Annotated in this window: 52 protein-coding genes (2 of these 52 running past the window's edge); 28 read left to right on the top strand and 24 right to left on the bottom strand. The window is 66.7% G+C overall.

Annotated elements, in window-relative coordinates:
• Positions 1-1302: the 5' portion of an arginine/ornithine antiporter ArcD gene (gene arcD / locus C451_RS13445; protein WP_007741386.1), read on the bottom strand. The gene continues 171 nt to the left of window position 1, outside the view; only the first 1302 of its 1473 coding nucleotides appear in the window; it begins with the start codon at positions 1300-1302; its stop codon lies off the left edge, out of view.
• 401 nt (positions 1303-1703) lie between these two features.
• On the opposite strand from arcD, the gene hutU reads away from it, so the two are divergent.
• From hutU to hutH, 4 genes are read left to right on the top strand one after another with little or no spacing between them, the layout of a single operon-like run.
• A complete protein-coding gene (gene hutU, locus C451_RS13440) occupies positions 1704-3437 on the top strand; it encodes a urocanate hydratase (RefSeq protein WP_007741384.1) in 1734 nt (577 codons plus the stop codon).
• On the top strand, positions 3434-4354 hold the full coding sequence (gene hutG / locus C451_RS13435) for a formimidoylglutamase (protein WP_007741382.1): 921 nt from the start codon (positions 3434-3436) through the stop codon (positions 4352-4354). Before hutU ends, hutG begins: the two co-directional genes overlap by 4 nt.
• Positions 4351-5583, top strand: coding sequence for an imidazolonepropionase (gene hutI, locus C451_RS13430; RefSeq protein WP_007741380.1), 1233 nt, complete (start codon positions 4351-4353; stop codon positions 5581-5583). Before hutG ends, hutI begins: the two co-directional genes overlap by 4 nt.
• Entirely contained in the window at positions 5580-7160 is a 1581-nt protein-coding gene (hutH, locus tag C451_RS13425; RefSeq protein ID WP_007741378.1) for a histidine ammonia-lyase, read from the top strand. The genes hutI and hutH overlap by 4 nt, the downstream gene beginning before the upstream one ends.
• A 59-nt stretch (positions 7161-7219) precedes the next feature.
• On the opposite strand, the gene C451_RS13420 is transcribed toward hutH, so the two are convergent.
• Both C451_RS13420 and C451_RS13415 read right to left on the bottom strand, forming a co-directional pair.
• Complete coding sequence (locus C451_RS13420; RefSeq protein ID WP_007741367.1) at positions 7220-8026, bottom strand: hypothetical protein; 807 nt, start codon at positions 8024-8026, stop codon at positions 7220-7222.
• A 77-nt stretch (positions 8027-8103) separates the two neighbouring features.
• Positions 8104-9018 carry an acetamidase/formamidase family protein gene (locus C451_RS13415; protein WP_007741366.1) on the bottom strand — a complete coding sequence of 305 codons (915 nt, stop codon included), beginning with the start codon at positions 9016-9018 and terminating at the stop codon, positions 8104-8106.
• 323 nt (positions 9019-9341) lie between these two features.
• Here C451_RS13415 and C451_RS13410 point away from each other — a divergent pair, with 323 nt between their 5' ends.
• A complete protein-coding gene (locus C451_RS13410) occupies positions 9342-10721 on the top strand; it encodes a uracil-xanthine permease family protein (RefSeq protein ID WP_007741365.1) in 1380 nt (459 codons plus the stop codon).
• A gap of 224 nt (positions 10722-10945) precedes the next feature.
• On the opposite strand, the gene C451_RS13405 is transcribed toward C451_RS13410, so the two are convergent.
• Genes C451_RS13405 through glpA form a run of 3 tightly spaced genes read right to left on the bottom strand, consistent with a single transcriptional unit; the run spans position 10946 to position 15334 of the window.
• Positions 10946-12385 (bottom strand): anaerobic glycerol-3-phosphate dehydrogenase subunit C, encoded by a 1440-nt coding sequence (locus C451_RS13405; RefSeq protein ID WP_394295070.1) that lies wholly within the window; start codon positions 12383-12385, stop codon positions 10946-10948.
• Positions 12313-13590, bottom strand: a complete 1278-nt coding sequence (gene glpB, locus C451_RS13400; RefSeq protein ID WP_007741363.1) for a glycerol-3-phosphate dehydrogenase subunit GlpB — start codon at positions 13588-13590, stop codon at positions 12313-12315. Before glpB ends, C451_RS13405 begins: the two co-directional genes overlap by 73 nt.
• Positions 13580-15334: an anaerobic glycerol-3-phosphate dehydrogenase subunit GlpA gene (glpA, locus tag C451_RS13395; RefSeq protein ID WP_007741362.1), complete on the bottom strand. Its 1755-nt coding sequence runs from the start codon at positions 15332-15334 to the stop codon at positions 13580-13582. The genes glpB and glpA overlap by 11 nt, the downstream gene beginning before the upstream one ends.
• Before the next feature lie 269 nt (positions 15335-15603).
• Between glpA and C451_RS13390 the strand changes: the two genes are divergently transcribed.
• From C451_RS13390 to C451_RS13375, 5 genes are all read left to right on the top strand, one after another.
• Positions 15604-16833, top strand: coding sequence for a Cdc6/Cdc18 family protein (locus C451_RS13390; RefSeq protein WP_007741361.1), 1230 nt, complete (start codon positions 15604-15606; stop codon positions 16831-16833).
• A gap of 160 nt (positions 16834-16993) precedes the next feature.
• Positions 16994-18526, top strand: a complete 1533-nt coding sequence (glpK, locus tag C451_RS13385; RefSeq protein ID WP_007741360.1) for a glycerol kinase GlpK — start codon at positions 16994-16996, stop codon at positions 18524-18526.
• Between the two features lies 1 nt (position 18527).
• The gene (locus tag C451_RS13380) at positions 18528-19601 is read left to right on the top strand and encodes a hypothetical protein (protein WP_007741359.1); all 1074 of its coding nucleotides are present in this window, start codon (positions 18528-18530) and stop codon (positions 19599-19601) included.
• Between the two features lie 8 nt (positions 19602-19609).
• The gene (locus tag C451_RS22945; RefSeq protein WP_162832753.1) at positions 19610-19783 is read left to right on the top strand and encodes a hypothetical protein; all 174 of its coding nucleotides are present in this window, start codon (positions 19610-19612) and stop codon (positions 19781-19783) included.
• Between the two features lie 139 nt (positions 19784-19922).
• The gene (locus C451_RS13375; protein WP_007741358.1) at positions 19923-20852 is read left to right on the top strand and encodes a sulfide-dependent adenosine diphosphate thiazole synthase; all 930 of its coding nucleotides are present in this window, start codon (positions 19923-19925) and stop codon (positions 20850-20852) included.
• Between the two features lie 141 nt (positions 20853-20993).
• Here the strand turns inward: C451_RS13375 and thiM are convergent, their stop codons facing one another.
• The 3 genes from thiM to C451_RS13360 all read right to left on the bottom strand — a co-directional run bounded on the left by thiM (position 20994) and on the right by C451_RS13360 (position 22993).
• Positions 20994-21830 carry a hydroxyethylthiazole kinase gene (gene thiM / locus C451_RS13370; RefSeq protein ID WP_007741357.1) on the bottom strand — a complete coding sequence of 279 codons (837 nt, stop codon included), beginning with the start codon at positions 21828-21830 and terminating at the stop codon, positions 20994-20996.
• Positions 21827-22462, bottom strand: a complete 636-nt coding sequence (gene thiE, locus C451_RS13365; protein ID WP_007741356.1) for a thiamine phosphate synthase — start codon at positions 22460-22462, stop codon at positions 21827-21829. The genes thiM and thiE overlap by 4 nt, the downstream gene beginning before the upstream one ends.
• A gap of 111 nt (positions 22463-22573) precedes the next feature.
• On the bottom strand, positions 22574-22993 hold the full coding sequence (locus C451_RS13360) for a GlcG/HbpS family heme-binding protein (RefSeq protein ID WP_007741355.1): 420 nt from the start codon (positions 22991-22993) through the stop codon (positions 22574-22576).
• A 163-nt stretch (positions 22994-23156) separates the two neighbouring features.
• Here C451_RS13360 and C451_RS13355 point away from each other — a divergent pair, with 163 nt between their 5' ends.
• Entirely contained in the window at positions 23157-24593 is a 1437-nt protein-coding gene (locus tag C451_RS13355; protein ID WP_049913117.1) for an MATE family efflux transporter, read from the top strand.
• A 288-nt stretch (positions 24594-24881) separates the two neighbouring features.
• On the opposite strand, the gene C451_RS13350 is transcribed toward C451_RS13355, so the two are convergent.
• Positions 24882-25640, bottom strand: a complete 759-nt coding sequence (locus tag C451_RS13350) for a Nif3-like dinuclear metal center hexameric protein (RefSeq protein WP_007741341.1) — start codon at positions 25638-25640, stop codon at positions 24882-24884.
• 38 nt (positions 25641-25678) lie between these two features.
• On the bottom strand, positions 25679-27808 hold the full coding sequence (locus C451_RS13345) for a thioredoxin domain-containing protein (protein ID WP_007741339.1): 2130 nt from the start codon (positions 27806-27808) through the stop codon (positions 25679-25681).
• Between the two features lie 88 nt (positions 27809-27896).
• Between C451_RS13345 and C451_RS13340 the strand changes: the two genes are divergently transcribed.
• A complete protein-coding gene (locus C451_RS13340; protein ID WP_007741337.1) occupies positions 27897-28391 on the top strand; it encodes a hypothetical protein in 495 nt (164 codons plus the stop codon).
• 30 nt (positions 28392-28421) lie between these two features.
• On the opposite strand, the gene C451_RS13335 is transcribed toward C451_RS13340, so the two are convergent.
• Together C451_RS13335 and C451_RS13330 are read right to left on the bottom strand one after the other, a co-directional pair.
• Entirely contained in the window at positions 28422-28709 is a 288-nt protein-coding gene (locus tag C451_RS13335; protein ID WP_007741335.1) for a hypothetical protein, read from the bottom strand.
• 111 nt (positions 28710-28820) lie between these two features.
• A complete protein-coding gene (locus C451_RS13330) occupies positions 28821-29636 on the bottom strand; it encodes a manganese catalase family protein (RefSeq protein ID WP_007741333.1) in 816 nt (271 codons plus the stop codon).
• A gap of 198 nt (positions 29637-29834) precedes the next feature.
• Here C451_RS13330 and C451_RS13325 point away from each other — a divergent pair, with 198 nt between their 5' ends.
• The 3 genes from C451_RS13325 (at position 29835) to C451_RS13315 (ending at position 32530) form a co-directional block, all read left to right on the top strand.
• Entirely contained in the window at positions 29835-30650 is an 816-nt protein-coding gene (locus C451_RS13325; RefSeq protein WP_007741332.1) for an aldo/keto reductase, read from the top strand.
• 99 nt (positions 30651-30749) lie between these two features.
• Positions 30750-32048 (top strand): phosphoribosylamine--glycine ligase, encoded by a 1299-nt coding sequence (gene purD, locus C451_RS13320; RefSeq protein ID WP_007741331.1) that lies wholly within the window; start codon positions 30750-30752, stop codon positions 32046-32048.
• Positions 32048-32530 carry an acyltransferase gene (locus tag C451_RS13315; protein WP_007741330.1) on the top strand — a complete coding sequence of 161 codons (483 nt, stop codon included), beginning with the start codon at positions 32048-32050 and terminating at the stop codon, positions 32528-32530. Before purD ends, C451_RS13315 begins: the two co-directional genes overlap by 1 nt.
• A 304-nt stretch (positions 32531-32834) precedes the next feature.
• Here the strand turns inward: C451_RS13315 and C451_RS13310 are convergent, their stop codons facing one another.
• The gene (locus C451_RS13310) at positions 32835-35558 is read right to left on the bottom strand and encodes a DNA-directed DNA polymerase (protein WP_007741329.1); all 2724 of its coding nucleotides are present in this window, start codon (positions 35556-35558) and stop codon (positions 32835-32837) included.
• A gap of 90 nt (positions 35559-35648) precedes the next feature.
• Between C451_RS13310 and C451_RS13305 the strand changes: the two genes are divergently transcribed.
• The 3 genes from C451_RS13305 (at position 35649) to C451_RS13295 (ending at position 37664) form a co-directional block, all read left to right on the top strand.
• Positions 35649-35996 carry a DUF7322 domain-containing protein gene (locus C451_RS13305; protein ID WP_007741328.1) on the top strand — a complete coding sequence of 116 codons (348 nt, stop codon included), beginning with the start codon at positions 35649-35651 and terminating at the stop codon, positions 35994-35996.
• A 24-nt stretch (positions 35997-36020) separates the two neighbouring features.
• The gene (locus C451_RS13300; RefSeq protein WP_007741327.1) at positions 36021-36443 is read left to right on the top strand and encodes a DUF7346 family protein; all 423 of its coding nucleotides are present in this window, start codon (positions 36021-36023) and stop codon (positions 36441-36443) included.
• Positions 36444-36608: 165 nt separating this feature from the next.
• The gene (locus tag C451_RS13295; RefSeq protein WP_007741325.1) at positions 36609-37664 is read left to right on the top strand and encodes an AI-2E family transporter; all 1056 of its coding nucleotides are present in this window, start codon (positions 36609-36611) and stop codon (positions 37662-37664) included.
• A gap of 300 nt (positions 37665-37964) precedes the next feature.
• Here the strand turns inward: C451_RS13295 and C451_RS13290 are convergent, their stop codons facing one another.
• Together C451_RS13290 and C451_RS13285 are read right to left on the bottom strand one after the other, a co-directional pair.
• Positions 37965-38912, bottom strand: a complete 948-nt coding sequence (locus C451_RS13290) for a glycine betaine ABC transporter substrate-binding protein (protein ID WP_007741324.1) — start codon at positions 38910-38912, stop codon at positions 37965-37967.
• A gap of 182 nt (positions 38913-39094) precedes the next feature.
• Complete coding sequence (locus C451_RS13285) at positions 39095-39901, bottom strand: DUF7388 family protein (RefSeq protein ID WP_007741323.1); 807 nt, start codon at positions 39899-39901, stop codon at positions 39095-39097.
• Positions 39902-40147: 246 nt separating this feature from the next.
• On the opposite strand from C451_RS13285, the gene C451_RS13280 reads away from it, so the two are divergent.
• The 3 genes from C451_RS13280 to C451_RS13270 are packed head-to-tail and all read left to right on the top strand — an operon-like array spanning position 40148 to position 43396.
• Positions 40148-40639 carry a CBS domain-containing protein gene (locus tag C451_RS13280; protein ID WP_049913123.1) on the top strand — a complete coding sequence of 164 codons (492 nt, stop codon included), beginning with the start codon at positions 40148-40150 and terminating at the stop codon, positions 40637-40639.
• 49 nt (positions 40640-40688) lie between these two features.
• Positions 40689-43061 carry a penicillin acylase family protein gene (locus C451_RS13275; protein ID WP_007741319.1) on the top strand — a complete coding sequence of 791 codons (2373 nt, stop codon included), beginning with the start codon at positions 40689-40691 and terminating at the stop codon, positions 43059-43061.
• A complete protein-coding gene (locus C451_RS13270; RefSeq protein ID WP_007741318.1) occupies positions 43058-43396 on the top strand; it encodes a hypothetical protein in 339 nt (112 codons plus the stop codon). Before C451_RS13275 ends, C451_RS13270 begins: the two co-directional genes overlap by 4 nt.
• Positions 43397-43486: 90 nt before the next feature.
• Here the strand turns inward: C451_RS13270 and thiD are convergent, their stop codons facing one another.
• The 5 genes from thiD to C451_RS13250 all read right to left on the bottom strand — a co-directional run bounded on the left by thiD (position 43487) and on the right by C451_RS13250 (position 47602).
• Positions 43487-44833 carry a bifunctional hydroxymethylpyrimidine kinase/phosphomethylpyrimidine kinase gene (gene thiD, locus C451_RS13265; protein ID WP_007741317.1) on the bottom strand — a complete coding sequence of 449 codons (1347 nt, stop codon included), beginning with the start codon at positions 44831-44833 and terminating at the stop codon, positions 43487-43489.
• Positions 44830-44976 carry a hypothetical protein gene (locus C451_RS22650; protein WP_161605864.1) on the bottom strand — a complete coding sequence of 49 codons (147 nt, stop codon included), beginning with the start codon at positions 44974-44976 and terminating at the stop codon, positions 44830-44832. The genes thiD and C451_RS22650 overlap by 4 nt, the downstream gene beginning before the upstream one ends.
• Positions 44973-46523 carry a sodium:solute symporter family transporter gene (locus tag C451_RS13260; RefSeq protein ID WP_007741316.1) on the bottom strand — a complete coding sequence of 517 codons (1551 nt, stop codon included), beginning with the start codon at positions 46521-46523 and terminating at the stop codon, positions 44973-44975. The genes C451_RS22650 and C451_RS13260 overlap by 4 nt, the downstream gene beginning before the upstream one ends.
• On the bottom strand, positions 46524-47204 hold the full coding sequence (gene tenA, locus C451_RS13255) for a thiaminase II (RefSeq protein ID WP_007741315.1): 681 nt from the start codon (positions 47202-47204) through the stop codon (positions 46524-46526). It lies immediately after the preceding gene.
• A 200-nt stretch (positions 47205-47404) separates the two neighbouring features.
• Positions 47405-47602 carry a DUF7535 family protein gene (locus tag C451_RS13250; protein WP_007741314.1) on the bottom strand — a complete coding sequence of 66 codons (198 nt, stop codon included), beginning with the start codon at positions 47600-47602 and terminating at the stop codon, positions 47405-47407.
• A gap of 191 nt (positions 47603-47793) precedes the next feature.
• On the opposite strand from C451_RS13250, the gene mutL reads away from it, so the two are divergent.
• The 5 genes from mutL (at position 47794) to C451_RS13225 (ending at position 53338) form a co-directional block, all read left to right on the top strand.
• On the top strand, positions 47794-49866 hold the full coding sequence (gene mutL, locus C451_RS13245; RefSeq protein WP_007741313.1) for a DNA mismatch repair endonuclease MutL: 2073 nt from the start codon (positions 47794-47796) through the stop codon (positions 49864-49866).
• A gap of 76 nt (positions 49867-49942) precedes the next feature.
• Positions 49943-50803 carry a PfkB family carbohydrate kinase gene (locus C451_RS13240; protein WP_152420471.1) on the top strand — a complete coding sequence of 287 codons (861 nt, stop codon included), beginning with the start codon at positions 49943-49945 and terminating at the stop codon, positions 50801-50803.
• 64 nt (positions 50804-50867) lie between these two features.
• Positions 50868-51065 carry a hypothetical protein gene (locus C451_RS13235; protein ID WP_007741310.1) on the top strand — a complete coding sequence of 66 codons (198 nt, stop codon included), beginning with the start codon at positions 50868-50870 and terminating at the stop codon, positions 51063-51065.
• 70 nt (positions 51066-51135) lie between these two features.
• Entirely contained in the window at positions 51136-52485 is a 1350-nt protein-coding gene (locus C451_RS13230; RefSeq protein WP_007741309.1) for an MFS transporter, read from the top strand.
• Positions 52486-52603: 118 nt separating this feature from the next.
• On the top strand, positions 52604-53338 hold the full coding sequence (locus C451_RS13225; RefSeq protein WP_007741308.1) for an SDR family oxidoreductase: 735 nt from the start codon (positions 52604-52606) through the stop codon (positions 53336-53338).
• Here C451_RS13225 and C451_RS13220 read toward each other — a convergent pair.
• Together C451_RS13220 and C451_RS13215 are read right to left on the bottom strand one after the other, a co-directional pair.
• Positions 53325-53744, bottom strand: a complete 420-nt coding sequence (locus tag C451_RS13220) for a hypothetical protein (RefSeq protein WP_007741307.1) — start codon at positions 53742-53744, stop codon at positions 53325-53327. The two genes, C451_RS13225 and C451_RS13220, sit on opposite strands and share 14 nt — an antisense overlap.
• Before the next feature lie 46 nt (positions 53745-53790).
• Complete coding sequence (locus C451_RS13215) at positions 53791-54270, bottom strand: RNA-binding protein (protein WP_007741306.1); 480 nt, start codon at positions 54268-54270, stop codon at positions 53791-53793.
• Between the two features lie 82 nt (positions 54271-54352).
• On the opposite strand from C451_RS13215, the gene C451_RS13210 reads away from it, so the two are divergent.
• On the top strand, positions 54353-54661 hold the full coding sequence (locus tag C451_RS13210) for a DUF7562 family protein (protein ID WP_049913116.1): 309 nt from the start codon (positions 54353-54355) through the stop codon (positions 54659-54661).
• Positions 54662-54702: 41 nt separating this feature from the next.
• Here C451_RS13210 and C451_RS13205 read toward each other — a convergent pair whose 3' ends face one another.
• Positions 54703-57060, bottom strand: coding sequence for a DUF2298 domain-containing protein (locus C451_RS13205; protein ID WP_007741304.1), 2358 nt, complete (start codon positions 57058-57060; stop codon positions 54703-54705).
• Positions 57061-57153: 93 nt separating this feature from the next.
• Here C451_RS13205 and C451_RS13200 point away from each other — a divergent pair, with 93 nt between their 5' ends.
• Positions 57154-57157, top strand: the 5' end (the start) of a protein-coding gene (locus C451_RS13200; protein ID WP_007741303.1) for a glycosyltransferase. Its footprint extends 764 nt past the window's final position; the window shows 4 of its 768 coding nt (coding positions 1-4); the start codon lies at positions 57154-57156; its stop codon lies beyond the right edge, outside the window.

The raw sequence follows: 57157 nt of genomic DNA, 5'->3' as shown, positions 1-57157 counted from the left end.
GAGTGTGCCGGCCATGAACAGCCCGCCGCTGTTCCAGGGGATGAGCGCCGCGGAGGTCGTCCCGCTGGCCTCGACGGCGCGCGAGAGGTTCTTACTTTTCAAACCGTGTTCGTTGTAGAGATTGCGAAGAGTCATCCCAGGGACGACGATGCTGATGTACTGCTCGGCGGCGAGCATGTTCATCGCCACGGCCGAGATCGCCGTCACGCCGGTGAGACTCGCCACGCCGCGGCTCAGCCGGCCGAGATGGTGGGCGAGCACGGCGAGCATGCCCGTCCGTTCGAGAATGCCGCCGAGCGAGAGCGCGGCGAGCGCGATCGTCACGATCCACGCACCGCCGAGCAGCCCGCCGCTTTCGAGCAGTCCGTCGACGAGTTTCATTCCCGTTTCGGGAGCCGTCCCGGATTGTGCGGCCGTCCACGCGGCGGTGAACCCGGTCCCCTGGACGGCCATCGAGGTGAACGCACCCGCGAAGACGCCCGTGCCGAGCGTCGGGAGTGCCGGGATGCCGTAGATGGCGAGCCCGAAGGTGACGAGGATCGGGACGAACACGAGCGGCGTCACGGCGTAGGAGCCCGCGATGGCGCTCTGGATCGCGCCGATACGCCCGGCCGGGATCGCCCCGGAGGCGCTCAGCCCGAGCACGACGTAGAGCACGACCGAGAGGCCGAACGCCACCAGCGTGCCCGCGCGCATCGCGTTGATGTGTTCGTAGAGATCGGTGTTCGTCACCGCGGCCGCGAGGTTCGTCGTGTCGGAGAGCGGCGACTGTTTGTCGCCAGTGTAGGCCCCCGAGAGGATCGCGCCGGCGGTCATCGGTGCGGGGATGCCGAGCCCCGAGCCGATGCCGATGAAGGCAACGCCGAGCGTGCCCGCAGTCGTCCACGACGAGCCGACCGCGAACGAGACGATCGCGGCGAGGATGGCGGTGAGCGGGAGGAAGATCTCGGGTGTGAGTAGTTCGAGCCCGTAGTACATCAGGCCGGGAATCGTCCCGGCCTGGATCCACGTCGAGACGAGCGCGTAGACGACGAACATGATGAGCACGACCCGCATCCCCATCAGGATGCTGTCGGTGATGCCGTCGTAGAGCGCGTCCCACGAGAAGCCGAGATGGTATCGGACGAACAGCCCGGTGAAGGCGATCCCCCAGAACAGGGGGAACTGCGGGTCGAGGTCGAAGACGACGATGCCGACGCTGAGAAAGACGATCATCGCCACGACGGGGACGAGCGACGCGGCGAGCGACGGCCGTTCGTCGGGATCGATCTCCGCGAACAGACGTGGTTCGAACGCTACCATTCGTGTCGACCATCCGTGATGGTCTCACTAAATGACTTCTCACTTCGCCCGCTCCGTCGCCAGCCGGCAGAGTCGCTCCCGTCGGACTGGAAGACGACTCTCGCAGCCGATTGTCTATCTGCGACCATCGAAATCCGTGATCGTGAGATCGGGGACCGTGCCGGTTCGTGATCGTCTATCCTGGGTGTTGTTCGCATGACTTCCCGTTCTCCCAGCGCGAACAAGGAAGGAATACTGCCGAACGGAGTGGTGTTTTTGTGTCCGTACTCACACCGACCGCTCGCACCATCGATTCGATCGTTCCGCGAACGACCGTAACAACCCCCGCTCCAGATCGGCTTAAAAATCAACCACCGCTTGGAGGCCAAACCGTCTCGTGACTCGTTCGCATAGTTTGGCCGATGAGCGAACAAGAACCCGCACCGGACGGGACCGGCATCGGCGAGCCGTCGGCGCAGTGGCGCGAGTACCAGGGCGCGCCCACTGGCACCGAGATCGAGTGCGAGGGCTGGCGGCAGGAGGCGGCCCTCCGAATGCTCAACAACAACCTCGATCCCGAGGTGGCCGAAAAGCCCGAGGATCTAGTCGTCTACGGCGGGACCGGCAGAGCAGCCCGGAGCTGGGACGCCTACGACGCGATCCTCGACGAGCTGCGCGAGCTCGGTGATGAAGAAACGCTACTCGTCCAGTCGGGTAAACCCGTCGGGAGATTTCCGACCCACGAGCGCGCGCCCCGCGTGCTGATCGCGAACTCGAATCTCGTCGGCAAGTGGGACGACTGGGAACAGTTCCACGAACTCGAAGCCGAGGGGAAGATCATGTACGGCCAGATGACCGCCGGTTCGTGGGCGTATATCGGCACCCAAGGAATTCTGCAGGGAACCTACGAGACCCTCGCAGAACTCGGTCGCCAGGAGTACGACAGTGACCTCGAAGGGAAGATCGTCGCCACCGGCGGACTCGGTGGAATGAGCGGTGCACAGCCGCTCGCGGTCACGATGAATAGAGGAGTGTGTATCGCCGCCGAGGTCGACGCCCATCGGATCGAGCGCCGCCTGGAGACCGATTATCTGATGGAGTGCGCCGAAAATCTCGACGAAGCGCTCGACGAGGCTGAAGCGGCGGCCGACGCTGGCGAACCCTACAGCGTCGCCGTCGAGATGAACGTCGCGGACATGCTCGAGGCGATGGCCGAGCGCGATTTCGTTCCCGACGTCGTAACCGATCAGACCAGCGCTCACGACGAACTCGAAGGCTACTACCCGAGCGGCTACACGGTCGACGAGGCTGACGAGCTTCGAGAGAAGAACCCCGAGCGCTATGTCGAGGAGAGCCTCGATACGATGGAGCGCCACGTCGATGCCATCCTCGACCTCCAGGATCGCGGCGCGACCGCCTTCGAGTACGGCAACAACCTCCGCGGGCAGGTCGAGGACCATCGCGGGCGTGAAGATGCGTTCGACTTCCCCGGGTTCGTTCCCGCCTATATCCGCCCGATGTTCTGCCGCGGTCGCGGCCCGTTCCGCTGGGCGGCGCTGTCGGGCGATCCCGCCGACATCCATCGCACCGACGAGGCAGTCACCGAACTGTTCCCCGAAAACGACTCGCTCACCCGCTGGATCGAACTCGCCCAAGAGCAGGTTTCCTTCCAAGGGCTCCCATCGCGGGTCTGCTGGCTCGGCTACGAGACAGACGACGGAATCACCGAGCGCGCACGCTTCGCGCTGCGGATCAACGAACTGGTCGCCGAGGGCGAGATCAGCGCACCGATCGTCGTCACGCGCGATCACCTCGACGCGGGGAGCGTCGCCAGCCCGCACCGTGAGACTGAAGCAATGAAAGACGGCACCGACGCGGTCGCCGACTGGCCGATCCTCAACGCGCTGCTGAACTGTGCGGCGGGTGCGGACATCGTGAGCGTCCACGACGGCGGTGGCGTCGGCATCGGCAACGCGCTGCATACGAACAACCACGTCGTGCTCGACGGCTCCGACCTCGCCGCCGAGAAAGCCCGCCGCGTGTTCACGACCGATCCCGGTATGGGCGTGATCCGCCACGCCGACGCGGGCTACGAGGATGCTATCGACGAAGCAAACCAGTCAGACGTGCCCGTGCCGATGCGGGATCGGCGATGAGTCTACGCGAACCGCCGGCCTGGGACGGCCCCTCCAGCGACCCGAACGACGAGCAGTTCGGCGATATCGTCGAACCGGCGACCCTCGATGATGCGAGTGAATTTGACGCTATCCTGGTCGGCGAGCCGTACGACGGTGCGGTGATCGGCCGGCGTGGCGCACGCGAGGGGCCCGGAGCGCTCCGTGAGGCACTCGCCGGAGTCAAAACCCACCGCTTCGACGCGGGACCCGTCCAATCGATCGGCGATCTCGGCGATGTCGAGGTTCCGGATGGCGACGTCGAGACGGTACAGGAATCGATCCGCGAGACGACTCACGATATCCACGCGAGCGACGCGCTGCCGGTCTTTCTCGGCGGCGACAACTCGCTCACATATCCGAACGCCGCGCCGCTGCTCGCCGAATCACTCGGCGTCGTCAACTTCGACGCCCACCTCGACTGTCGGGAAGTACGTGGCGAACCGACGAGTGGAACGCCCTATCGACAGCTCTACGAGACGGGACTCGACGCCTACGCCTGCGTCGGCGCGTGCCACTTCGAGACGTCGACGGCGTATGCCGAGTACGTGGGCGAACAGGGCGGTGAGATCGTCACGAGTGAGGCCGTCGGCGACGATCCCGAGAGCGCTGTCGAGCGCGCGCTCGACGCGATGGCTGGGGTCGAGACAATCTACGTCAGCGTTGACCTCGACGTACTCGATGCGGCAGCCGCACCGGGCGTGAGCGCGCCTACGCCCGGCGGCATCACGACGCGCGAACTGTTCCGCATGCTCAGAGCAACTGCGGGCGACGACCGCGTGGCGGGTTTCGAGATCGTCGAGTGTGCGCCGCCGCTCGATTCACGAGAACTGACCGCGGCCGCTGGCGCGCGGGCGATCGCTCATCTTCTGAGTGGCTACAACAGAGATTCACCATGACTGAACTCACGACAGTAATTCACGACGCGAGCGAAATCGTCGTCGGACCGGGAACGAACGCACCGCTCGAACGGTACGAGAACGCCGCCATCGCCGTCACGGACGGCCACGTGGCTGCAGTCGGCCCGACCGATGAGATCACCGACGAGTATCCCGCGGCGAACGCCACGCACGCGATCGACGCCAGTGGGCAGACCGTGATTCCGGGATTCGTCGATTCCCACACGCATGGCTTGTTCGCTGGCGATCGTTCGGACGAGTTCGCGGCGAAACTCGGCGGTGAGCAGTATCAGGACATTCTCGCCGAGGGTGGCGGCATTCTCCGCACCGTGAGTGCCGTCCGCGAGGCGAGTGATGAACAGCTTCTCTCGAATTTGCGTGGTCACCTCGACACGATGTGCGCCCACGGCACCACGACCGTCGAGGTCAAATCCGGCTACGGGCTCGACACCGAGACCGAGCTGCGGATGCTCGACGTGATTCAGCAAGCCGACGAGCAGCATCCGATCGACATCGTGCCGACGTTCATGGGTGCGCACGCCGTGCCCGAGGACGAGGATGCCGAGTCGTACACCGATCGAGTGATCGACGACCAGCTCCCCGCGGTCGCCGACCAGGGGATCGCCGAGTTCTGCGACGTCTTCTGCGAGGAGGACGTCTTCTCGGTCGCACAGTCCAGACGGGTGCTCGAAGCGGGCATGGAACACGAACTCACGCCAAAGGTCCACGCTGAGGAGTTCGTCCGTTTGGGTGGCGCGCAGCTCGCGGCCGAGCTGGGTGCGACGAGTGCCGATCATCTCCTCCACGCGAACGCCGAGGACCGCGCGGCGCTCGCCGAGGCCGGCGTCACGCCGGTGCTCCTTCCCGGAACCGCGTTCTCGCTCGGCGCGGACTACGCGGATGCACGGGCGTTTCTCGACGAGGGCGGGTCGGTTGCCGTGGCGACCGACTTCAACCCGAACTGTCACTCACAGAGCATGGGCTTCGCGATCGCGCTCGCCTGCGTCGGGATGGAGATGACGCCCGCCGAGGCGCTCGTCGCCGGCACGCACGGTGGTGCACGCGCGCTCGATCGTGCGGGCGAGGCGGGAACGCTCCGCGAAGGGATGCCCGCCGACGTGGCGATCGTCGACGCGCCCTCGCACGTCCACGTCCCCTACAACTTCGGCGTGAACACCGTCGAAACGATGCTCAAAGGTGGCGAACCCGTCTCTGGAGGGCAGCGATGAGCGATCATGGATCGGTCGTGCTCGACGGTGAATCGCTCACGCCCAAGGAGGTGGCCGCGGTCGCCCGCCACGATCGCCCGGTGGCCATCGCCGATTCCGCGCGCGAGGCCGTCCGGGAATCCAGGGCGCGCGTCGAGGACGTACTCGACAGCAACGAGACGGTTTACGGGCTGAACACCGGGTTCGGCCAGCTCGTGACCGAACACATCCCCGAGAGCGATCGCGAGCAACTCCAGACCAACCTGATTCGGAGCCACGCCTCGGGCGTGGGCCGCGAGCTCGAACGCGAGGAGGTGCGCGCGATGCTGCTCACACGGATCAACGCGCTCGTGAAGGGCTACTCGGGCATCCGCGAGGTCGTCGTCGACCATCTCCTGACGATGCTCAATCGTGGAATCCATCCGTTCGTCAAATCTCAGGGCAGCCTCGGCGCGAGCGGTGATCTCGCGCCGTTGGCCCACCAGGCGCTCGTGTTGCTCGGCGAGGGAACTGCCGAGGTGGACGGCGAGCGACTCGACGGCGAGGCAGCGCTCGCACAGGCCGGTCTCGAACCGCTCTCGCTCAGGGCGAAGGAGGGGTTGGCGCTCATCAACGGCACGCAGCTCACGGTGGGGCTGGGTGCGCTCTGTGTCGTCGATGCCGAGCGCGCGCTCAGGGGTGCGGACGTCGCCGGCGCGCTCACGACCGAGGTCTCGATGGGGACGACTGCGGCCTGCGACCCAGCGATCCAGGACGTGCGCCCGCACGCAGGCCAGGCCGCGAGCGCGCACAACGTGCGAACGCTCACGGCGGGATCCGAGATCGTCGAGTCACATCGCAACTGCGATCGCGTCCAGGACGCCTACTCGATCCGCTGTCTTCCGCAGGTCCACGGCGCGGCGCGCGATGCGATCTCACACCTGCGCGAGGCGGTCGAGATCGAACTGAACAGCGCGACCGACAACCCGCTCGTCTTCCCCGGCAGCGCCGTCGACGACCGCGCGAGCGGTACCGAGTCGGTGGGCGTACTTTCAGGCGGCAACTTCCACGGCGCGCCGCTCGCGCTCCGACTGGATTACGCCACGAACGCGCTCACCGACCTCGCCGCCATCGCCGAGCGTCGTGTCGACCGGTTGCTCAACCCCAATCTTCAGGAAGAGCATCTCCCACCGTTCCTCACGCCCGAGAGCGGTGTCGGATCTGGCTACATGATCGCCCAGTACAGCGCCGCCGCGCTCGTCAACGAGAACCGGTCGCTGGGATCGCCCTCGACGGACAACACGCCCGTGAGCGGCGGTCAGGAGGACCACGTGAGCATGAGTACCCAGAGCGTGATCAACGCCCGTACCGCCGTCGAGAACGCGCTGACGGTGGTGGGGATCGAACTGCTCTGTGGCGCGCAGGCGATGGAGTTCGTCGACGACGGGCTCGATCCCGGCAGCGCCACCGGTGCGGCCTACGACGCGCTCCGCGAACACGTCCCGCCGCTCGACGCGGATCGACCGCTCCACGGCGATATCGAGATCGCGACGGAACTGGTCGCCACCGGTCGGCTCGACGAAATCGTCGAGCGCGCATGTGACGAGCCGATCGCGTAGCGCACGCACACTCGGATTTTCGAACTGCATTCGGCCGATGAGGGCGATTGTGGCGGCGTTCAGTCGTTGTACCGAGCGACCAGCGCCAGGATCGCGAACACGACGAGCAACAGCGTGCCGGCGATGGTGAACAGACTGATCGATCCGAGCCAGTCGAGTATCCCCCCGCTCTCGCCCTGTGGCTGTGTGGTCGCGTTCGCCGTCTCGGACGTGGTCGGCGATGGCGTCGGCGTTGCGGATGGCGTCGCCGTGGTCGTCGAGGGTGTGTCCAGCGTCGGTGTCGCCGTCGACGTTGCTGTCGGTGTCGCGGTGGCTGTGGGCGTCGCCGTCGGCGTCGCGGTAGCCGTCGGTGTAGATGTCGGCGTCCGCGTTGGCGTCGCCGTCGGCGAGGCAGTTGTCGGCGGTGCGGACTGTGGGAACGACGCGGGATCGACCGGCGTACCGTTGACGGAGACCTCCGCGGGCCCGCCGGAGACGTTCAGCGCGGTGATCCGACCGCGAAACGTGAAGTTGTCGACACCGTTGAGCGCCGTCGAGCCGGACGCCGTCGCGCCATCGACCGAATCGGGCCGATCCGCGCCCGTGAGATCGGCTCCCGGTCCCGGCTCGATGCTGCCGCTGACCGAGATCGTATAGAAGACGCGCTCCTCACCCGTGCTTTGGATAGTCACGGTGTTCGGCGTCGACTGCTGGAGCTGTTGCTGTGTGAGTGCGTCGGCAGCCGCTGCTGGACCGCCGTCGGCTACTGCTGGGCCGCTGCTGGCCGCCGCGAGACCAGCGCCGAGGAGACACAGAGCGACGACGCTGACGCAACCGACCCGCCACCACGATTGACCATCCCGCCGTTCGGCTTGCTGCTCTTGCATGGCGATGTTCAGTGCTTGCGTCGACCGTCGCGCGTGGCGTTCATCACCCTAGCGATTCGTGATCGGGAGCACGGACGCTACGCAGCGCCGAACGGATCGTCGAGATACTCCTTCGGAACGGCGTTTCGCACCGTGACGAGCGGATCGACGACCTGGCTGATCTCCAGTCCACCGACGAGACTGGAGAACAGATACGCTTCGGTCGTCTCCCAGTCGTGCGCGGCTTCGAGCAACGCCATCAGATCGCGATTGGCGAGCGTCGCGGCGACCTCCATCGTTTCGGCGCTCGCGATCGTCTTCCACGCCGTGTCGGTTTCGACCAGCGGTCGGTCGAGCGAGACGGTCGGATCGGACACCACGTCGAGGGTGACGTCGATCTCGGTCCCGATCTCGACGCCGGTGCCGCACATCTCCCCGTCGGCCATCGCGGCCTTCGCATCACCCATCGCGAGCATCGCGCCGTCCTGGAAGACCGGAAAGTACGCCGTCGTGCCGGCGGTCATATCCGTCGTATCGAGATTGCCGCCGTGATCGTGCGGGACGAGCGTCGAGTAGGAATCGGTGGCCGGCGCGACCCCGATCGTTCCGATGACCGGCTGGATCGGGACGGAGACGTCCCCGAACTCGACGGTATCCCCATCGATGGGTGTCATGCGCGTGAACGGATGTTCGATGTCGGCCGCGTCCTGCTGGAGGCCGAATGCCGGTGCGGTGACGACGCGGCCACGGTCCTCGGTGACGCGGATCTCCTCGATGTCGACCCGGAGGACGTCGCCCGGCGTGGCCCCCGCCACGGCGATGGGGCCGGTCGCGGCGTTGACCTCGTCCGGGATCGACTGCAATCGGTCGGTATCCTTTTGGATCGCCCCTTCCAGGCTGTCGATCGTCTCGACGGTCAGCGACTCGCCGTCCGCAGCGGTGTCGGCCGGTTCGAGCTCCGGCGTGAACTCGTAGATGCGGTCATCCGTGTACGATACGGTCGTTCGTGACATTACAAAATGGTTCGAGAGGGACGAGCAAAAAACCACCTGCCAGTACGTCGATTACGTCGGTCGATCCGCATGGGAGCAGCGATATCGAGGAGTGATTGCGGAGATCATTTTTCACATAGTCAGTGATTGATCGGGGGAGTATGGTCGAGCTGCTCGCCGAGAACGTCGCATCGTGGCCATCATTGTAAACGCGACGGAGATCGCTGCGAGCATACGACCGATCGAGGATTAATAATAATCGTATATAAATATGCAGTGATGCGAGGTGTGTTTCTCAAACCAACATATATGTTACCACACCTGTTCTTGCGCAACGTGGTATCATGTCACAAGAATCCGCTGATCACATACAGTACGATATAGACGACAAGCCGCCACTCCCCGAGGCGCTCCCGCTCGGTCTCCAGCACGTGTTCGCGATGTTCCTCGGGAACGTCGCACCGCCACTGATCATCGCGGGTGCCGTCGGGCTCGCGACCGGCAGAACCACGTTCCTGGTCCAAATGGCGCTGCTCGTCGCGGGCGTGGCGACGCTCGTCCAGGTGTTCACCGTCGGACCCGTCGGCTCGAACCTCCCCGTGATGATGGGGACGAGTTTCGCGTTCGTCGGCCCGCTCGTCGCCATCAGCACGCAGTTCGGCTTACCGGCGGTGTTCGGTGCCTGCCTCGTCGGCGCGTTCGTCGAGATCGGGATCGGTTTCTCGTACGACTACATCGACCGGTTCTTCCCGCCGCTGGTGAGCGGGATCGTCGTCATGCTGATCGGGCTGACGCTCATCCCGGTCGGGATGGACTACGCCGCCGGCGGTGCGGGTGCCGCCGACTACGGCTCGCTGATGAACATCGGGCTCGCCTCGCTCGTGTTCTTCGTCACGCTCGGGCTGAACCAGTTCTTCACTGGCTTCCTTCGGATCACGAGCGTGTTCGTCGGCATTCTCGTCGGCTACATCGCCGCCATCGTCCTCGGCGTCGCCGACTTCTCGGCGGTCGCCCAGGCCGGCTGGATCGCGATCCCGACGCCGCTCGAGTTCGGCATCGCCTTCGAGCCGAGCGCCATCATCACGATCGCCTTCCTCTACGCCGTCACGGCGGTCGAGACGATCGGCGACATGACCGGCATCGTCGCCGCGGCGAACCGTGAACCGACGCGCGACGAGATCCGCGGCGGACTGTTCGCCGACGGTATCATGAGCGCGATCGCGGCCGTCTTCAGCGCCTTCCCGAACACCTCGTTCTCGCAGAACGTCGGTGTGATCAACTTCACGGGCGTTCTCAGCCGGTACGTCGTCGCCATCGGCGGCGGACTGCTGATCGTCGCCGGCTTCGTCCCGAAGGTCGCTGCGCTCGTCACCGCGATGCCCGACGCCGTGCTCGGCGGCGGCGCACTCATCCTGTTCGCGACGATCTTCTCGAGTGGCGTCACCATCATCGACCGCGAGGTCGATCTCAACCACCGGAACACGACCATCATGGCGGTCTCGATCGCGCTCGGACTGGCCGTCGAGATCCGGCCGGACGCCATCGCGAACTTCCCCGAACTGTTCCAGACGGTGCTCGGCTCGGGACTGATCATGGGCGGCATCAGCGCACTGCTGCTCAACATCGTCATCCCCGAATCGGGCAGCACCGACACCGAACCCGAACCGCCCGCCGAGGCCGACGCGTCCATCTCGGGCGACGGAGGGGTCGTGAACGAGGACTGAAATCCACAGCGCTCGAAACTGACCCTTCCGTCCTCCCGATCCCCGAACGCGATTTTTGTCGTCAGTCGATCAGCGATCGGCAGCGATCGGCGCGCTCACCACCCCGATCGGATCGGTGTCGCGTGCGGGTGCGAACTGAACCGTTGTCGACGTTCTCGACGCGGATCGGTGCCGGTAGCCACTCCGAACGGCGACGGGAGCCGGTGTGGGCGACCGTACTGACGTTACGAACCCGCGACCAGCGCCTCTTCGAGCAGTTCGAGCGGGTGGCGGATCTCGTAGCCGGTGCCGTGTTCCATCTGCATCGCGCAGGTCGGACACTCGGTCATCCCGGTCTCGCCGGCGGCGTGCTCCATGTGTTCGAACATCTCCTCGCCGATCTCCATCGAGTAGTCGTACTTCTCCTCTTTCCAGCCGTATGTGCCCGAAATCCCCGAACAGGAGTCGCCGACGTCCTCGATGGCGACGCCGTCGAGGTCCGAGAACAGTTCGACGGCCTGCGTGTCGAGCCCCTGGTTGCGGGCGTGACACGGTGCGTGGTAGGCGAACTCACTCCCCTCGACGGATGCCTCGCCGAGCGCGCCCTCCAGATCCTCGTGCAGGCGGAGATACTCGACACCCTCGTAGGTGTGGGCGGCGACGTCCTCGATACCGTCCAGATCGAACAGTTCGGGGTATTCCTGGCCGAGTGCCATCGAACAGGAGGTGCAGGAGGCGACGATCTCGGCCCCGTTCTCGATCGCTGCGGCGAGGTTCTTCACGTTGGTCTCGGCGTGGCGGCGCGCGTCGCCGAGCATCCCGTTGGCGAACATCGGCGTGCCCGAGCACTTCTGTGGCGGGACGAGCACCTCGTAGCCGAACTCCTCGTAGACCCTGACCATCGCCTTGCCGACCTCGGGCGTGTTGAAGTTCGAGTAACAGCCGTGGAAGTACGCGATCCGCTTGTCGGGGTTCTCGACCTGCGCACCGCCGCGGGCGGCCCACCATTCCCGAAAAGTGTGATCGGCGAATTCGGGGAACTCCCGCTCGCTCGTCACGCCCATCGTCTTCGCCATCGCCCAGCGCGCCGGCCCGAAGTTCATGACGAAGTTCGCGACGCTCGGCATGAAGGAGGCGAGCCACGCCGACGTGTGGTAGTTCGCGAGGATTCGGTTTCTGAGTCGTTCGACGAGTCCGTCCTGGCCCTCACGGACGATGTCGAGCGCCTCTCGCGGGTTGCCGTCGGCGAGCGCCGACAGCGCCTCGCGACCGAACCGCTGGTTCTCGACGTACTCGCCGCGGGCGGTGTTGTGCATCTGGCTCAGCGGCACCGAGGAGGGACAGGCGTTGTCACAGCGCATGCAGTTCGAACAGGAGGTGATCGAGTCGTCGATCTCGTGGTCCTCCTTGCGCTTGAGTCGCCACTGTTCGGGTCCCTGGAACTTCGGGCCGGGGAACTCGTCGTCGACCTCGGCGACCGGACAGGATGTATCGCACGTCGAACACTTGTAACAGTCGTCCGCGCCCGGGCGGAGATCCATCTCGGTCGTCTCGAAGACGTCCACCGGTTCGAACTCGTCGGCGTCGTGGGTTGGTGCGTCGCTCATGTGTATCACTGGTTCGTCGCCGCGCCCGCCGCACGGCCGGCCGCGTGACCGGTCGCCAGCGAGATGCCGCTGCCCGATTTCTCCGCCGCGAAGTCAACCCCGCCGAGAACGCCACCGGCGGCGCGGAGGTTGTCGTACTCCGTCCGTCCGTCCGCATCGAGCGGTCGCAGATCGTCGTCCACCGTGACCCCGAAGCGCGCGAACGGATGGTCGCCGAACGCCTCGTCGGCGAACCACTCGTACCGGTCGTCGGGATGGGGGACGTAACAGTCGAAGACCGGTTCGACGACCTCCTCGCGATCCGAGTCGATCCCTTTGCCGACCAATCCCCCTGTCGCGAGCACGAACTCGTCGGCGTGGAACGGCGTTGGTCGGCCGTTACGGTCGGTCGACACGCTTCGAATTCGTTCGTCGCTCGCGTCGAACTCCACGACGGGGTTACCGGTCGTCCGTCGCACGCCCGCCTCGTCGAGCGCTTCCTGGAACAGCGCTTCGAGCCCCAATCCGAGCAGGCTCGGCGGTCCCATCGGCACCTCGAAGACGTCGACCCCGAGAGACGATTCGAGCGCTTCGCGGACTGCCCCTGATTCCTCCTCACCGAGCACTGCCGGAAAGCCGACCCGTTCAGCACCCCCAAGATGGGATTCGACCGCTCGCGCGAGCGCGCGCCGCACCGGCATCGATCCGTTCGCGATTTCGACGGTCTCGTCATCGTCGAGTGCGCGGGCGAAGCGCGTCACGCGCGAGTCGGCCCTGAAATCGCCGGGGAACCCGACGGTGACGCCGCGCGTCGTTCCCGGAACGCCGGCGGCAGCGAGGTGGTCGGCCGCGAGCGGCGCATCGAAGGCGGTCAGCGAATCGAACCCCACGAGCAGCGTCTTTCGATCCTGGCTCGCCAGCCCCGGGGCTACGCGCGTCGGGTAGCGCGCGGTCGGTTTCACCGTTCCGCCGTGGGTCGCCACGAGCGCGTTCGCGTCGGTGTGGTTGCCTCGATAGGCGTCGCCGGTTACGTCGTCGAACAGGGACAGTCCCGCTCGGACGGCATCGCCGCCGACCCGCCGGTAGGGATGGCTTTCGGGGAGGGAAGCGAGTGCGTCGAACGGATTGGCGACGAGTTCGTCGTCGTCGTAGCCAAGAATATCGACGAGCCCGCTCGCGTGCCGGAGCGTACTCTTCTTGTGTGAAAGCAGTCGCACTCGCGCCCCCTCACGCGCTGCTCGAAGCGCGGCCGTCATGCCGGCGAGCCCACCGCCGATCACGCAGACGTCGTCCTCAATCGCCATGGTCGTCCTCCCTGCTGTCGGCTCTCTCGTGTGCATCATCACGGCGACCGCCGTCGGCCGCCGCCTCCGGCGTGGGCGGTCCCGCGTCGAAGCGGTCGTACTCGATCCCGTCGTCCGACGCCGCCGGATAGCGATCGCGGTTCATCGTGGTCGCGTGGAGCGCGTGGTTGAGCATCGCCTGCGAGAGCTGTTCGCCCCAGAGCGCGTGGCGCTGGCCCTTCCAGCGCTCCTCGTACAGTTCGTCGAGCGCGGTTCTCGTCGTCGCCTCGTCGTATTCGGGATGGAGCAGTGCGGCGATCCGATGGGCACAGAACCCACCCTGGCAGTTGCCCATCGAGGCACGGGTGCGGATGCGCGTGGCGTTCAGATCGGTGCCCGCATCCGCGATGGCGTGGTCGAGTTCCGCGCGCGTGACCGCCTCACAGGTGCAGACCACCGGGTTTGGATCGTCGGTTTTCAGCACCTCGTCGGCCTTGCTCCCCAGTCGTTCGGTGCTCCGACGGCCGATCGGCGAGCGCAGGCCGAACTCCTCCATGTAGTCTCGGAGCACGGAGAAATCTTCGCTCCCCGGAAGAGGTTGCTCGGCGGTGCGACAGCTCCCTTCGACGCCGAGTTTCTCGCAGACGTGATCCGTGATCTGTTCGGCCATCAGTCGGTAGGTCGTGAGTTTGCCGCCCACGATCGACGTCATCCCGGCCAGACTGTCGCGATCGGCGTGATCGAGCAGGAAGAACTGCCGCGTGATGTCGGTCGGATCGGTCGTGCCGGTGTCGGGTGGTTCGTAGAGCGGGCGCACGCCCCAGAACGAGCGGATGGTGCGGGCCTCGCCCAGGATCGGCACGAGTTCCGAGAGGGTGTCGATCATCATGTCGACCTCCCACTGCTCTTCGGGGTAATCGTCGGGGTCCTCGACCTCCACATCCGTGGTTCCGAGGATGCAGGCTGTCTCGTGGGGGACGATGATGTCGGCGTCGCCCTTCGGCCGACAGCGGTTGACGACCGTATCGACCTGGCGCGTGTTCATCACGGTCATCACACCCTTCGAGGGGCGGACCTCGACATCGACGCCCGCCATCGCGCCCAGTTCGCCGGCCCACGCGCCGGTCGCGTTCACCACGTGGTCGGCCTCGATGCGCTCGGTCGTGCCCGGCTCGTGGTGTGAGCGCTTGCCGGGACCGCTCTCGTGGCGTATCTCGACGCCCTTCACCTGGTCGTCCTCGACGAGCACATCCGTGACCTCGGCGTGGGTCTCGATGCGCGCGCCGTGTTCCTCGGCGTCGGCGGCGTTCGCGACGCAGAGTCTGAACGGGTCGATGGCCCCGTCGGGCACCCGGATCGCGCGCTCGACGTCACGAGTGAGATACGGCTCGATCTCCCGGGCTTCTTCACCCGAGATCACCTCGGCCGGAATGTCACAGTCGCGACAGCCCGCGAGCTTCTCCTCGAAATACTCGTCGTCGTCGGCGGGCAGCTGGACGAACAGCCCGCCGGTCATCTCGACGCAGTGGCTCGCGATCTCCCGGAGAACGCGGCTCTCCGCGATGCATTCGGCGGCGCTCTCCTGATCCGAGACCGCGTATCGCCCGCCGCTGTGGAGCAGTCCGTGCATCCGGCCCGTCGTCCCGTGGGTGAGATTGCCGCGCTCGACGAGCGTGGTGTCGACGCCACGCAGCGCGAGATCGCGCGCGATACCACAGCCCGTCGAGCCGCCGCCGATGACGAGCGCCTCGGTTTCGGTTGCCATCTGTCCGTGTGTGCATGAGGCTCCACACGCTTTATTTTATCGGTGGGGGGTTAGTGGCCGTAGATAACGACCATCCAAGGGGAAGCGGCGGTGGACGAACCGAGCGATCGGTCCGGTTCTCCTGACCGATCGCCGGAGAGCGGCGGTGGTCGTCACCGTCCGCACAAGGCTTATCACCGCATACAATGATTTACGGCCGAACACGTGTCAGTAGTAACAGACAGCGAACGGGAGAACGGGAAGGGGTCGGACGGCGAGGAACGGCGTCGATGGCGACGAGTTCGGTCGATCGGCGGTCGACGGCCGCGCCGGCACGGTCGATAACCGTGGACCTCGCTGCTCGCATCCGACGGCGACGGGAATCGGTCGGGGAGACGCGGGTCGTGCTCGACTACCACGCGATCAGCCCCATCGCCCACGTCGACGAACCGACCAACCGGGGGACGGTGCTCGAACGCCTGCTCGACTACGTCGATCCGGTGTTCGACGGCCGTCTCCCGCCCAACGCCTACGTCTGGGGGCCGTCCGGGAGCGGAAAATCGGCCGTCGCCACCGCGTTGCTCGACCAACTCCGTCGTGTGGGGACGCGTTCCGGTTCGGTGATTCACACCTCGACCCGCGGCGGGACGAACGCGGCACCGTCGCTCGTCTATGTCGACACGCGCCACGCGAGCAGCGAGTTCGGCCTCTATCAGACGATGCTCGACGGGATGCTCGACGAATCGGTGCCGAAACACGGCGTCGGGACGGATACGCTCCGCTCGCGGCTGGCCGAGACGCTGGCGGACGATCGCCGGCTGCTCGTCGCGTTCGATCACGTCGACGAACCCGGTACGCAGTCGCTCGCGTCGCTCGTCTCGGCGTTCGACGGGATGGCCGACTCGCTCTCCTGGCTCGCCATCGGCCGTCGGCCGCCGTCGGAGCTCTCGATCGACGGCCCGCCCGAGCGCATCGAGGTTCCGGCCTACCGCGATCTCGCGCTGGTCGACATCCTGACGGCCCGCGCGTCGGCGGGGATGGCGCGGCGGGCCATCGAACACGAACAGCTCCGTCGCATCGCCGTCTGGGCCGACGGCAACGCCCACGACGCGCTCTGTGTGCTGTTCGCGGCGGCCGACGAGGCGGCGCTCGCGGGGGTTTCGGGCGTCCGCGAGCACGACCTCCACGTCGGCATGGATGCCCTCCCGCGGCCGGCGGTCTCGCTCGGGCGCGTGTTCGCGCTCTCGGCGAACCGCCAGCAGGTGCTGGCCCGGCTCGTCGAGATCGACGACGATCAGCGTGCGTCGGTCGACGCCGCGGCCACCGCCGTCGCCGCCGCACCGAACGTCGATCTCTCGAAGGGAACGGTGAAACGCCTGCTCTACGAGCTCGCCGAGATCGGGATCGTCGAACGGGTGAGCAAGGAGCGTTCGGTCGGTGCTGGCCGATCGCCGAGCCGCCTCGAACCACGGTTCCCGACACGGGTCTTCGGCCGACTTCATAGCCTCGCGAACGCGTAACGAGCGGGATGGATCGTGGCCCGCCGGAGCGAGGGATCGGCCGACCGGCGAAACCGCGACCTGCGCAAGATTTATGTGAATAGAAGATACTGTTTACGGACGGATACATGGTAGCAGTAAAAACCGGTCGAACCGCGCGGCGTGCGAACGGGAGCCGACGATGAGCGAGGGGACGTACGTCGGCGCGATCGACCAAGGGACGACGGGCACGCGGTTCATGGTGTTCGACCACGGTGGCGGGGTCGTCGCCAGTGCCTACGAGAAACACGAACAGTACTACCCGGAACCGGGCTGGGTCGAGCACGACCCGATGGAGATCTGGGAGAACACGAAGTCGGTCATCGGCGACGCGCTCGACAGCGCCGGCATCGACGCGACGCGACTCGACGCGATCGGGGTCACCAACCAGCGCGAGACGACGCTGTTCTGGGACGCCGACACCCGCCGGCCGATCATGCGGGCGATCGTCTGGCAGGATCGCCGGACCACCGACCGGATCGAGGGGCTCGAAACGAACGGCAAGGCCGAGACGATCCAGGACAAGACGGGGCTCGAACCCGACGCCTACTTCTCGGCGACGAAGGCCGAGTGGATCCTCGACAACGCCGATCCGATCAAACTCCAGCGCTCGCGTCCGCAGGACATCCGCGAGCGCGCCGCCGACGGCGAGGTGCGCTTCGGTACGATCGACTCGTGGCTCATCGAGAACCTCACGGGCAACCACATCACCGACGTGACGAACGCCTCCCGGACGATGCTGTTCAACATCCACGAGATGGACTGGGACGACGATCTCCTCGAGGAGTTCCGCGTCCCACGGGCGTCGCTCCCCGAGGTCCGCCCGTCGAGCGACGAGAACCTCTACGGGACGACCGACGCGGACGGGTTCCTCGGCGCGGAGATCCCCGTCGCCGGCGCGCTCGGCGACCAGCAGGCCGCCCTCTTCGGCCAGACCTGTTTCGATCCCGGTGATGCGAAGAACACCTACGGCACCGGGTCGTTCTTCCTGCTCAACACCGGCGAGGAGGCCGTCGAGAGCGATCACGGCCTCCTCACCACGATCGGGTTCCAGCGCTCGGGCGAGCCGGTGCAGTACGCCCTCGAAGGCTCGATCTTCGTCACGGGTGCGGCCATCGAGTGGCTCGAAGACGTCGAACTGCTCGACAACGCGATGGAGTCAGAAACCGTCGCCCGCAGCGTCGACTCGACCGATGGCGTCTATCTCGTCCCCGCCTTCACGGGACTGGGCGCACCCCACTGGGACGGGCGCGCACGCGGGACGATCGTCGGGATGACGCGCGGGACGGAACGTGCACACATCGTCCGCGCGGCGCTCGAATCGATCGCCTTCCAGACCCGCGACGTCGCCGAAGCGATGGAGGCCGACGCGGGGATCGACATCAGCAGTCTCCAGGTCGACGGCGGCGCGGTGAAGAACAACTTCCTCTGCCAGCTTCAGGCGAACATCGTCGGCACCGACATCGTGCGCCCGGAGGTCGACGAGACGACGGCGCTCGGCTCGGCCTACGCCGCCGGGCTCGCCGTCGGCTACTGGGACGACCCCGAGAAGCTGCGCGACAACTGGCGGGTCGACCGCGAGTTCACACCTGACGAGGACGCATCGGTCGACGGTCGCTACGAGCGCTGGAGCGAGGCGGTCGAGCGCTCGCGCGACTGGGCACGGGAGGCGTAGGATGCAGGCGTTGCTCCAGCTCCCGATCATCGGCCTCGGCGTCGAGGAGTTCGCCCTGCTGTTCATCGCCGCGCTCGCCGGCGGAGCGTTCGGGGCAGCCCTCGGTGCGCTCCCCGCGTTCGTCTTCACCGGCTTCGCGATCTTCCTCGGCGAGGGACTCAACATCCTCCAGGGAGAACTCGCCTCGAACGTCGGCTCGCTCGGCGCGGGATCGCTCGGTGTCAATCTGACCGACACGATCGGCTTCGGGATGGTCTTCGGCCCGCACATCTCCTTCGCGGCCGGCGTGGCCGCCTCGGCCTACGTCGGGAAGAAATATCCCGAGATGGAGCCCGACGGCTGGGACTACCATCCGGGGAAGGTCATTACGGAAGCGTACGGCACGAAACCCGACATCCTCGCGGTCGGCGCGGTCTTCGGCGTCGTCGGCATGCTCATCAACCAGTTGGCGAGCGGGATCGGCTTACCGACCGACGGTATCGCGCTGTCGGTCGTCCTGACGGCGCTGCTCGCCCGACTCGTCTTCGGCTACCCGCTGGTCGGCTCGCCGTCCGGCTCCTCGCTGTTCGATATGTCACCGTTCGAGCGCGAGGAGCAGCGTGCGGTGGCCGACGGCGGCACCGACAGCATGCGGCTGGCGACCGAACCGTGGCTCGGCCACCAGTACAAGTGGTCCGGCGTCGCCCTCATCGGCGTCGTCGGTGGGATCCTCAGCGGCTACATCTGGATCGAGACCGGGAGCATCTTCCTCGGCTACGCCTTCTCGGCGATGAGCCTGCTCTTTCTCAACCTCGGTGTCGCGAAGATCCCCGTCACCCACCATATCACGCTGCTCGGTGCGGTCGGGGCCATCGTCGCGACGGAGATGATCGGTGGTCCGATCCCTGCGATCCTCGGGGCCGCCCTCTTCGGTGGACTCACCGGCGTCATCGGCGAGGCGACCCAACGGATCTTCTACTCGCACTCCGGCACGCACGTCGACCCGCCGGCGATGGCGATCGTGGTCGCGATGACCATCGTGGGCGTACTCTACCTCGTCGGCGTCATTCCGACGTCGGGCTACCTCGGTCTCTAACCACAACAATGTCACATACACCAGAACGACCGGAGCTGTACGTCTGCATGGACTGTCAGAGCGTCCACGCCGGGAACGTCTCGGGCGGCCCGGAGGACCATCGGTACGACGCGCCGGGCGAGTGTGCCGCCTGCGGGGGCACCGAGTTCGTCGAGATGGAGGATTACCCTCACGTCGGCTGAACGGCGCGACGAACGGCGACGAACCGTACTTCTCTCGATCATTCCTCGAAATCGGCCAGTGGCGACGCCATGCGAGCACGATCGACGGGACACCGACGATGGAAAGATATATTATTCACGGGTAGTAACACTGGGTTGCATGACGGATCAGTTCGAGCAGTTCAGCGACGTGGGCGAAGCACAGGTCACCCGAGCGATCGGTCAGGAGTGGACCGAGGAGTTCATGGACTACACCGAGTCCGACGTGATCATCGTCGGCGGCGGCCCCTCGGGGCTGATGGCCGCCAAGGAACTCGGCGATCGCGGCGTGAAGGCGATGGTCGTCGAGAAGAACAACTATCTCGGCGGCGGGTTCTGGCTCGGCGGCTTCCTGATGAACAAGATCACCGTTCGCGACCCCGCACAGACGGTGCTCGACGAGATCGACGTCGACTACAAGCGCTCGCAGGACAGCGAGGGGCTCTACGTCGCCAACGGTCCCGAGGCGGCATCGGGGCTCATCAAGGCCGCCTGTGACGCCGGCGCGAAGATGCAGAACATGACGGAGTTCACCGACATCGTGGTGCGCGAGGACCATCGTGTCGGCGGCATCGTGATGAACTGGACACCCGTCCACGCGCTCCCGCGCGAGATCACGTGTGTCGACCCCATCGCCGTCGAATCGGAGCTCGTCATCGACGCGACCGGTCACGAGGCGATGGCCGTCTCGAAACTCGACGAGCGAGGCGTGCTCGACGCACCCGGCATCGCCGACGCCGCCGAGAACGCCACCGGCATGGATCAGACCGAGGACGGTCAGTACGGCGCTCCCGGTCACGACTCGCCGGGCCACGACTCGATGTGGGTCGGCCAGAGCGAGGACGCGGTCGTCGAGAACACGGGCGTCGCCCACCCCGGCCTGATCGTCTCCGGGATGGCGACCGCGACGACCTACGGTCTCCCCCGGATGGGCCCGACCTTCGGCGCGATGCTCCTCTCGGGCAAGCGCGCGGCCCAGGCCGCCATCGACGAACTCGGCGTCGACGCCGAGCCAGTCGACATGAGCGCGCCCGCACCGGCCGACGACTGAGGCAACCGATACATTCCCGAATCTCGGCCCCGATCGGCGGACACCCTAAACCCCGATCGATCGCCGGTTCGCCGGTATCGCTACGGCGACGGCTGCTAGTACTCCACCCGTAGCACCCCGGCGAACGCGGCTTTTCCTTCCCTATTCGTCGCTTCGCACGGCCAGTTCGATCCGCTCGGCTGGCGCGACGAGATCGTCCTCTGAGAGCCCGGCGACTGCGTCGTGGAAACACGTCCGGTAGCTGTCCGGGCCGGCGTACTCGCCGAATCTCTCGTCGGCGGCGGCCTCACCGGCCAGCCCGAACGCGAGCGTGCCGGCGAGCGCCGCCCGTTCGTCGTCGAGCGCAGCGGTGAACACCGCGAGCGTCATCCCGAGCATGCAGCCGGTACCGACGACCGAGCCGAGCAGTTCGTCGCCGCCGTGGAGCTCGAACGCCTCGTCGGCGGTCGCGACGATGTCGACCGCGCCGGAGGCGACGACGACGCTGTCGGTCTCGCGCGCGCAGGTGATGGCCGTCTCGGCGATGTCGCCGTACTCGCCGACCGATTCGACGCCGCGGACGGTCGCGTCTTCGCCCGCCAGTGCGGAGATCTCGCCGTAGTTGCCGCTGACGATGCTCACGTCGAGTTCGGTCGTCAGTCGCTCGGCGACGCGATCACGGGTCGACGTCGAGCCGACGCCGACCGGATCGACCACGACGGGCGTTCCGGCCTCGTTCGCCGCCTCGCCGGCGGCCAGCATCGCTCTCTCGCCACTTTCGCTCACCGTCCCCATGTTGAGCAGGCAGGCGTCGGCGGCCGTGACCATCTCGCCGACCTCGCGCTCGTCGTCGGACATCACGGGCAGCCCGCCCCAGTGGAGGGCGATGTTGGCCACGTCGTTGACCGTCACGTCGTTGGTGAGCGCGTCGACCAGCGGTTCGGTCTCGTCGACCGCGTCCAGAGCGTCGGCGAGATCGAGCCCGTCGAACGTGCTCATTGAGCCACCTCCTCGACGGTATCGGCGAGCTGTCGCGTCGCGGCCGCCGGATCGTCGGCGGCGGTGATCGCCGAGATGACCGCGACGCCGTCCGCACCGGCGGCGACGACGTCGTGAGCGTTCTCGGGTGTGACGCCACCGATGCCGACGATCGGGATGTTGACGGCGGCCACGATGTCGGCGACGGTCTCGGTGCCGATCTCCGCTTCGGCGTCGGGGATGTCCTTGGAGGTCGTCGCGTAGATCGCGCCGACGCCCAGGTAGTCCGCACCCGCGCGTTCGGCGGCCTCGGCGGCTTCGACCGTCGAGACCGAGCGGCCGATACAGCGTTCCGGTCCGAGAACCTCGCGCGCGGCGGGGATCGGGAGATCGTCGTCGCCCAGGTGGACCCCGTCGGCGTCGACGGCGGCCGCGATGTCGGCCCGGTCGTTGACGATGAAGGTGACGTCGGCGGCTCGCGTCTGCTTGCGCAGCTCTTCGGCGAGTTCGTAGCGCTCGCGGACGGTCGCGTTCTTCTCGCGCAACTGGATGGCGGTCACCCCGCCGTCGATCGCCGCTGCGACGATCTCTTCGGTCGAACGGTCGCGCGAACGGTTCGCCTGCGTCACGAGATACGCGCCGGAGACATTCATGCGTTGTATCTCGAAGTGGTCGCAGGGACGGCATATGAATGTCGGTCGTCGCGTTGGCTCGTCAGGGATCTGCTCGTGGGTGCTCCCGAGTTCCCGATCGCGCGGGTGGTGCTACTCCGTCAGTTCCTGGAACTTCTCGACGGCAGCCTCTGCGATCTCGACGTCCTCGTCTGGCATCCCGCCGCTCGACCCGACCGCCCCGACGATCTCGCCGTCGACTTCGAGCGGAAAGCCGCCGCCGAAGACGACGAGTCGGCCGTCGTCGTTCGTCTGGAGCCCGTACAGCGGGCCGCCGGGCTGGACCGCCTCGGCGAGTTCGTGCGTCGGCATCTTCAGACCGGCAGCCGTGTAGGCCTTGTTCCGGGAGATGGTGACGCTCGGGAGCCACGCGCCGTCCATCCGGTGCTGGGCGACGAGGTTGCCTTCGGCGTTCGACACTGTGAGCACCGACGGCACCCCGATCTCCTCGGCGTACTGTTCGCCCGCTTCGATCACCGTCGTCGCTCGTTCGAGTGGGATCGTCGCGACCATCGTCCGTTCGTTTCACTCCAGTGTACAAAAAGGTGGAGGCCAACACGACCATGCCGCGGAACACGCTGTCATGTCATTGTGGAGAGTATATCACGGTCGATTATATATGTTAGTTCGATGGGAAAGAAAACCCCTTTAAACACCCGTCACGAACTTTTCGAGGTTGAAATTTCGCGCGTCAAACCCCGTTCGGTTAGTCGTACTGTACATCGGTCGGCTGCTCGTTCGTGCCGGATTGCTCGAATCCGAACGAGCACGTCGCACGACGAAACTCGCCTGGCCACGCATCATCACCGGCATCGCCCGGATGTCGAAGAACGCCGTCGACATCGCCATGATCGGTATCGCGCTCGGCTCGACGGCGATCGCCGGCGTCGGCTTCGCCAGTCCCTACTGGGGGTTCGCCTTCGCCATCGGCGGCGGCATCGCCGCCGGCACGATCGCGCTCGTCTCACAGCGCTACGGCGCGAAACGCCTCGGCGACATCGATCGCGCCGTCCGATCGAGCGTCACCGTCGTGGTCGCGCTCACGCTGCCGATCGTCGCCGCGCTCTGGCTCGTCCCCACCCCGCTGGTCTCGCTGCTCGGCGACGATCCGGCGGCGATCGCCTTCGGTGCCGACTATCTCAAGGTCGTCGCGCTCGGCATCCCCTTTGCAGCGCTCAACCTCATCGGCAGCCGTGTCTATATCGGTGTCGACGACGCCCGGACGCCGATGATGCTCCGCAGCGCCGGCGCGCTCGCGAACATCGTCATCAACGCCGTGTTGATCTTCGGCTTCGGCCTCGGCGTCGTCGGCGCGGCGCTCGGCACCGTCCTGTCGAGCGCGGTCGTCACCGGCCTCTTCGCCATCGGACTCGTCAAGGGTCGCCTTCCGGGTCTCGGCACGCTTCCCGTCCAAATCGACCCGCGCGGGAGCTACCTCGGCACCGACATCCGCCACGTCGTCTCGATCGGGACGCCCGTCATCGGTCGCGAACTCGTCTTCACCGTCGCGGAGTTCCCGATGCTCGTCATCGTCGCGCTGTTCGGTAGCGACGTCGTCGCCGCCTACGTCATCGCGCGGCGTATCTGGGGATTGATGAACACGCCCGGCTGGGGCTTCGGTCTCGCTTCCTCCAGCCTGGTCGGCCAAGAACTCGGCAGTGGCCACGAGGAGACCGCCGAGGCGTACGGTCGCGAGATCGTTCGGTTCGCGGTCGCGGTCTACCTCGTCTCGGCGGGGCTCGTCTTCGTCTTCGTCGACGAGATCGTCGCCGCGTTCGTCGGCGACCCCACTTCGTCGGTCGTGCCGGTGGCGGTCTCGCTCGTCACGGCAGCCTGTTTCGCCATCGTCCTCCGGGGGGTCTCGGGCGCGGCCGCCGGCCCGCTCGACGCCAGCGGCGACACGAATTGGACGTTCTACAGCCAACTGCTCGGCATCTTCGGCGTCGCCGTTCCGGTGGCCTATCTCGGCGCGACGACCTCGCTCGGCCTCGCCGGGCTCTCGCTGGCCTTCCTCGCCGAGACGACCGTGCCCGCCGTGCTCAACTACTACCGCTTCAACAGCGAGAAGTGGAAACAGGTGAGCCGGGGCTACCGTTCGGACGCATCCGCGTAGGCTGCTCGCACCCGACGATAAAATAACTCCACCGTCGAGGGTGTCATAGAACGGTTGGCAAGGTTTCCGCGTACCAGTCGAGAGATCCGCTCCCGCTGGTTCTGAATTGCGACAATACTGGCTGCTTATTAGACACCGTTTCTCAGGGTGCTGATGAGGTGTGTGAAGAGTTCTATGACACCCTTCCACCGTCGGCTGTCCCCGAACTGTTCGACTCGTCCCGCGACTGCTTCTCTCCGTTTTCCCTGGTTTCGCGACACCCACCGACCGAGTGAATGGCTCTCGCGACTACAGCCCGGTCGGACAGTCGACGAACGTCGTTTCGATGCCCCAGTCCTCGGCAAGTGACTGGAGCGAGCGCACGCCGAAGGTTTCGGTCGCGTAGTGCCCGGCCAGATACACGTGGACGCCGGCCTCACGCGCCTCGTGGTAGAGTTTCTGTTTCCCCTCGCCGGTGACGAACGCGTCGGCACCCCGTTCGACGGCCTCCTCGAACCAGTCGGCGGCGGCCCCGGTCGCGACGGCGACGTCCTCGATCTCGTCGGGCCCGAATTCGAGCGCCGTCACGTCGTTTTCTGGCCCGCACTCGGTCACGAGCCGATCGTGAAAGTCGGCCGGTGAGATGCCCGTAGAACGACCGAACTGGCCGATATACTCGTCACCGAGCGCGCCGAACGGCTCACGGTCGTCGAGCGCGAGTGCGTCGACGATGCCGGCGGCGTTGCCGAGTTCCTGGTGGCCGTCGAGCGGGAGGTGTGAGACGTACAGCGCCATGTCGTGCTCGAAGAAGGGTGCGAGTCGGTCGCGGATGGAGCCGGTTGCGCGTTCGAACTCGCCCCAGAACAGGCCGTGGTGCACGACGAGCGCGTCCGCGCCCGCATCGACGGCGCGCTCGGCGGTTTCGATCGCGGCATCGACCGCGAAGGCGGCGTGGTCGATCTCGTCCGGGCCGGCGACCTGGAGGCCGTTGGCGCTCGCGTCGAGATCGGCGTAGGCGGTAGTATCGAGGCGGTCGTCGAGACGCTCGACGAACGTTTCGGTGTCCATAGCGGGCGTTCGCCCGCCGGGATCAAGAACGCTGGCGTCTACTCCGATCCCGGACTCTCGGGCGCGAGCCGGTCGGCCCACGACAGCGCCTCGTCGATCTCGGTCTGTGGCGGCGAGCAGGTGAACGCACGACAGACGTACGCCGTCGGCTCGCCGTCTTCTCCCGTCCGCTCGGCCCAGATCGGCGGCGCGTCGTCGACCGAGAGCCGATCGAGCCAGTCGTCGAGCTCGGCGTTGGTCGACGGACGGCGTGCGAGCAGCCGTTTGGGGAGATACGCGCGCCCGATGCGCTCGCGCCACTCGCCGGGGAGCTCGTCGGCAACGACCGTCAGTTCGAGCGAGCCCGCAGTGTGGCGGTCGGCCGCGAGCGCGAGCGACGCACGTCGGAGCGGACTCGCCTCGATCGACTCGGCGTGGGTTTCGAGCACCGTCTCGGCGACGTCCTCGAACTCCTCGTCGGGCGCGAACTGCGACAGCGCGAGCAGCGTGTCGACCGCCACGCCGGTACTGGAGGGCGTCGACTGGTCGTCGAGCTCCTGGGGCCGGGCGACGAGCGACTCGCCGCTCCGTGGCGTGAAATACAGTGTTCCTTCCTCGCCGTCGAAGAACTCGCGGACGATGGCGCGCCCGAGATCCAGCGCGAATTCGAGCTGCGCGACCTCGCCGGTCGCCTCGTAGCAGTTGAGCGCACCGCGCGCGAGGAAGGCGTAATCTTCGAGATAGCCGTCGATCTTCACCTCTCCATCTTTGAATCGCCGCGCGAGTTGCTGTTCGTCTTCGTCCCACAGCTGCTCGTGGACGAAACCGAGCGCCGCGACGGCCGTCTCACTGTAGGTTTCATCGAGCGCGAGACCCGCCTCGGCGAACGCCGAGATCATCAGCCCGTTCCAGCCCGCCAGGATCTTCTCGTCGCGCGCCGGGCGCTCGCGATCGGCTCGTGCCGCGAAGATCGCCTCGCGGGCGCGTTCGAGGTCGGCTTCGATCTCCTCGGTCGTCGTTCCGTGCTCGTCGGCCAGCCCGTCGATCGTAGTGTCGATCGTCAACACCGTCTTTCCGTTCTCGAAGTTGCCCGCCTCGGTGATGCCGTAGCGCTCGCAGAACAGGTCGGCCGCGAACTCGTCGTCGACCGCCTCGTGGACTTCTTGCGGCGTCCAGACGTAGAAGGCGCCCTCCTCGTGTTCGCCCGATTCGCCCTCGCTCTGGGCGTCGAGCGTGCTGAAGAAGCCGCCGTCGGGATGGCGCAGTTCGCGCTCGACGAACCCGAGCGTCTCGCGGGCGATCTCGGCGTAACGCTCCTCGCCAGTGAGGCGATAGCCGGCGAGATAGGCGCGCACGAGCTCGGCGTTGTCGTAGAGCATCTTCTCGAAGTGGGGCACCGTCCACTCGCGGTCGGTGACGTACCGGTGGAAACCGCCGCCAGCGTGATCGCGCAGTCCGCCGTCGGCTATCGCGTCGAGCGCCTCGACGGCGACCTCGCGGAAGGCGTCTCGTCCGGTTCGCTCGTGGGCCTGCATGAGGAGGTGGAGTCGCCCGGTCTGGGGGAACTTCTGCCCGCGGCCGAACCCGCCGTGCTCGCGATCGGCCTCGCTGACCGCGCGCTGGGCCGCGGTTTCGAGCAGTCCCGGGGAGACCTCACCCGGTGTGTCGGGCGTTCCCTCTAGCTCACCGGCCATCGCGTCGGCCCACTGATCGGCGCGGCTCTCGATGTCCTCGCGTTCGTCGTTCCACGAGTCGGCGATCGAATCGAGGAGGTCGAGAAAACCTGGCTGGCCGCGCTTGGCCTCGCGCGGGAAGTACGTGCCCACATAGAAGGGGCGACCGTCGGGCGTGAGCCAGACCGACAGCGGCCAGCCGCCGCGTCCGGAGACCATCGCGGCGACGGTCTGGTAGAGTCGGTCGAGATCGGGTCGCTCCTCGCGATCGACCTTGATCGGAACGAACTCCTCGTTGAGCTGTTCGGCCACCGCCGGGTCGTCGAAGCTCTCGTCGGCCATGACGTGACACCAGTGGCAGGCCGAATAGCCGATCGAGAGGAAGATCGGCACGTCGCGCTCGCGGGCCGCGTCGAGCGCGTCGTCGTCCCAGGGCTGCCAGTGCACCGGGTTGTCGGCGTGCTGGCGGAGATACGGGCTCGCCTCCTCGTCGAGTCGGTTGCGGCTGGTGCTCATGGGTTCGATAGACACCGCGGACGGGTAAACACCATCGCCCGCTCTCGCCGGCAGCAGGTTCTTGCCGAGCGCGAGCCCACAGTAGAGGATGGCGACCCACCTCAGCCGCGAGCAGACCGAGGCGTGGCTCGACGAGTCGGTCGTGCAGAACGTCGAGAGCGAATCCGGCGACGGAACCGAGTACAACCTCCAGCTCCAGCTGTCGCGACTGCCCCTGCACGTGATCAAGGAGGAGACCTGGGGGCCGCTGCGCGTCGTCGGCGAGTGTACCTTCGACACCGATCGCGTCGCGGCGCTCGTCGAGAACGCGGAGCGCCGCCAGGAACTCCTGCTGCGCTTGAACCCGGTTCTCGCCGGCGCACCGGGATTTTACACCTTTCTCGACGACGAGGGCGACCCCTGCGAGTTCCCCCGCGTCCACTCGATCCTCCTCGAAGACCGCCTCTATCCCGACGGCGCGAGCCAGCAGGCGCTGATGAACTCGGTGATGGCGACGGCGAGCACGATGCGCTCGATCCAGAACACGGCCGCCGCGCTGCAAAACCAGTCGCTACAGCGCGCACACGACGATTCAGCGGAGTAGTGTTCCGATGCCACCCGTGATCGTGACGTCTCAGCCGTCGAGTTCGGCCGTCAGCCGCTCGATGTGGACGACCTCGGCGTCGTTCTGGACCATCTCGATGACCGACCCGTGGCGCGAGACGTCCGTCTCGATCCCGGTGATCGAGACCGCGTAGCCTGCATCGAGCGCGCCCTCGACGAACCCGATCGCCTCGCGCGGATCCAGGTTTTCGAGCGCGACGGTCAGTGGGCTGCCGGCAGCACTCTCGTCCGCCTCGTCGAGTCGTGCGGCGGCCTCTTCGAGCGATCGGTCACTCATGTCGATGGTCACGTCTGCCATATCGTCACCTCTCGCTCGGACGGTATAAAGACGTGGCAGGCGCGCTCGTCGTTTCTATCCCGCCGCGATCACGCTCCGATGCCTGACCCTGAACGGGAACCTGGACGACGGCTATTCCTGGTTGATCTCGTTGTGCATCGCGTCGATGACCTCGTCGAGGTCGGGTTCGCCGCCGCCGGGCTGCTCGCCGTAGGAGAACTCGCCGTTGCCGTCGATCGACTCGCCCTGCGTCCAGCGCTGCTCGGGATCCGGTCGGTCCTCGACGTGCGTGGACATGAACTCGTAGTTGTGCTCCTGGTTTTCCTTCTCCTGGGGGAAACTGTTCGGAACAGGGACGTGATCGTCCATCGTCTCGAGCGCGGCGTGCCACTGGTTCTGGTGCATCGTATCGCGCGCGATGAGATACGAGAGCATGTCCCGCATTCCCTCGTCGTCGGTCATTTCGTAGAGGCGCGTGGCGAGCAACCTGCCCGTAGACTCGGCCATCACGTTCGCGTACATATCGGCGGCGAGGTTGCCGCTGGCGACGACGTAGCCACCGGAGAAGGGTGCGCCGTTCGAGTCGACCGGCATCGCGTGGAGCCCCGCCGAGAGCGCCTGTCGAGGCTGGCCGCTGTCCATCATCTCGGCGATGACCGGGTCCTCTCGGGCCTCCTCGCGCTGTGCGTTCGAGGCCCCCTGGAGGTTCTTCGCCACGGCGGTCGAGAGCATCTCGATGTGGCCGAGCTCCTCGGTCGCGGTCTCCATCAGGAGCTGGCGATACTCCTTTTTCTCGGCCGGCACCGCGAAGGCCTGGAACATGTACTGGAGCGCGACGCGCATCTCGCCTTCGGCCCCGCCGATCGCCTGCTGGAGCATCTTCGCGAAGCGCGGGTTCGGCTCCTCGACTTCCACCTCGTACTGGAGTTCGTCGTCGTGATAGAACATCGGTGTTGACCTCACTGAGAACACGATCGAGAGCCGAATAGCGGTCGTGCCTGCGAGTGCAACCGACCGTGATGGCTCGGCCGAACGGCAATTCCGCAGTGATCACTCGATGTTCGCCTCGCTCGTGTTTCCCCCACACTTCTTCGTCCTCACCACCGACCCCGACAATCGTTTGACTGTCGCCCGCGATGCCGGAGTATGAGACACGTCACGGTCGACGGTGTGGACGTCCCCGCGCTCGGCTTCGGTACTGCCGGTATGGACACCGACGAGGAGCGCCAACAGGCCGTCGAAGCGGCGCTCGCGGCCGGTTATCGACACATCGACACCGCACAGATGTACGACAGCGAGTCGGCGGTCGGGGCGGCGATCGACGAGTCGGACGTCGCGCGCGAGGAGCTGTTCGTGACGACGAAGCTGACACGGGACAACCGCGCCCACGAGGCGGTCGTCGACTCGACGCACGACAGCCTCGATCGGCTCGGCATGGAGTACGTCGATCTGTTGCTCATCCACTCGCCCAATCAGAACGTCCCTCACGAGGAGACGCTCGACGCGATGGACGAACTCGTCGATGAGGGTCTCGTCGAGCATATCGGCGTCTCGAACTTCTCGGTCGAAGAGACACGGAACGCGATCGACCACTCGACGGCACCGATCCTCACCAACCAGGTCGAGTACAGTCTCACCGATCACCAGCCCGATCTCCTCCCGTTCTGCATCGACGAGGAGGTGATGCTCACCGCCTACAGCCCGCTCAAGCTCGGCTCGGCACTCGAAGACGAGGAGCTCGTAACCATCGCCGAGACGCATGGAAAGACGGTGCGGCAGGTCGCGATCCGGTGGCTGCTCCAGCAGCCGATGGTTTCGACGATCCCGCGGTCGTCGAACCCCGATCACATCGAGCGGAACAGTGCCGTCTTCGACTTCGAACTCGCCGACGAGGAGATGAGACGACTCTTCGAGATCGGCGGCGGTATCGACGAGGAACTTGCGACAGCGATCGATCTCTGAGCCGTCCTGCTGTCCACTCGGACGATCGATCGCGTCCCCGCGATCCGAATCAGTCTGTGAAGGACAACGCTTAGGTCGCCCGCGCCGGCCCCACTGCACATGCACGAGACCGTGCTTCTCGTCGGTGGCGGCGGTCGCGAACACGCCATCGCGCGCGCCCTCGCCGACAGCGACGCGGAGCTCTACGGCTGTGCGGGCACCCGGAACCCGGGGATCGCCGCCCTCGCGGCGGGGTTCGAGACGCTCGACACGACGACCCCGCAGGCCGTCGTCGCTTACGCCGAAGGGGTCGACGCGACGCTCGCGGTCGTCGGTCCCGAGGCCCCCCTCCAGGCAGGTGTCGCCGACGCGCTCGCCGAGAGCGGGGTCTTCCCGTTCGGTCCGAAAGCCGACGCGGCGCGCATCGAGACCGACAAGGCCTATCAGCGCCGGTTCATGCGCGAGCACGACATCCCCGGCTGTCCCGAGTTCGCGACGTTCGACGTCATGGAACGGGCCTGCGAGCACATCGACGACAGCGACGGCGATCTGGTCGTGAAACCCGCCGGCCTCACCGGCGGGAAGGGCGTACGTGTCATCGGCGAGCAGCTCACCCCTGCGGAAGCGAAGGAGTACCTCCGCGAGTCGAAGTACGACCGTGTCGTGCTCGAAGAGCGCCTCGTCGGCGAGGAGTTCACCGTGCAGGCGTTCGTTGCCGACGGCGACGTGCGCACGACGCCAGCCGTCCAGGATCACAAGCGTGCCTACGAGGGCGACGAGGGGCCCAACACGGGTGGAATGGGGAGTTACAGCGCCGCCACACGCGAACTCCCGTTCATGACCGAGGCGGACTACGACGCGGCCGTGTCGATCATCGAGGAGACGGTCGACGCCCTCGACGACTACACGGGGGTGCTCTACGGCCAGTTCATGCTCACGGCCGACGGACCGACAGTCGTGGAGTTCAACGCGCGCTTCGGCGATCCCGAGGCGATGAACACCTTGCCCGTGCTCGACACCGACTTCCTCGACGTTCTCACGGCGGCCCGCGACGGCCATTCGCTCCCCGAACTCGCCTTCGACGAGCGGGCGACCGTCTGCAAGTATGCCGTGCCGGCGGGCTATCCAGAGAATCCCGACGCGGGTGCGAAGGTCGGGATCGACTCCGAGAGTGCGGGTGACGCGCTGTTGTTCTACGCGAGCGTCGACGAGCGCGACGACGGCGTCTACACGACCACCTCGCGAGCGTTCGCCGTCGTCGGACTCGCCGAAAGTATCGAGGAAGCCGAGCAGATCGCGGCCGATGCGCTCGATGCGGCCGACACGGACGGTCTGCGGGTGCGCGAGGACATCGGGACGGCTGATCTCGTCGAATCCCGGATCGGTCACATGGCCGAGCTGCGTGGCCACGAGGGCTGATGGGCCGTCACGATCGCCTCACAGTGCATTCGACGCCGGGACGGCGGAACTCGCTGTGGCACTGGCCCGACGCGAAGAGCGCGTGGCGGATCATCTACAACTACGTTCTCGTCCTCGTCGCGCGCATCGCGCCCTCACTGCGCGTCAAGAACTGGGCGCTCCGGCGCATCGGCGTCACCGTCGAACGGGGCGTCTCGTGGGGTCTCGAAGCCACACCCGACGTTTTCTGGCCGGAGCTGATCACCCTCCGCGAGGACGCCATCGTTGGCTACGACGCGACCCTGCTCTGTCACGAGTTCCTTCAGGACGAGTACCGAACGGGAGAGGTCGTCGTCGGCGAGCGCGCGATGATCGGCGCGGGGGCGATCGTCCTCCCAGGTGTCGAGATCGGTGCCGACGCGCGCGTGGCCGCGAACTCGCTCGTGGCCGAGGACGTTCCGGCGGGCGCGACGGTCGCGGGTGTGCCAGCGATCGAGCAGTAGGAAGCGATTGCGGCTGCGGTCCGCGACCGCGTTTTGGTAGTGGGCGACGCCTGGTGTCTGCGGTCGCAGAGCGACCGCAGGCTCAGGGGAGCAGGCTCTCCTGGTGGATGAAGGGCGAGGCCGCGAAGCGGCCGAGGGCTTCGGCGGAGGCGGTGCAGTTGCGGTGTGAGCGTGTAGTGTCCGCGCGAGCGTAGCGAGCGCGGTTCGCCGCGAGCGACCAGAGGGAGCGAGCGGGAGTTTTTGATGAACCTTTTTGCAAGGGGTTGAGCGCCCGCAGGGCGCGATCCCCCCGCAGTAAAAAGGTTCAGGTGAAGCTCCCGAGCCCGGTCTGTGTCTGGCCGGATTTGACCTCGTTCCAGGAGATGTCGAGTGCTTCGAGAACGCGCGCGATCGGGCCCTTGAGCGTCTTGTCGAGCATTTTCGGCCAGTCGATGGCGAACTCCTCGGGAATCTGGTCGGCGTACTCGAAGCAGATGACGCCGTCGCCGTTGCTCACGTCGCGTTTGAACTCGCGGTAGAGGTCGTCCTCGGCGATCTCGGGCTGGTCGGATTCGATGCGTTGGAAGAAGCGGTCGTCGACGCGGTCGAGATAGAGCCGTTTGGGTTTGCTGCCGCGTTGGAAGTTCGTTCCCAGGAGGAGGTTCGCGTATTTCGCGCCGCGGACCTGGGCGGTGTCGGTGTCGTAGTTGCCGAGGCGTTTGCCGATCCCGCCGGGGACGCCGACCTCGTCGATGTCCACGTCGCCGTCCTCGAACCGTTCGATGACCTCGCGGACGTAGCGCTTGACGTCGTCCAGATCCTCGCCGTGGACGATGCGGTCGATCACGTCGTGCTGGACGTTCTTGGTGATCGGGGCGATGTCCGAGCGCTTGTACTCGAAGCCCGTGATGTCGACGTCGTCGACGTCCTGGCCCTCTTTCCAGACGATGTGGCCGGCGTAGCGTTTCTTCTTGCCTGCCTGGAAGAACCGGCGGTAGAGCTTCTCGAACTCGATCTCGAAGCGGTGCTCGTCGGCTCCCAACTGCTCGCTGGCGAAGGCGTCGTAGGAGTCGTTGATGTGCGACTCGATGGTGCCGGCCTGCTCGATGGCCGATTCTTTGGCGACGTCGCCGCCGAGTTCGAGCATGACGCTGTCAGTGTCGCCGTACGCGACCTGATAGTCCAGTTCGTTCGCAGCGTCTTCGGTGTGCTCGATGACCTCGCGGCCGGTCGCGGTCACGGCCGCGCCCATCTCGCGGTCGTACAGCCGGAACCGTTCCCACCCGAGCACCCCGTAGAGGGAGTTCATGATGACCTTGACGGCGGCCTGCTGGCGGTCGAACCGCTCGTACGCCCCGCTGCCCGGACTGTGGTCGGCCCGCCGGGCCTTCTTCTCGTCACGCTCGGCGAGCAGCTCGTCGACCATCTCCCGGATGATGCCGTCCGGCTTCTTCCGGAAGTGAGTGCCGTTGGGCGCGTGATAGGTCTCGCCGTCGTAGTTCTCGGGATCGACTTTCGTCTCCGGGCTCGCGTTCGTCGTGACCATGCACATCGGATAGAGGCTCTTGAGGTCGAGCACCGCCACCATCTCCCTGACTCCGGTGATGGGCTCGAACACCGCGCCACCCTCGTAGTCCTCCGCCTCCTGCTGGCCCTTCGACGGGAGCGCGAACTTCCCGTGAGCCTCGTGGAGGACGTACATGTCGACCGTGTCACCCGGCGTCGTGGCGTCCTCGAGCTTACACCCCACGAACGAAGCGACTTCCTGCCAGAACGGGATCACGTCCTGCTGGCGGTCGATCTCGACGCAGAGCTCGACGTCCCGAAGGTTGTACTCGAGCAGCCGTTCGGGGTTCTCCTCCCAGAGATCGCCGATCGACCCTGCATACCGCTCCTTGCCGACGCCGAGTTCCACCTCACCGACGGCGTCGAGTCGGTAGGAATCGAGCTCGGAGAACTGCGTGCGCTGGTAGGCGTAGAGCAGGTCGAAGACGACCCGGCCCTTGACGTCGGGGCCCTGCCAGTCCGAGCGCCAGACCTCGTTCACCCGCGAGAGCCGGTTCGGATCGAGATCGTGACTCTCACAGTCGGCCCCGCCGAGCACCTCCAGTCGATCGAGGAGATAGGGCGCGTCGAAATCGGTGAAGTTCCACCCCGTCAGAATATCGGGATCGGTGTTCTGGATGTAGTCCAGAAACGCAGCGAGCATCGCCTCTTCGCTGCCGTAGCGGTTGACGACGGCGTCGATCTCCTCCTCGATCCCCTCGTACCCGTCGAGTTCGTCCGGGCCGATCCCCTCGCTAGCCTCGTAGAGCCAGACGACGTACTCGTCGGTGCGCGAGTCGTGGCTCGACAGACAGATGATCGTCTCCTCGCCGTCCTCGGGGAAGCCTGAGCGGTCGTCGACCTCGATATCGAAGGTGCAGACGCGCGCGTCGGCCTCCATCTCGGTCGCTTCGACCTCCTCGTGGGGAACGACGAGCGCGTCGTCGCTCGCGCGGCGTTCGGGGACGCGAACGCCGCCGCCGATGTCCTTGTCGATGAGAAACCGGTTCGGGAAGAGGATGTCCGCCTCGTAGTGATCGAACCGATCGCGGATCTGGCCGACGTCGCGCGGTGTCTGGCCGAACACTTTGGTGAGTTTCTCACCTCGGATGCTCTCGTACTGTTCGCCGTTCTCGTCGGTCTCCTCCGAGCCGGTGATGCGGTCGTGATCGAACTCACCATCCAGGTTCGCCGTCGGCGCGTAGAAGTACGGCCGGAAGCCGTGGACGCGGACGTGTTCGGCCTCGCCCTCGTCGGTTCGCCCGAAGACGTGGATGATCGGCGTCTCCCGTTTGCCCGATCCCTCGATGGTGTAGTCGACCTGCGTGACGGCGAGATCGAGTGTCCCATCGGGGTCGGGGTAGCGGCGGGCGCTCGGATCGACGAGTTCGGCCTCGTCGCCGCCGTCGCCGGCGACCGTCCGCGCCGCCGCTGCCGCCGTCCCTGCGGCCGCCGTCTCGTCGGCGGCGCTGTCCCCAAGCGTCGCCTGCTCGGTCCCGGTCATGACCGCCCTTCGCCACCATCGGTAAAAACACCGGCGGTCGGCCACGACGAACCGAAACACGGTTGTTCGCGACGACACGATGTCGATACCGTGTCCGACGATCCCGTCGACGGCTCGATCGACCGGTTCGAGCCGGACGAGCCGGACCCCGAAGCCGAGTACACCCCCGAGACGCCGTCGGTGTCGATCCCCGACGCGACGAAGGACGTTCCCTCGGTTTCGATCCCCGAGATCGGCGACACCGACGTGCCACCAGGGCTGGCGCGGGCGTTCTGGGGTGCGGTCGTCGCGGTCAACATCGGCCTGTTCGCGATCTCTCTCGGTCTCATGGTCGGCGTCTTCCGCGGCCAGTGGCAACTCGGTGCGACCGCGATCGCCCTCGGAATCGTGGCGCTGCTCTCGGGCTATCGCCGCTACCGTGCCTATCAGAACCGCTAACGGGACGCGGTTCCAAACGGCGCCATGCAGACCGTTCGTACCGACGACGGCGACCGCTATCTCCTCGTCCGTCGCTCCGGCGAATCGAGCCGCGTGCGCGATCCCGTGACCGGCGAGGAGCGCAGCCTCGCCACCGACCGCCTCGAAGCCCTCCCCGAGGAATCGGCACTCGACACGGCCGCCAGCGCGATCTCGGAGCCGGTTCGCCGACTGATGAGCGCCGTGCCCGACGACCGCGCGCTCGGGCTACTTCACGAAATCGACGTTCGCGGGCCGGTCGCGGTCCGCGATCTCCTGGCGTACGATCTCTGTGAAAGCGATCTCCACGGTCTCTGTGGAGAGTTCCGGGCGGCTGGACTGATCGAACCCTGTGAGGTCGCCGGCGAGCGCGGCTATCGGACGACCGCCGACGCGAGCACGGCGCTTGCCACACTCCGTAAGGAGTGAAGGACTGTCGTGTGTGGGTTCGACAGTGATCGTCGATCGATCGGTGATCCGTCCGGCGATATATGGCGAACCAACGATCGTGCTATCACGACGGGACTGAAACACGACCATCGCGCTGGGGGAGTAACCGCACATAGTTTAGTGGCAGCCGCGAGGACCATCGGCATGGAACTCGATCGAGGAGTGCTCGCCGCGGCCATCGTCGTCTTCGCGGCGCTCTCGTTGCTGGTGGTTCTCCCGCTCGCTCAGTACGTCCTGCTCGCGCTACTGCTCGGCTACGTACTCTATCCGCTGCAGAGACGCCTCGCTCCGCGGATCGGTGCGCGCATCGCCTCGGGATCGCTCATCCTCGCGACGGCGCTCGTGGTCTTGATCCCACTCGGAACGGTGATCACGATCGCCGCGCGGCAGGCGTTGCAGGTCTATCGAGCCATCCTCTCCGGCAACCTCGGAGTCGACACCGTCGAGCAGTTCATCGGCGAGCAGTTCGGCGTCGCCGTCGACGTCAGTCGATTGCTCGGCGAGTTCAATCCGAACGAGCTCGTCAACGTGGTCGAGGGCAGCGGCGGATCGGCGCTGTTCGGCAGCGTGATGAAGGTCTTCGGCGGGCTCTCGGACGTCGCCCTCGGTCTGACGGTGTTGCTCTTTCTCACGTATTACCTGCTCGTCGACGGCTCGGCCTCGATGCGCTGGCTACGGGGTGTCTCTCCGCTGTCCGACGCCGCCTGGTCGGAGTTCGTCGAGCGCGTCGACCAGCTCGTGTGGGCCGTGATCGTCGGCAACGTCGCGGTGGCGGTCGTCCAGGGCGTACTCACCGGTATCGGATTAGTAGTGCTCGATTTCCCGAGTGCCGTCTTCTGGACGGTCGTCACGGTGGTGCTCGGACTGCTGCCGCTCATCGGTGCGTTCATCGTCTGGGCACCGGCGGCGGCCTATCTGCTGATCATCGGCCGTCCCGTCGCCGCCGTGGTGCTGTTCGTCTACGGGGCCACGGTCGTGAGCCTCTCCGACAACTACCTCCGACCGGTCATCGGCGGCCGCGAAGCGGGTCTCAACCCCGGTCTGTTCGTCCTCGGCATCTCCGGTGGACTGTTCGTCTTCGGTTTTCTCGGCGTGTTTTTCGGTCCCGTCGTTCTCGGGGTCCTCAAGGTGGTCGTCGAGCTGTTCGCCCGCGAGCGCGCACCGACACGTTCGGGAAGTGGAGGGCGGCGCGCTAGCTGATCGTCGATTGGGTTCCGATATTCGATCCACAGTGGTCTGACACGGTTCGATACCCATCGCGCACGAACCGACGAATACGACCGGCGTATATACAACCTTGAGTCGTCATGGCTCATCTCTTTGGCGGATGGCTGTCTGCATCCGGGTGGGAACACGGCACAGCGGAGGACGGATAGTTCATGGGCCTCCGCAGCGCGTGTCTCTGGCATCACCGCGCCCCCGTGTCCCCGGCGGCCGCCGCCGAGCGACCCTGGTCGATCGTTCCGGACCGACTTTCAGCAATCGAGTCACAACGCTCCGCTAGAGCAGTCCAACGGCCCGGAGATGTTCGCGGGCGACCGTCTGTGGGCTACGATTCTTCAGGCTCACCTCTCCGTTGAGCCGCATTATCGTCTCGGTGTCGTCGAGCGTCGGCCCGATGGCGTTGAGTGGCGCGCGCATGGCGGGGTTCTCGGCCATCGTCTCGCCGTTGATCAGCGGTGCGGGGTTGTATGGCGGGAAGAACCGCTTGTCGTCCTCGATCGTCTGAAGTCCGTAGCGGCCGATGTTGGGATTGGTGCTGAAGCCGACGCCGACCTCGGCCCCGCTGGTGGCGATCACCTGATAGGTGAGCGACGGCCCGACGCTGCGGATGTTCAGCGTTTCGAGCGATTTGTCGAACCCGTAGTGGGCTGCGAGTCCCGGCCAGCCGTCGGGTCGCGTACGGAACTCCGGTCCCATCACCGTCGTAAAGTCCGTGTTACCCTCGTTGACGTGCTTTGCGAACTCCGACATCGTCCGGACGCCCGTTTCCTTCGCCCATTCGGGCGTGGTGACGAGGATGTAGGTGTTGTTGTACGGCGCACGGTTCAGATAGACGAGATCGTGTTCGCGCTGCATCTTCCGTTCGACGGCGCGATAGAGCTTCTCGGGGTCGGCGATGACGCGATCCTTGATCGGCGGGAGCGTCGTCCACGCACCGCCGGTGTACATCCAGTAGAAACCGACCTCGCCGTCCTTCGTCGCCCGGAAGTTCATCGGCGTGCCGCCGAGCGCCGTCTCGTCGATCACGGTGAGATCGGTGTTCGCCCGCAGCGATTCGAGCGCCATGTAGCTGAGCAGGATGCTCTCGGGGTAGCGCGCCGAACTCACCTTCACCGTCCCCGAGCGCGTCGCGCCGAACACGCTCGTACAGCCCGCCGTCGCACCCATTCCGGTGACTCCGACCGCTGCGCCGCCGGCCTGCAACAGTTCGCGGCGCGTTCTCATCGTCGCCCCGCGAACGGTGTTCGTCCGACCGATGCTCGCTCGTGCCCGCTGGCCATTGAGAATTCCATGAACCCGCGCTCCGATTGGCGAAGAATATCGCCAATCGTGTATATTATTTGAGCTTGCAGGTGAAAGGGTCCACCGGTGCTGGCGTGGACTCGACCCGACGCGAGCGCCGGTGATCAGCGGCCGAGCGCCGCGGGACCGCGTGCCGGATAGCCGACGAGCGTATCGACGCCAGCCGAGCGGAGTTCGGCGACGCGTTCGTCGATTGCGTCGTCGGTGCCGACGAGCGCGAACCGCTCGATCGCCGAGAGCAGTACCGAACGGGGTTCGCCCGTCGCCCCCGAATCGGTCCGTATCCCGTCGGCGGCGGTCGCGACGTTCTCGCGCGCATCGTCGAGGGCGGCGGCGACCGAACCCCGACGGGCCACGTAGTCGCCGAGTGCATCGAGGAGAACGTCCTCGTCGGCGCTGCGCACGACGGGGGTGTAGACGGCGATCCCGTCGTCGAACCCCGCCGCGCGGAGCGCGCGCACCTCACGGACGGTCGTCGGCGCGAGCAGTTCGAACTGGGTGCCGCCGGCCGCCAGTGCGACCCGCCCGATCCCCTCGGTGCCGACCCAGGCTGCCGGCGCGCGCTCACGGGCCGCACCGATCCGCGGAGCGATGGCACGCGTTCGCTCCGTTTCAGTGAGGTAGGCAGGGTTGCCCGCGACGAGCACGCGGCCGATGGGCTCGGGGAGCGTCGCCGAGAGGCCGTCGTCGCCGAGCGGGTCGAACCCGTCGGCACGGACCGGCGTCGTGACCGATAGCGCCGTCTCGCGAGCGCGGTCGGCGAGCAGTGCTGGCTCCGGGAGGTGTTCGCGCCCCTCGTAGTCGACGACCGCGTGCTCGACGTCGGTGAGATCGACCGATGCGACGTCGATCTCGGTCGGCTTGAGCGCGACGGCGTCGAACCCGCTCGCGAATGCGCCGAGATCACTCACAAGCGATCACCAGCCGGAGTCGAAGAACAGGGTTGCAGCGACTATCGCGGAACACGATCCATCGTCTGTGCGACCATACCGGTTCTCGGTCGATCGAGGCTCAAAACGCCGTCGGTTCGGACGGTGTGTTCCCGACGGATTCGCCCCGGACGAGCCGTGGCGTTCGTCGAAACCGTGACGATCGCTGCCGGTGAGCGCGCGTGCGGACACCGCAAGAGCTACGACCGCGCCGCGAGGCGTTCCTCTATGTCCGTTCGCGCGCGTGACATCATGACGAGCGAGGTCGAGAGCGTCGGTCCGGACGAGGAGATCAGCACCGTGCTGACGCGGCTCTCGCGGGCCGAGTTCAATGGGTTCCCGGTCGTCGACGACGGCCGACTGGTCGGCATCGTCACGCAGGGCGATCTCGTCGACCTGTTCCAGCCGAGCGATCGCACGCTCTGGATCCCGATCGGCTTCCCGCCGTTCATCGAGCCGATCGACTACGCCTTCGATTTCTCGTGGGACGATCTCGACGTCAATCTCGATCTCGCCAAACACGCCGGCAAACCGATCAGCAGCGTGATGACGGAGGACGTCGTCACCGTCGAGCCCGACGCCAGCCTGGACGAAGTGCTCTCGGTGCTGGCCGACGCAAAGCGCGACATCAACCGCGTGCCGGTGATCGACGACGAGGAGATCGTCGGCATCATCACCCGCGAGGATCTCCTGCGGACGCTCGATCGCGAGCGCGAGTAGCCCGCCCGGGCGCTCGTGGTTTTATATCACGGGCCATCCAGGGTCGAATATGGCACGCGAACTCACGCGCCGCGCGCTCGTCGGGGCGATCCTGGCGGGCGGCGGCGCGGTCGGTGCGCTCTCGCCAGTGCGTGGCTATCTCGAGCGGTTCGCGCCGCTCACGGGCTCGGCCTGGGATTCGACCGAACGCGAAACGAAGACCGTCGAGAGCCCGCACGGGAGCGCCACGGTGCGCTACGACGACTACGGAACGCCCCACATCGACGCCGAGAACGAGGACGCGCTCTACTTCGCGGTCGGCTACGCGCAGGCACGCGATCGCGCCTTCCAGATGGATCTCCAGCGCCGGCAGATGCGCGGGCGGCTCTCCGCGGTCGTCGGCGACGCGACGCTCGATTCCGACATATTTCACACGAAGATGGACTTCGACGGCGCGGCGCGGGCGAACGTCGCGCTGCTTGAAGACACGAAGGCAGGAAAACTCACCGAACGCTACACCGAGGGCGTCAACGCGGTGCTGACCGACGATCCCTCGGCGATCGAGTTCTCGCTGCTCGAGTACGAGCCCGAGCCCTGGAAACCGGTCGATACGATGTTGCTCCAGAAGCAGATCGCCTGGACGCTCACGGGGAGCTTTCGAACCCTTCGAAAGGCGCTCGTCGCCGATCGATTGGGAGACGAGGCGGCGCGCGAACTCTACCCCGATCGTTTCGATCACGACTCGCCGATCATCCGCGGGCAGCGCGCGGAGCGGTCATCGAACGGATCGTCCAGTCGATCGGCGTCAGGAAAACACGCCGTCGATCCGAGTTTCGTCGACTGGCTGAGCAGCTACGAATCCCCGGCGGGGATCGGCTCGAACAGCTGGGTCGTCTCGGGCGAGCAGACGAAAAGCGGCGCGCCGATCGTGGCGAACGACCCGCATCTGAGCCTGATGAGTCCCCCTGTGTGGTACGAGATGAACCTCCGGACCGACGACGTGAGCGTACGCGGGGTGACCTTCCCCGGTGTTCCGTTCGTCGTCATCGGCGAGAACGACGCCGGTGCGTGGGGCTTTACCAACACCGGCGCGGACGTGATCGACTTCTATCGGTACGACACGCGGGATGGCCAGTATCGCTACAAAAACGAGTGGCGCAACTTCGACACCGAGCAGCACGAACTTCCCGTCAGCGACGGTGAGAACCGGACGGTGACGGTGAAAAAGACCGTCCACGGGCCGGTCATCGAGCGCGAGGGCAGTCGCGTCGGCGTCGCCTGGACGGGCTTATCGGCAGAGCGGACGCCACAGGCGATCTACGAATACAGCCACAGCGACGGGCTCGACGACATGCTCGATTCCACGAAGAAATTCGACACGCCGACACAGAACCTGGTCTACGCCGACCGCGACGGCAACACGCTCTACTCGATTACCGGACGGATCCCGATTCGCACCGTGGACGGGGAGGAGGTCTCCGGAGCACGGATTTTCGATGGCTCCGCGGGCGAGGGCGAGTGGCAAGGGTTCACCCCCTACGGGCGCTCCTCCTGGGAAGGATTCATCCCGTTCGACGAGAAACCGGGCGTCGTCAACCCCGATTACATCGGGACGGCGAACCAGCGCATCGTCGACGATCCGGCGCATTACATCGCCGAGGCGTACTCCGACCCCTACCGCGGCATCCGGATCTACGACCTGCTTGATCAACGGGCAAAGTCGGACAAACCGATCGACCGAGCGTTCGTGAAGCGCATGCAGCACGACACGCTCGATCTCCGGGCGCAAGCGCTCGTCTCGCCGCTCGTCGCGGCCACACGCGACGCAAACGACACCGACGAACTGGATCGATACGTCGACGCGCTCGACTCCTGGAACCACCGGATGGAGCGCGATTCAGTCGCGGCGCTCGTGTTCGCGCGCTGGTTCGAGCAGTACCGCGAGGCGACGTTCGGTCCGGAGTTCCGCGCTGCCGGCCTGGATGAATCCTACTTCCCCGCCGACTGGGTGCTCCAGCATCTCGATCGGGAGAACCGATGGTTCGGCGCGGACTCGCGCGCAACGGTGATGGTCGAGGCACTCCGGGAAGCCGTCGCGACGATCGAGGACGAGGGCGAGGAGCGATACGGCGACTACAACACCACCGGCGCGATGGACCACCCGCTGGGCCTCGACTTCCTCGGCTATCCTGCCGCACCGACCGACGGCTCGCGCGCGACGGTGAACAACTACGCCGTCGAGAACCCCACCGGCAGCAGCTGGCGGATGGTCGTGCCGATGGCCGGCAACTCCCAGGCGATCCTTCCCGGCGGCAACTCGGGGGACTACTTTTCGCCGCACTACGACGACCAGCTCCGAATGTGGGCCGACGGCGAGTACAAGTCCATGTCACGGCAGCTCCGCGGGAACCCGACCTATACTTTCGAGCGAGGGGACGAATGAGCGCCACGAGCCGCGTACGGACGGCGATCGACGACGAGCGCGTCCGGTGGCTGGCGATGGTCGCGGCCATCGTGATCGGACTCGCCGCGAGCGCGTTCCACTGGGCCGGTTTGTTCGTGGGTGGCGTGCTCTGCGGGGCGGTGGCCGCCGATCGTCGGCGGGCGCTGCTCGCCGGCTTCGGCTTCGGTGTGCTCGTCTGGCTCGTCTTCGCGCTCTCGTTGGCCGCGAGCGGTGATTTCGGTGCCTATCTGGCGATGGGGCAGATCACCGTCGTGAGCGTCGTCATCCCGATCGCGACCGCGACCCTCGGAGCGCTTTCGCGCTGGCTCGTGTAGCAAGCGAGAACCCTCCGCAACGACTCGGAACCATCCCACGAATCACGACCAGCCGCCAACTCGAACGATCGACGTGTTGTTCGCGAAAAATCAGATCGCGTCGGCGAGCGCCAGCAGTCGCTCCTCCAGAACAACTGGCGAGGCTGCGAACAGTCGACAGATCACTTCCTCGCCGACCGCACCGCGATCGAACACCGCGTCGGGGACCGTCTCTCGATCGTCCATCGCCTGCTCGACCGCCCACACCGCCGACTCGCTTCTGGATTCGCCGGTCGAATCGCTGTCGGATTGGATCGTTCGATCGACTTCGACGGCATCGAACTGGTCTGTGACGGCTTCGGCCACTGCGTCGTCGAGGCGGACGGTCGCGGCAGCGACGACCGAGTGATCGTGCTCGCGAGCGGCGAGCAACGACCGGGCGACGTGATCCGATGTACCGAATCGGGGACAGCCCACGGCCGCCACGCCGTCGGCGGTCCGGTGGAGTCGGCCATCGACCGCGGCCACGTCGTCGCCGTCCATCGCGTAGGGCGTGGCGACGGCGACGTTCAGCCCGACCTCGGGTACGAGCGCGTCGATCTCGTTTTCTTCGATCGTCTCGACGAGTGCACGCACGTCATCGAGCACGTCGGCGCGGGCAGCGTCGTCGTATAGCCCGGCGAGGTGGTTGACCGGTCCGTCGCCGCTGCCGACGGCGAGCCCGTAGCGAACGGCGCGGTCGATGAACCGCTCGGCGTGCTCGACGGCCGCCGGCATCGTTGCTCCGCCGGCGAGTTCGGCGGCGATCGCAGCCGAGATCGTGCAGCCGCTGCCGTGGGTGTCGTCGGTGTCCCGGCGCGCCTTGCGGAACGTGTGGGTCTCGCCGTCGGTGGCGAGCACGTCGACGAGTTCGTCCTCGTGGAGATGGCCGCCGGTCACGAGCACCGCGTCGGGGCCGTCGGCAGCGATTGCCGCGGCGGCCGCGCGCATGTCGTCCTCGTCCTCGATCTCCATGTCGGTGAGCACCGCCGCTTCTGGCAGGTTCGGCGTCACGAGCGTCGCCTGTGGAAGCAACTGTTCTTTGAGCACCGTCTCGGCCTCCGCGGCGAGCAGGCGATCGCCACTCTGGGCGACCATCACGGGATCGACGACGAGCGGGAATTCGTGCTCCGCCAAGCTATCGGCGACCGTCTCGATGATGGCTGCCGAGCTGAGCATGCCCGTCTTCGCCGCGCTGACGGCGAAGTCGTCCGCGACGGCGCTGATCTGTGCCGCGATGGTCTCTGCCGGGACGTCCTCGATCGCTTCGACGCCGCGCGTGTTCTGAGCGGTGACGCTCGTCAGGGCGCTCGTCCCGAAGACGCCGTGTGCCTCGATCGTCTTCAGATCGGCCTGGATGCCGGCCCCGCCGCCGCTGTCCGATCCCGCAACCGTCAGCGCGACGTCACGCTCCGTCATGGGTTCACCTCGGCTCCCGCCGCCGAATCCGTTTCGGCCCGCGCGCCGCGGGCGAGCATCACGAGGAGGAAGGCGAAGACGACGGCGACCGCCGCCAGACTGCCCCAGACGAGCAGCGCGAACGCGAACCCGCCGAGGATCATCGCTCTACTCCCTGGGATTCCATCCCGTCGTTCGCTGGTTGCCCGCCGTCGGTCACGGGACCGGCCGTATCGTCCAGCGAGTGGACCTCGGCCGCGAGACTATCGAGATCGAACCGGCCGTCGGACAGCCGTGCCGCGAGCAGCGAGAGCAGGGCGGAGACGCCCGCCGCGCCCGCGAAGGAGTGAATGAACGAACCGCCGGGCAGCAGCGATCCGACGACGGGCAGCCCAACCAGCGCGCCGTGGAACGTCGGGAAGTAGGCGAGTCCGACGACCAATCCGGCGACGCTGGCGAGCAGGACACCGCGCTCGGTCGCACGGCCGGAGTAGAGGCCGTGCAGGAATGGAATAAACGTCGCCGCGCCGAGGAGGTCGGCGAGCAAGAACAGTTCGAGCACCGAGTAGCCCTGTGCACCGACCGCGATGGCCGCGATCGCGACGACGACCGTCAGCGCGCGGGCGGCGTACTGGAGCGTTCGCTCGTCGGGGTCGTCGAGCACGCGTGAGAGGTCGGCGGTGACGATGCTCGCGATCCCGTTGAACAGCGTGTCGGTCGTGCTCGTGACGAGCAACACGACGAGCACGACGACCCCGAGCGTCGCCCACTCGGGCAACGCTGCGGCGATGGCGACGAACAGCGCGACGCTCGGGCCCGCATCGCCCATCAGTCCGAGCCCGGCGGCCGAAACGCCGAGCAGCCCCGCCAGCATGATCATCGGGACGGTGACGACCGCCGCGATGGCGAACCCGCGCCGGAGCGACGTATCGTCGGCAGCGGCGAAGACGCGCTGCCAGCGGCCCTGATTGAAGACGCTGGAGCCGGTGATGGCGATGACGACGTAGCCGCCGAAGGCGAGTCCAGGCACGAAGCCGAGATCGAGCAGATGTGGGTTCGCGCTCGCGATCGCTTGGTGAATGGCACCGGTGCCGCCGAGGCCGACGACGACCGCCGCGAAACTGAGCGTGAGCAGCGGCAGGATCACAAGTGTTTGGACCGTGTCGGTGAAGATACTCGCCACGAGTCCGCCGTAGCCGGTGTAGACGAGCACGAAGCCGCCGATGATGGCCGCGGTGATCCAGGGTGGCACGTCGGCGACGAACGCGAGCGCGTCCGCGGCGGCCGTCATCCCTGCCGCGAGCGAGATGAACATGTAGAAGACGGCTATCAGGAGGGCATAGCCGTACATCCACGCGCCGTAGCGTCCGTAGACGTACTCGGTCAGCGAGTGGCCCTGCGGGAGATACTCGCGCAGGCGGACGCCGACCGAGATGAAGAGGACTAATGGAACGGCGCTGCCGATGGCGTAGCCGCCGACCGCCGCGAGCCCGCCGAAGCCAGCGCCGGCCTCGGCGGGGCTGAACAGGATCCAGGCACCCATGCCGGAGGCGATCAGCGTGGCCGCCGTCGTTCCCGTATCCGCCGAGTTGCGCGCGCTGATGTAGTCCTCGACCGAGAGCATGCGCGTGCGCGAGTGGGCGACCCCGAGCGCGGTCATGGCCGCGAGCACCGCGACCGTGACTCCGAGCGCGAGCGCGGTCGCGACCACTCAGACGACCTCCTGCCGGCGTTCGTGCGGCCAGGCTTCCTCGGTGTAGGCCATCTCCCAGAAGGCGTGTTCGAGCTGCGTACAGCGCCGGAAAGCGGCTTCCATCTCGTCGCGGAGCGACGGATGGCGCTCGGCACAGCGATCGACCAGCTCGGTCATCCACGCCACCGACTCGCGGAACTCGTCGCTGGTGTACTTCTCGATGAACGGCGTGTAGCGGTGGTCACCGTCGGCGCGTTCGGCCATGTGCTCGGCGATGTCGAGGTAGCCGCGCCCGCAGGGATAGATCGCGGCCGCGCCGACGCCGAGCGGGCGCTCGGTGGCGGTCCGTAGCAGGTAGTTAGTGTAGGCGACGCAGGTGGGGACCTTCTCGACGCTCGCGAGGTCCTGGGGCGTGAGCCCGTAGTCGGCGGCGAACTCCCGGTGGAGATCCATCTCCTCGTCGACGATGTTGCCGGCGACCGCGAAGCAGTGTGCCATCGTCTCCTCCTCGCGCGCTTTCGTCCCGAGCACGGCGAAGGTCTGAGCGTAATCGTGGAGATAGCGGTAGTCCTGCTCGACCCACGTCCGGAACGCCGCTTCGTCGAGGGTGCCGTCGGCCAGTTCGCGGATGAACGGGTGGTTCTTCTGGGCGGTCCACAGCTCCGATTCGGTCTCGACGAGATGGTCGCTGAAACTCATCAGGGAAACGCTACGGCCCCCGACTCATATAACTATCGAATAAAACCAGATTATATTTCGAGGAGCGACGCGAGCGTTTCTTCCGGAACAGGGGCCGAGAGACGCTTGGCTCGGCGATAGAGCGATACTATCCGATCACGGCTGCATCGCGAGAGCGTGCGCTGGTCGGTCGCTGCGCCGTGAGGAATCGTCGCCGCGATTCAGCCGAAGAGCTTCATCACGACCCAGCCGAGCGCGGCCAGGGGCAGCAGCGGCAGCATCACTACGAGCATCCCCGCGAAGATCACGAGACCGACGACATTCATCTCGCCGTTCGGCTGCACTCCGGCATCGGCCGTGACCGTCGGCGTCGCTCCCGGGAGTTCGCCGTCGTCGTCCTCGGTACTACTCTGACTCATGTATATATAGACGTGGACGACGCTAATAAAGCTGTAGCACCCGACCCGTCGACAGCGGTGGATTGATGCGTTTCTGTGTCCTCCGGAGAGATAATGAGTATCGAACCGAGCGGCGGATATCCCTCTCCGACGATCGGCCGGCGACGAGCACGTCGCCACGGAGCACACCGTCACCGAACACGACTCCCAGCATGACCGACGGGGAGATCCACCGGCTCGACCAGTCGACGATCGAGCGCATCGCCGCCGGTGAGGTGGTCGAACGGCCCGCCTCGGTGGTGAAGGAGCTCGTCGAGAACAGCCTCGATGCGGACGCCTCACGCGTGCGCATCGCCGTCGAGCGCGGCGGCAAGGACGGCGTGCGCGTGACCGACGACGGCATCGGAATGGGCGAGTCCGCCGTCGAGACGGCCGTCGAGAAACACACGACGAGTAAGATCGGCGACATCGAGGACCTCGAAGCGGGTGTCGAGAGCCTGGGGTTCCGGGGCGAGGCGCTCGCGGCGATCGGCGCGGTCTCGCGGCTCACGATCCGCACGAAGGCCCGCGGGGCCGATCGGGGCACCGAACTGACGATGGTCGGCGGCGAGATCGAGAGCATCGCGCCAGCCGGCTGTCCCGTCGGCACGACCGTCGAGGTCGACGACCTGTTCTACAACGTTCCGGCACGACGGAAGTATCTGAAGCAAGACCAGACCGAGTTCGGCCACGTCAGTCGCGTGGCGACGGGCTACGCGCTCTCGAACCCCGACCGCTCGCTCACGCTCACGCACGACGACACCGAGGTGTTCTCGACGACCGGTCAGGGAAACCTCGAAAGCACGGTGCTGGCGGTCTACGGTCGCGAAGTCGCCGAGGCGATGATCCCGCTCGACGGCGATCTCGACGCGGAGGGCCCGCTCGACGCCATCGACGGCGTCGTCAGCCATCCAGAGACGACGCGCGCGAGCCCGCAGCAGTGTACGGTGTTCGTCAACGGGCGCTACGTCCGCGCGAGCGCCGTCCGCGACGCGATCGTCGACGCCTACGGCGGCCAGCTCGCCACCGACCGCTACCCCTTCGCCGTCGTCTTCCTCTCGGTCCCGTCGAACACGGTCGACGTGAACGTCCACCCTCGAAAGCAGGAGATCAGGTTCGCCGACGAGGAGACGGTGCGCGACCAGGTCGAGACGACCGTCGAGAACGCACTGCTGGAGGCAGGTCTCGTGCGCTCGGGCGCGCCGCGCGGCCGGTCGGCTCCCGAGCAGACCGCCATCGACCCACATTCGACCGACGACGGGACGACCGATCACGGGACGACCACTCACGAGACGACCGATCGAGAGGTGAACGACGCACGAGCGGACGGGACGGCGACCGACGGGACGGAACCAGCGGATCCCACATCGACGGCCGACCCACTCGGCGCGAGCTCCACAGCAGAGCCAGCGTCGAGCGACGACGAACTGGTCGGCGAGCAGCAGACGGAGCCAACTACATCGACGGAATCGGGAGCGGGTTCGGAATCCGTTGAGGGATCGCGATCGCCGGAACGGACGACGGACGGCGCGGCGAACGGAACGACCGAGGGGCGAAAGTTCACCGAGACGCCCACGCAGGCGACGCTCGACGGCGAGACGGTCGCCGACGAGCCGGACTTCGAGCGGCTGCCGCGCCTCCGTGTGCTCGGCCAGCTCCACGACACGTATTTCGTCTGCGAGTCGCCCGACGGGCTCGTGCTCGTCGATCAGCACGCGGCTCACGAACGGGTCAACTACGAACGACTGCGCGAGCGAGTCGCCGGCGAGACGAACATCCAGGAGCTCGCCGAGCCGGTCACGATCGAGCTGACGGCCGCCGAGAGCGCGCTGTTCGAGGAGTTCACCGAGGCGCTCTCGGCGCTGGGTTTTCGTGCCAGCCCGGGTGACGGGAAGACGATCGAGGTGGCGGCGGTGCCGGCGGTGCTCGCTGGTGCGGCCGATCCCGAACTGCTGCGGGACGCCCTATCGGCGTTCGTCGACGAGCGCGATCCCGACGAGACGATCACGCAGGTCAGCGACGCGCTGCTGGCCGATCTCGCCTGCTACCCGTCGATCACGGCCAACACGTCGCTGTCGGAGGGCTCGGTGACGGAGCTACTGCGCGCGCTCGATGACTGCGAGAACCCCTACGCCTGCCCGCACGGCCGTCCCGTCGTCATCGAACTGAGCGAGCGCGCTCTCGAGGAACGCTTCGAGCGTGACTACCCCGGTCACGCGGGCCGACGGGCGAGCCACGACCCATAGCGATCGTCGATCGGACGTATAATATACTACCGTCGAGTTCCGAAATTATGGCTGATNACTCGAAACGGCGACCGAACTGAACGTCTCGGTGACGGGACCGGCATCGAACGCCGCGATCGCGGCGAGCCGTCTCGGCACCGCGAGCGCGTGGCTCTCGAAACTCCCGGACGATTCCCTCGGTCGGCGCGTCGCCGGCGAACTCCGTCGTCACGGCGTCGAGCCGGCGGTCTGTTGGGGCGAAGGACGACAGGGACTGAGCTTCGTCGAGCGAACGGCGGCCCCGCGCGACGATGGCCGCATCGATGACCAGGCGGGCGCGGCGGTTGCGTCACTGACGCCGGACGATCTCCCCGCGCTGGATTTTCAGGGGGCCGAAACCCTGTTCACGAGTGCGGCGACGCTCGCGCTCTCGGACACGCTCGCCGGGACTGTCGAAGAACTGTTCGCGGCGTTCGACGGACGGACCGCGCTCACCCTGCACCGTTCCCGAGCGCTTGACTCGTCGGTCGCGCGCGAACGCGTCGAGTCGATGCTATCGGCGACGGACGTGCTCTTGGCGAGCGAGGCGGGTGCAGCAGCGCTCGGCGAGGACAGATCACCGCCCGAGGCGGCCCACGCGCTCGCCGCCGCCCACGACCTCGACACCGTGGTGCTCGCCGATCCCGGGAGTGGCGCGCTCGTCTGGCACGAACGAACGGTCCACGAACGTGATTCGCCGGACGCCGCGACAATCGACGAGCGTGGCGCGTTCGACGCGCTCTGTGGCGGTTTTCTGGCTCGACGGATCGCCAGCGACGGCGTGGACGAGGCGCTCGCCGCCGGGGTCGCCTGCGGGGCACTCGCGCGCACCGTCCAGGGATCGATACCTGTCGTAACGCCGGACGAGGTCGACGACTGCATCGCGGCGATGGACGACGATCGCGACGGACGCCGATAGAATCGATTCGATATATCGACAGTCGTTCGCAATCGTTATTCCCCGAGCGCGAGCGTTCTGCGATATGGCCGACGAGTTCCCGAGCTCGTGGCGCGATCCGGAGTACGTCGGCACGGTCGTCGGCGTGCTCGCGACCGGCGCGGTGGTTTTCTACGCGGCTCTCACCGCCGGACCGCCGACGCCGGAGACGGTCACGTTCGTGCTGCTCGCCGTGTTCGTTCCGTGGGCGCTCGCCCGCGAGGCCGCCCGTCGCTGGCTCTGAACTCCGGCGACCACCGTTTCGGGTCGAACGGAGACGGAACGGTTATTCCACCGACAGCTGAATCCGAATCATGGCCGGCGAGCCGACGAGCGTCCGCACGCAGCTCCGCGAGTTCTTCGCGCTCGAACGCGACGTGCTCGTGCTCTCGATCGCGATGTTTGCGTTCAGCCTCGGCTTCCAGATGACGAGTCGGTATCTCTCCGAGTACATGGTCGCGCTGGGCGCGAGCGCGTTCGTCGTCGGTCTCTACGGCACCGTCTCGAACGTCATCAGCGCGGTCTACCCCTATCCCGGGGGAATCATCTCCGATCGGATCGGGTCGCGCTACGCGCTCACCCTGTTCGGGTTGCTCTCGGCGATCGGTTTCGGCATCTGGCTTCTCGCCCCCGCCGCGGGCACGCTCGCCGTCCCGCTGCTCTTCGTCGGCGTCGTGTTCGCACAGGCCTGGAAATCGTTCGGGCTCGGTGCGACGTTCGCCATCGTCAAACAGAGCGTCGCACCCGAGCGCCTCGCCGAGGGGTTCGCCAGCACCGAGACCGTCCGGCGGACCGCGTTCCTCGTCGGCCCGCTGCTCGCGGCCGGGGTCTTCGTCCTGTTCGGACCGGCGGACGTCGGCTCGATGACCGACTCGGCGATCGTCACCGCGTTCGGGGTCATCCTCGCGGTCGCGGTCGTCTTCGCCCTCCTCGGAACGCTCGCCCAGCACGTCCTCTACGACGCATCCGGCGACGATTACGGCAAGTCGTTCGCAGGTGTCTCCCAGATCGTCGACGATCTCCGAGCTCTGCCCACCGAACTCCGCCCGCTGCTGGTCGGCGACACGCTCGTCCGCTTCGCCAACGGGATGGTCTACGTCTTCTTCGTCATCGTCGTCACCCGCTTTCTCGGCGTCGGGCTGTCGATGGAGCTCCCGGTTCTCGGCGAAATCGATCTCTCGCCACAGGCGTATTTCGGCGTTCTCCTGGGCATCGAGATGACCGTCGCACTCCTGACGATGGTTCCGGTCGCGAAACTCGCCGAGCGGATCGGGCTCAAGCCCATCGTCGCGCTCGGCTTCGCGGTCTACGCGATCTTTCCCGTTCTCTTGATCACCGCGCCCGCGGACGCCGGCGTGCTCGCGCTCCTGTTCGCCTTCTCCGGGCTGCGCTTCGCCGGCCTCCCGGCGCACAAGGCGCTCATCGTCGGTCCTGCCGAGCGAGGGGCGGGCGGGCGCGTCACGGGGACGTACTACCTCGTGCGCAACGTCGTCGTCATCCCGAGCGCCGCGCTCGGTGGCGCGCTCTACGGCGGTATATCGCTGCCGGGCATCGGCACCGTCGGCAGTCCGCCGCTCGCCTTCGGCGTGGCGACGGTCATCGGCCTCGTCGGCACAGGTTACTTCCTCCTGTTCGGCGAGGAGTTCGCACCCGCAGGCCAGTGATCACTCACCCCGCGTAGCCATTATCGATGAGTCGGGGCGGTATCGACCGCGTGGTCGTCACGTTCGTTCGGACGACGATCGCCGAAAGACCGAACCACTCTCCCATCCATGCCTTGATATGGCACCCCACTCACTCGACGGCAAGAGCGCGATCGTCACCGGCACGAGTTCGGGCATCGGCAGCGAAACCGTCCGTGCGCTCGCCCGCGACGGGGCGAACGTCGCGCTCGCCGCACGCCGCGAGGAACAGTTGAGAGAGATCGCCGCGGAGGTCGAGGACGACCACGACGTCGAGGCGATCGTCGTGCCAACCGACGTGACCGACGAAGGGGCGGTCGAGGAACTCCTCACGGAGACCGTCGAGGCGTTCGGTAAACTCGACGTGCTCGTGAACAACGCGGGGCTCACCCGCGGCGGCGACGTCGCGGAGCTCTCGACCGAGGAGTACCGGACGATGATGGACGTGAACGTCGACGGGACCTTCTTCGTCACGCGGGCGGCGCTGCCGCTTCTCGAAGAGACCGGGGGCAACCTGATCTGCATCGGGAGCTTCGCGGGTCAGTATCCACGCCCATCGAACCCGGTCTACGCCGCGACGAAGTGGTGGGTGCGCGGGTTCGCGCTCAGCGTGGCGGCCGCCGTCGGCGAGGACGGTGTCGCCGTCAGCGTGATCAACCCCTCGGAGGTCCGCACCGAGTTCGGCGGCGACGAGAGCTTCGCCGAGCGATTCGACGAGAATGAGGTCACCGAACCCGCGGAGATCGCCGATGCCGTCGCCTTCGCCGCCCGCCAGGAGACCTCGACGGTGAGCGAACTCGATCTCTTCCGGCGCGACAAGTTCAGTGGCTTTTGAGCGCGACCTCGAGCGCTTCCGAGGGCGTCGTCGCTCCGCGGACGTAGCGCGTCGGATCGCGCTCGATCACGAAGACCCGAATCGTCATCACGAGTCGCGTGTCCGCGAGCGTCGCGCGCAGCACCGGGCCGACGCTCGTGATAGTGAGATACGGCGGCGCGGCGACCGGTTCCGCCGGGAGTTCCTCGCCGAGCGCAGCGACGGCATCGGCGAGCAAAGTCGGCAGTCGGTCGGTAACATCTCGATCGGCGAGAGCACTCTCGAACGGTTCGACGACGCGCTGGCGCTCGGCCGTTCCTTCGTCGTCCCACGACGCAGCGACACCATCGGCACAGTCGAGGATCGTTTCGAGCAGCGATTCGTGGTCGTCGAGGACGGCTTCGTGGACGATCTGCTTCCGATTCACGACTGGTGTCCCGAACTGGGGATCGCAATGGCCGAAAACACGGGATTCAGATCGAGAACTCGTAGAGATCGTCGCCGACGTGGTGGAGCGACTCGACGACCTTGCCCGACTCGCCGACCATCTCCCCGCCGTCGGCCATCGCGCGCCCGACGGCGAGCACCTTTCCGTGGTTCTCCTCGGCGATGGCCACGAGATCGTCCGGCTCGATGTCGGAATCGGCCTCGGTGATGCCCGGTCGCATCACGTCCGCGCCGTCGGAGACGAACGAGATCGCGCCCGCATCGACCGTCACGACGTGGCTCTCGGGCGGAAAGTCGTTCGCGCCGCGCACGGTGAGAAACGGTTCATCGTCGAAGTAGCAGACGACGGGATCGCCGTCGACCAACACGAGATCGCGCTCGGCGTCGGCGAACTCGACCTGCTCGTAGCTGTCGCCGTCGAGGGTGACGCCGAGCGTCGTGGCGAGGTGCTCCTCGATGTCGTCCACCGCGTCGCTGCGGAGGTGATGGCGGGATTTGACCTGCATGGGCTATCCTCTCGGCGGTTGGGGATAAATCGTGCGCTGAGCGACGCGAAGAGGTAAGTGCCCCCGCGTGCATTCTCCGGGTATGTGGGGGTCCCGGCGAAACCGGGGGGCGAAGCGTATCACCTGTATCGCCTGCGGGGAGGACGTGCGGCGCTCCGAAGCGCGCGAGTACGACAAACACGGCGATCGGTGGGAGCGACGGAACAAAGCGTTCGAACACCTCTGTAAGACCTGCTATCGCGATCTCTGTCACCAACCACGCGACGAACTCGAAGCGCTACTGGTCGAGATCCAGACCGAGCTCGGCAGCTGCTCGCAGGAGACGTTTCTCGACCGCTACGAGGAACTGGTCGAGGACCGCTACGGCCCGCTCGAAGAGCGCGAACGCTGACGCGTCGTCGAACTCTCCACTTCCCTCTTTCCACATCTCCGTCACGCGGCCAGTCGCTGCTGGTTCACCCGATAGATCGTGACCTCGTCCCACTGCTTGGCGACGGTGACGCCCTGGAGATCGTCGAACGCCGTCGGACCGTAGGCCTCGCGCTCGTTCGGCCCGACGTAGACGTAGCGCACGTCGTATTTGGCGAGCAATCGTGCGCGTGCTGCGGGCGTGCCCTCGTAGATCGTCTCGACGTCCGCCACGCGATCGAGATACGGCCCCTCGCCACGGTAGCCGATCTCGTGATCCCAGCCGACGACCGTCGGGAGTCCCGTGAGACTCGACGGGGCGTTGACCCAGGTGTAGCTCGTCAGTCCCTCGTTCTCGTTGCAGTAACAGCCCGGTACCGAGACGATGTGTGGCTGGCCCGCCCGCGAATCGAGCCACGCGATCGCGTCGGCCTCCTCGGGATGGGTCGCCGAGACGAACTCCAGCGCGTCGAGCGTCGGATCGTCGACGGTCGCCACGCTCGCCTCGCTCGTCGCCTGATCGGTGAGCGCGAGCGCGCCGTAGATCGATGTCGAGAGCACGAGCAGCGCGAGCAGCACGCGACCCGCCGTGCGAGCACTACCCGAGAGACCAATCGTTGGCCGCCCCGCGCCGACGAGCCACGCGGCGATCGCGCCTGCGGCCGTCCCGAAGAGCACCCACACCTGCGCGTAGGTCTTGAAGACGGTGTTGAACCGACCCGGACCGGCGTCCTCCTGGATGTAAATAAATTCTACGAGCAGGACGAGGCCGACACCGGCGACCACCAGCACGGTCTCGAAGCCCACGTCTGGTAGCCCGCTTCGCCCGTCGACGCCGCCATCCGATTCGGTGGGTCGTGCCCTCCTGACGGCGCCAGCGTCTGCCCGAGCGGAACCCGTACCGTTCCGTCGTGCGGCGAGCACCAGCCAGCCGACGAGCAGGAGTGGACCGAACAGCGCGATCGCGGCGGCGTCGACGAGCCACGCGAGCACGACCAGTCCGGCCGTCGCCACGAGCGCGAGCCGTCGCGTGCGTGCCGTGAGCGCGCGCGATCGGGAAACCAGATACGGGACGAACACGAGCACGAACGCCCCGTAGACGACCACGAGCGGCCCGAGCGCGCTCCGATCGGGGAGGAAGGCGACAGCGCGCCCGCTCGCCGATCCGAGCCAGAACGGTAGCGACCACAGTCCGCCGAGGACGAGAACACCCGCCGCGACCGCCAGCGCGCTCGCCGTCCGGCGGAGCTCTCGCCCGAACAGGGACCGCCCGCGCGAGAGCCGATCGCCGAGTCGTGGCACGAGCGTCGCGGGATCGCCGTCGGCGAAGGTGAGTGCGAGCCAGCCGACGCCGGCGACGGTCGGGAAGCTCCAGGTGTTGATCACCGTGAGAAGGCCAGCGAGCGGCGGCAGCGCGCCGAAGACGAGCAGTCGACGACGCCCGAGCTCCTCGGCCGGTGTTCGGTAGTAAGCGAACCAAAGCGCCACGGCCAGCAGGAGGAACGGGGTGCTCAGCATGTGCGCGTGGAGATCGCCGTTGAGCCACGCGAACAGCGGGAACTCGTTGACGGTCCCCGGGATCACCCGACTCGCCCCCCAGTAGCTGAACTCCGCTGGCGAAGCCGCGAGCCCCTCGATCGTTACGCCGAGCACGTCGGCGATCGTCCGTGTGAGACCATCAGGTAGCAGCCAGAGCACGGCGCGACCGGCCGGTTCGAGGTTGCTCGCGAAACCGACGAAGAAGGCGGCGACGACGCCGGCCGTCCGTGCCGAGCGCCCGCGCGAGTCGGCGATCGCGCCGGCGAGACCGTGGGCCGCGGTGACGAGCATGCCGAAGAAGCCCGCGAGCGCGAGGTTGTAGGCGTAGCGCGCCTCGGTGACGGTGAGCTTCGCGAGCAGCGCCGTGAGGAGGTGGCCGCCGTAGTAGTATTTGACCGGTTCGCCGGCGAACCAGACGTCCTCCGGCGGGAGCTGTGACGTCTGCAGGAGTGATTTGAGCAGGCCGAAGTCGAGGAACTTCTCGCCGCCGCCCGGATGGACGGCCGGGTCGAGCGCCCGCACGGCGAGCATGAACGCGAAGGCGAGCACGAAGACGAGCACCGAGCCGGCCATCGCCCGGGGATCGAACGTCTCCCTGTCGAGTTTGCGAAGCGAAAGAACGGAGAGGGCGGCGAGAACGACCAGTCCGACGGCGAGACCGGCGGTGAGCGAGAGGTGGCCGAGCCAGTAGGCGACGACGCCGACGACCGCGAGCGACAGCGGTAGCGAGAGGGCGGCCCCGCGATCGGGAAAGCCCCGAAAGAGCCGGGCGGCCAGCGGCGCTCCGAGAAGGCCAATGGCGAGAAAGGCCGCCAGCCAGAGGACGACGAGACCGTACTCCATAGCGAAAGCGGGGAAGCGGCGCATATCCCTCTTGTGGGACGTCGCCAACTGCACTTTCGAACTCCTTTTATTCGCTCCGTCGGGACCTCGCCCATGC

Origin of the sequence: Halococcus thailandensis JCM 13552 (assembly GCF_000336715.1) — an archaeon.
In the GTDB taxonomy this organism is placed as follows: domain Archaea; phylum Halobacteriota; class Halobacteria; order Halobacteriales; family Halococcaceae; genus Halococcus; species Halococcus thailandensis.
The sequence above is the reverse complement of the archived record's forward strand: the minus strand, read 5'-3'. Positions and strand labels throughout refer to the sequence as shown.

Coding starts and splice junctions, on each gene's coding strand:
- C451_RS13415 (WP_007741366.1), bottom strand. CDS start 9,018: ATGTCACGAACGACCGTATCGTACACGGATGACCGCATCTACGAGTTC.
- C451_RS13270 (WP_007741318.1), top strand. CDS start 43,058: ATGAGCGCCACGAGCCGCGTACGGACGGCGATCGACGACGAGCGCGTC.
- mutL (WP_007741313.1), top strand. CDS start 47,794: ATGACCGACGGGGAGATCCACCGGCTCGACCAGTCGACGATCGAGCGC.
- C451_RS13345 (WP_007741339.1), bottom strand. CDS start 27,808: ATGAGCACCAGCCGCAACCGACTCGACGAGGAGGCGAGCCCGTATCTC.
- C451_RS13250 (WP_007741314.1), bottom strand. CDS start 47,602: ATGAGTCAGAGTAGTACCGAGGACGACGACGGCGAACTCCCGGGAGCG.
- thiM (WP_007741357.1), bottom strand. CDS start 21,830: ATGAGCACGTTCGACGGGCTCGATCTCGCCGACGCTCTGGACGCGGTC.
- purD (WP_007741331.1), top strand. CDS start 30,750: ATGCACGAGACCGTGCTTCTCGTCGGTGGCGGCGGTCGCGAACACGCC.
- glpK (WP_007741360.1), top strand. CDS start 16,994: ATGAGCGAGGGGACGTACGTCGGCGCGATCGACCAAGGGACGACGGGC.
- tenA (WP_007741315.1), bottom strand. CDS start 47,204: ATGAGTTTCAGCGACCATCTCGTCGAGACCGAATCGGAGCTGTGGACC.
- glpA (WP_007741362.1), bottom strand. CDS start 15,334: ATGGCAACCGAAACCGAGGCGCTCGTCATCGGCGGCGGCTCGACGGGC.
- hutG (WP_007741382.1), top strand. CDS start 3,434: ATGAGTCTACGCGAACCGCCGGCCTGGGACGGCCCCTCCAGCGACCCG.
- C451_RS13275 (WP_007741319.1), top strand. CDS start 40,689: ATGGCACGCGAACTCACGCGCCGCGCGCTCGTCGGGGCGATCCTGGCG.
- thiE (WP_007741356.1), bottom strand. CDS start 22,462: ATGAATGTCTCCGGCGCGTATCTCGTGACGCAGGCGAACCGTTCGCGC.
- C451_RS13325 (WP_007741332.1), top strand. CDS start 29,835: ATGAGACACGTCACGGTCGACGGTGTGGACGTCCCCGCGCTCGGCTTC.
- hutU (WP_007741384.1), top strand. CDS start 1,704: ATGAGCGAACAAGAACCCGCACCGGACGGGACCGGCATCGGCGAGCCG.
- C451_RS13340 (WP_007741337.1), top strand. CDS start 27,897: ATGGCGACCCACCTCAGCCGCGAGCAGACCGAGGCGTGGCTCGACGAG.
- hutI (WP_007741380.1), top strand. CDS start 4,351: ATGACTGAACTCACGACAGTAATTCACGACGCGAGCGAAATCGTCGTC.
- C451_RS13205 (WP_007741304.1), bottom strand. CDS start 57,060: ATGGAGTACGGTCTCGTCGTCCTCTGGCTGGCGGCCTTTCTCGCCATT.
- C451_RS13380 (WP_007741359.1), top strand. CDS start 18,528: ATGCAGGCGTTGCTCCAGCTCCCGATCATCGGCCTCGGCGTCGAGGAG.
- C451_RS13310 (WP_007741329.1), bottom strand. CDS start 35,558: ATGACCGGGACCGAGCAGGCGACGCTTGGGGACAGCGCCGCCGACGAG.
- C451_RS13350 (WP_007741341.1), bottom strand. CDS start 25,640: ATGGACACCGAAACGTTCGTCGAGCGTCTCGACGACCGCCTCGATACT.
- C451_RS13215 (WP_007741306.1), bottom strand. CDS start 54,270: ATGCAGGTCAAATCCCGCCATCACCTCCGCAGCGACGCGGTGGACGAC.
- C451_RS22650 (WP_161605864.1), bottom strand. CDS start 44,976: ATGATCCTCGGCGGGTTCGCGTTCGCGCTGCTCGTCTGGGGCAGTCTG.
- C451_RS13210 (WP_049913116.1), top strand. CDS start 54,353: ATGTGGGGGTCCCGGCGAAACCGGGGGGCGAAGCGTATCACCTGTATC.
- C451_RS13225 (WP_007741308.1), top strand. CDS start 52,604: ATGGCACCCCACTCACTCGACGGCAAGAGCGCGATCGTCACCGGCACG.
- C451_RS13315 (WP_007741330.1), top strand. CDS start 32,048: ATGGGCCGTCACGATCGCCTCACAGTGCATTCGACGCCGGGACGGCGG.
- C451_RS13410 (WP_007741365.1), top strand. CDS start 9,342: ATGTCACAAGAATCCGCTGATCACATACAGTACGATATAGACGACAAG.
- C451_RS13360 (WP_007741355.1), bottom strand. CDS start 22,993: ATGGTCGCGACGATCCCACTCGAACGAGCGACGACGGTGATCGAAGCG.
- C451_RS13375 (WP_007741358.1), top strand. CDS start 19,923: ATGACGGATCAGTTCGAGCAGTTCAGCGACGTGGGCGAAGCACAGGTC.
- thiD (WP_007741317.1), bottom strand. CDS start 44,833: ATGACGGAGCGTGACGTCGCGCTGACGGTTGCGGGATCGGACAGCGGC.
- C451_RS13420 (WP_007741367.1), bottom strand. CDS start 8,026: ATGCAAGAGCAGCAAGCCGAACGGCGGGATGGTCAATCGTGGTGGCGG.
- C451_RS13390 (WP_007741361.1), top strand. CDS start 15,604: ATGGCGACGAGTTCGGTCGATCGGCGGTCGACGGCCGCGCCGGCACGG.
- C451_RS13295 (WP_007741325.1), top strand. CDS start 36,609: ATGGAACTCGATCGAGGAGTGCTCGCCGCGGCCATCGTCGTCTTCGCG.
- C451_RS13230 (WP_007741309.1), top strand. CDS start 51,136: ATGGCCGGCGAGCCGACGAGCGTCCGCACGCAGCTCCGCGAGTTCTTC.
- C451_RS13335 (WP_007741335.1), bottom strand. CDS start 28,709: ATGGCAGACGTGACCATCGACATGAGTGACCGATCGCTCGAAGAGGCC.
- C451_RS13290 (WP_007741324.1), bottom strand. CDS start 38,912: ATGAGAACGCGCCGCGAACTGTTGCAGGCCGGCGGCGCAGCGGTCGGA.
- C451_RS22945 (WP_162832753.1), top strand. CDS start 19,610: ATGTCACATACACCAGAACGACCGGAGCTGTACGTCTGCATGGACTGT.
- glpB (WP_007741363.1), bottom strand. CDS start 13,590: ATGGCGATTGAGGACGACGTCTGCGTGATCGGCGGTGGGCTCGCCGGC.
- C451_RS13235 (WP_007741310.1), top strand. CDS start 50,868: ATGGCCGACGAGTTCCCGAGCTCGTGGCGCGATCCGGAGTACGTCGGC.
- C451_RS13280 (WP_049913123.1), top strand. CDS start 40,148: ATGTCCGTTCGCGCGCGTGACATCATGACGAGCGAGGTCGAGAGCGTC.
- C451_RS13330 (WP_007741333.1), bottom strand. CDS start 29,636: ATGTTCTATCACGACGACGAACTCCAGTACGAGGTGGAAGTCGAGGAG.
- hutH (WP_007741378.1), top strand. CDS start 5,580: ATGAGCGATCATGGATCGGTCGTGCTCGACGGTGAATCGCTCACGCCC.
- C451_RS13300 (WP_007741327.1), top strand. CDS start 36,021: ATGCAGACCGTTCGTACCGACGACGGCGACCGCTATCTCCTCGTCCGT.